Source organism: Nocardioides speluncae (genome assembly GCF_003121585.1).
Lineage (GTDB): Bacteria > Actinomycetota > Actinomycetes > Propionibacteriales > Nocardioidaceae > Nocardioides > Nocardioides speluncae.
The window spans coordinates 341,347-386,106 of the sequence record NZ_QEOO01000036.1; the positions used below are offsets into that span (position 1 = coordinate 341,347).

At 70.2% G+C, this 44,760-nt stretch carries 52 protein-coding genes and 1 riboswitch (1 of these 53 only partly in view); of the genes, 34 read left to right on the forward strand and 18 right to left on the reverse strand.

The genetic code is table 11. The annotated features are described in order from the left end of the window. Together rpe and DDV73_RS19530 are read left to right on the forward strand one after the other, a co-directional pair. A protein-coding gene (gene rpe / locus DDV73_RS19525) for a ribulose-phosphate 3-epimerase (RefSeq protein ID WP_109508913.1) crosses the window boundary here: on the forward strand, nt 1-121 show its final stretch. 533 nt of this gene lie to the left of the window's left edge; the window shows 121 of its 654 coding nt (coding positions 534-654); the start codon falls outside the window, past its left edge; it ends in the stop codon at nt 119-121. 8 nt (nt 122-129) lie between these two features. Further along, the gene (locus DDV73_RS19530; RefSeq protein ID WP_240617371.1) at nt 130-462 is read left to right on the forward strand and encodes a hypothetical protein; all 333 of its coding nucleotides are present in this window, start codon (nt 130-132) and stop codon (nt 460-462) included. Between the two features lie 67 nt (nt 463-529). Here the strand turns inward: DDV73_RS19530 and DDV73_RS19535 are convergent, their stop codons facing one another. Continuing rightward, nucleotides 530-1,141: a maleylpyruvate isomerase family mycothiol-dependent enzyme gene (locus tag DDV73_RS19535; protein WP_109508914.1), complete on the reverse strand. Its 612-nt coding sequence runs from the start codon at nt 1,139-1,141 to the stop codon at nt 530-532. A 73-nt stretch (nt 1,142-1,214) separates the two neighbouring features. Next, complete coding sequence (locus tag DDV73_RS19540) at nt 1,215-1,598, reverse strand: RidA family protein (protein WP_240617372.1); 384 nt, start codon at nt 1,596-1,598, stop codon at nt 1,215-1,217. An 87-nt stretch (nt 1,599-1,685) separates the two neighbouring features. Then, nucleotides 1,686-1,834, forward strand: a riboswitch (FMN riboswitch). 96 nt (nt 1,835-1,930) lie between these two features. Here DDV73_RS19540 and ribD point away from each other — a divergent pair. From ribD to ribH, 4 genes are read left to right on the forward strand one after another with little or no spacing between them, the layout of a single operon-like run. Further along, nucleotides 1,931-2,965, forward strand: coding sequence for a bifunctional diaminohydroxyphosphoribosylaminopyrimidine deaminase/5-amino-6-(5-phosphoribosylamino)uracil reductase RibD (gene ribD / locus DDV73_RS19545; RefSeq protein ID WP_240617382.1), 1,035 nt, complete (start codon nt 1,931-1,933; stop codon nt 2,963-2,965). Between the two features lies 1 nt (nt 2,966). Then, nucleotides 2,967-3,572, forward strand: a complete 606-nt coding sequence (locus DDV73_RS19550; RefSeq protein ID WP_109508916.1) for a riboflavin synthase — start codon at nt 2,967-2,969, stop codon at nt 3,570-3,572. Continuing rightward, a complete protein-coding gene (locus DDV73_RS19555; protein ID WP_109508917.1) occupies nt 3,569-4,873 on the forward strand; it encodes a bifunctional 3,4-dihydroxy-2-butanone-4-phosphate synthase/GTP cyclohydrolase II in 1,305 nt (434 codons plus the stop codon). The genes DDV73_RS19550 and DDV73_RS19555 overlap by 4 nt, the downstream gene beginning before the upstream one ends. Then, on the forward strand, nt 4,870-5,358 hold the full coding sequence (ribH, locus tag DDV73_RS19560) for a 6,7-dimethyl-8-ribityllumazine synthase (protein ID WP_109508918.1): 489 nt from the start codon (nt 4,870-4,872) through the stop codon (nt 5,356-5,358). Before DDV73_RS19555 ends, ribH begins: the two co-directional genes overlap by 4 nt. Before the next feature lie 135 nt (nt 5,359-5,493). Here ribH and DDV73_RS19565 read toward each other — a convergent pair whose 3' ends face one another. Next, nucleotides 5,494-5,862 carry a GNAT family N-acetyltransferase gene (locus tag DDV73_RS19565; protein ID WP_109508919.1) on the reverse strand — a complete coding sequence of 123 codons (369 nt, stop codon included), beginning with the start codon at nt 5,860-5,862 and terminating at the stop codon, nt 5,494-5,496. A gap of 185 nt (nt 5,863-6,047) precedes the next feature. On the opposite strand from DDV73_RS19565, the gene DDV73_RS19570 reads away from it, so the two are divergent. Genes DDV73_RS19570 through DDV73_RS19580 form a run of 3 tightly spaced genes read left to right on the forward strand, consistent with a single transcriptional unit; the run spans nt 6,048 to nt 7,646 of the window. Then, nucleotides 6,048-6,311 carry a phosphoribosyl-ATP diphosphatase gene (locus DDV73_RS19570; protein ID WP_109508987.1) on the forward strand — a complete coding sequence of 88 codons (264 nt, stop codon included), beginning with the start codon at nt 6,048-6,050 and terminating at the stop codon, nt 6,309-6,311. 11 nt (nt 6,312-6,322) lie between these two features. Then, nucleotides 6,323-7,198 (forward strand): ATP phosphoribosyltransferase, encoded by an 876-nt coding sequence (gene hisG / locus DDV73_RS19575; RefSeq protein ID WP_206050959.1) that lies wholly within the window; start codon nt 6,323-6,325, stop codon nt 7,196-7,198. A 13-nt stretch (nt 7,199-7,211) separates the two neighbouring features. Then, nucleotides 7,212-7,646 carry a PH domain-containing protein gene (locus tag DDV73_RS19580; protein ID WP_240617373.1) on the forward strand — a complete coding sequence of 145 codons (435 nt, stop codon included), beginning with the start codon at nt 7,212-7,214 and terminating at the stop codon, nt 7,644-7,646. An 18-nt stretch (nt 7,647-7,664) separates the two neighbouring features. On the opposite strand, the gene DDV73_RS19585 is transcribed toward DDV73_RS19580, so the two are convergent. Beyond that, nucleotides 7,665-8,582, reverse strand: coding sequence for an aldose 1-epimerase family protein (locus DDV73_RS19585; protein ID WP_109508921.1), 918 nt, complete (start codon nt 8,580-8,582; stop codon nt 7,665-7,667). Nucleotides 8,583-8,681: 99 nt separating this feature from the next. On the opposite strand from DDV73_RS19585, the gene DDV73_RS19590 reads away from it, so the two are divergent. Continuing rightward, nucleotides 8,682-10,799, forward strand: coding sequence for a phosphocholine-specific phospholipase C (locus DDV73_RS19590; RefSeq protein WP_109508922.1), 2,118 nt, complete (start codon nt 8,682-8,684; stop codon nt 10,797-10,799). Between the two features lie 14 nt (nt 10,800-10,813). On the opposite strand, the gene DDV73_RS19595 is transcribed toward DDV73_RS19590, so the two are convergent. From DDV73_RS19595 to DDV73_RS28040, 6 genes are all read right to left on the reverse strand, one after another. Beyond that, a complete protein-coding gene (locus DDV73_RS19595) occupies nt 10,814-11,995 on the reverse strand; it encodes a DUF4185 domain-containing protein (RefSeq protein ID WP_206050960.1) in 1,182 nt (393 codons plus the stop codon). A 79-nt stretch (nt 11,996-12,074) separates the two neighbouring features. After that, nucleotides 12,075-13,088 carry a protein-L-isoaspartate O-methyltransferase family protein gene (locus tag DDV73_RS19600; protein ID WP_109508924.1) on the reverse strand — a complete coding sequence of 338 codons (1,014 nt, stop codon included), beginning with the start codon at nt 13,086-13,088 and terminating at the stop codon, nt 12,075-12,077. Continuing rightward, entirely contained in the window at nt 13,081-13,527 is a 447-nt protein-coding gene (locus DDV73_RS19605; protein ID WP_109508925.1) for a lasso peptide biosynthesis B2 protein, read from the reverse strand. Before DDV73_RS19605 ends, DDV73_RS19600 begins: the two co-directional genes overlap by 8 nt. Continuing rightward, on the reverse strand, nt 13,524-13,739 hold the full coding sequence (locus tag DDV73_RS19610; protein ID WP_161962464.1) for a PqqD family protein: 216 nt from the start codon (nt 13,737-13,739) through the stop codon (nt 13,524-13,526). Before DDV73_RS19610 ends, DDV73_RS19605 begins: the two co-directional genes overlap by 4 nt. Nucleotides 13,740-13,770: 31 nt before the next feature. After that, nucleotides 13,771-15,576 (reverse strand): albusnodin/ikarugamycin family macrolactam cyclase, encoded by a 1,806-nt coding sequence (locus tag DDV73_RS19615; RefSeq protein ID WP_109508927.1) that lies wholly within the window; start codon nt 15,574-15,576, stop codon nt 13,771-13,773. A gap of 15 nt (nt 15,577-15,591) precedes the next feature. Beyond that, nucleotides 15,592-15,744 (reverse strand): hypothetical protein, encoded by a 153-nt coding sequence (locus DDV73_RS28040; RefSeq protein ID WP_154402819.1) that lies wholly within the window; start codon nt 15,742-15,744, stop codon nt 15,592-15,594. Between the two features lie 115 nt (nt 15,745-15,859). On the opposite strand from DDV73_RS28040, the gene DDV73_RS19620 reads away from it, so the two are divergent. Both DDV73_RS19620 and DDV73_RS19625 read left to right on the forward strand, forming a co-directional pair. Beyond that, nucleotides 15,860-16,594, forward strand: coding sequence for a helix-turn-helix domain-containing protein (locus tag DDV73_RS19620; RefSeq protein ID WP_154402820.1), 735 nt, complete (start codon nt 15,860-15,862; stop codon nt 16,592-16,594). A 4-nt stretch (nt 16,595-16,598) separates the two neighbouring features. Then, nucleotides 16,599-17,075 (forward strand): NUDIX domain-containing protein, encoded by a 477-nt coding sequence (locus tag DDV73_RS19625; protein WP_109508929.1) that lies wholly within the window; start codon nt 16,599-16,601, stop codon nt 17,073-17,075. Here DDV73_RS19625 and DDV73_RS19630 read toward each other — a convergent pair. Genes DDV73_RS19630 through DDV73_RS19645 form a run of 4 tightly spaced genes read right to left on the reverse strand, consistent with a single transcriptional unit; the run spans nt 17,072 to nt 19,871 of the window. Next, the gene (locus tag DDV73_RS19630) at nt 17,072-17,593 is read right to left on the reverse strand and encodes an HD domain-containing protein (protein WP_206050961.1); all 522 of its coding nucleotides are present in this window, start codon (nt 17,591-17,593) and stop codon (nt 17,072-17,074) included. The two genes, DDV73_RS19625 and DDV73_RS19630, sit on opposite strands and share 4 nt — an antisense overlap. A 9-nt stretch (nt 17,594-17,602) precedes the next feature. Further along, entirely contained in the window at nt 17,603-18,151 is a 549-nt protein-coding gene (locus DDV73_RS19635) for a uridine kinase family protein (RefSeq protein ID WP_109508930.1), read from the reverse strand. A gap of 58 nt (nt 18,152-18,209) precedes the next feature. Beyond that, nucleotides 18,210-19,427, reverse strand: coding sequence for an amino acid deaminase/aldolase (locus DDV73_RS19640; RefSeq protein ID WP_109508931.1), 1,218 nt, complete (start codon nt 19,425-19,427; stop codon nt 18,210-18,212). Then, on the reverse strand, nt 19,428-19,871 hold the full coding sequence (locus DDV73_RS19645) for a cellulose synthase (protein ID WP_109508932.1): 444 nt from the start codon (nt 19,869-19,871) through the stop codon (nt 19,428-19,430). A 53-nt stretch (nt 19,872-19,924) separates the two neighbouring features. On the opposite strand from DDV73_RS19645, the gene DDV73_RS19650 reads away from it, so the two are divergent. From DDV73_RS19650 to DDV73_RS19670, 5 genes are all read left to right on the forward strand, one after another. Further along, nucleotides 19,925-20,446 carry an SseB family protein gene (locus tag DDV73_RS19650; protein WP_109508933.1) on the forward strand — a complete coding sequence of 174 codons (522 nt, stop codon included), beginning with the start codon at nt 19,925-19,927 and terminating at the stop codon, nt 20,444-20,446. A 233-nt stretch (nt 20,447-20,679) separates the two neighbouring features. Next, nucleotides 20,680-21,417, forward strand: a complete 738-nt coding sequence (infC, locus tag DDV73_RS19655; protein ID WP_240617374.1) for a translation initiation factor IF-3 — start codon at nt 20,680-20,682, stop codon at nt 21,415-21,417. A gap of 103 nt (nt 21,418-21,520) precedes the next feature. After that, entirely contained in the window at nt 21,521-21,715 is a 195-nt protein-coding gene (gene rpmI / locus DDV73_RS19660) for a 50S ribosomal protein L35 (protein ID WP_109508934.1), read from the forward strand. A gap of 56 nt (nt 21,716-21,771) precedes the next feature. Beyond that, nucleotides 21,772-22,164 carry a 50S ribosomal protein L20 gene (gene rplT, locus DDV73_RS19665; protein ID WP_109508935.1) on the forward strand — a complete coding sequence of 131 codons (393 nt, stop codon included), beginning with the start codon at nt 21,772-21,774 and terminating at the stop codon, nt 22,162-22,164. 73 nt (nt 22,165-22,237) lie between these two features. After that, on the forward strand, nt 22,238-23,041 hold the full coding sequence (locus tag DDV73_RS19670) for a TrmH family RNA methyltransferase (RefSeq protein WP_206050962.1): 804 nt from the start codon (nt 22,238-22,240) through the stop codon (nt 23,039-23,041). 12 nt (nt 23,042-23,053) lie between these two features. On the opposite strand, the gene DDV73_RS19675 is transcribed toward DDV73_RS19670, so the two are convergent. After that, the gene (locus DDV73_RS19675) at nt 23,054-24,556 is read right to left on the reverse strand and encodes a hypothetical protein (protein WP_154402821.1); all 1,503 of its coding nucleotides are present in this window, start codon (nt 24,554-24,556) and stop codon (nt 23,054-23,056) included. A gap of 276 nt (nt 24,557-24,832) precedes the next feature. On the opposite strand from DDV73_RS19675, the gene DDV73_RS19680 reads away from it, so the two are divergent. From DDV73_RS19680 to DDV73_RS19710, 7 genes are all read left to right on the forward strand, one after another. Continuing rightward, complete coding sequence (locus DDV73_RS19680; protein WP_240617375.1) at nt 24,833-25,384, forward strand: RNA polymerase sigma factor; 552 nt, start codon at nt 24,833-24,835, stop codon at nt 25,382-25,384. Then, the gene (locus DDV73_RS19685; RefSeq protein WP_109508938.1) at nt 25,377-26,147 is read left to right on the forward strand and encodes a hypothetical protein; all 771 of its coding nucleotides are present in this window, start codon (nt 25,377-25,379) and stop codon (nt 26,145-26,147) included. Before DDV73_RS19680 ends, DDV73_RS19685 begins: the two co-directional genes overlap by 8 nt. A gap of 359 nt (nt 26,148-26,506) precedes the next feature. After that, nucleotides 26,507-27,184, forward strand: a complete 678-nt coding sequence (locus DDV73_RS19690; protein WP_109508939.1) for a hypothetical protein — start codon at nt 26,507-26,509, stop codon at nt 27,182-27,184. A 50-nt stretch (nt 27,185-27,234) separates the two neighbouring features. Further along, complete coding sequence (locus DDV73_RS19695; RefSeq protein WP_109508940.1) at nt 27,235-28,278, forward strand: sensor histidine kinase; 1,044 nt, start codon at nt 27,235-27,237, stop codon at nt 28,276-28,278. A gap of 110 nt (nt 28,279-28,388) precedes the next feature. Then, nucleotides 28,389-29,486 carry a phenylalanine--tRNA ligase subunit alpha gene (gene pheS, locus DDV73_RS19700; RefSeq protein ID WP_109508941.1) on the forward strand — a complete coding sequence of 366 codons (1,098 nt, stop codon included), beginning with the start codon at nt 28,389-28,391 and terminating at the stop codon, nt 29,484-29,486. Nucleotides 29,487-29,488: 2 nt separating this feature from the next. Beyond that, nucleotides 29,489-31,969, forward strand: coding sequence for a phenylalanine--tRNA ligase subunit beta (pheT, locus tag DDV73_RS19705; RefSeq protein ID WP_109508942.1), 2,481 nt, complete (start codon nt 29,489-29,491; stop codon nt 31,967-31,969). Between the two features lie 22 nt (nt 31,970-31,991). Then, nucleotides 31,992-32,489 (forward strand): GNAT family N-acetyltransferase, encoded by a 498-nt coding sequence (locus DDV73_RS19710; protein ID WP_109508943.1) that lies wholly within the window; start codon nt 31,992-31,994, stop codon nt 32,487-32,489. Here DDV73_RS19710 and DDV73_RS19715 read toward each other — a convergent pair whose 3' ends face one another. The 3 genes from DDV73_RS19715 to DDV73_RS19725 are packed head-to-tail and all read right to left on the reverse strand — an operon-like array spanning nt 32,490 to nt 34,722. After that, nucleotides 32,490-33,263, reverse strand: coding sequence for a maleylpyruvate isomerase family mycothiol-dependent enzyme (locus DDV73_RS19715; protein WP_206050963.1), 774 nt, complete (start codon nt 33,261-33,263; stop codon nt 32,490-32,492). Nucleotides 33,264-33,273: 10 nt separating this feature from the next. After that, entirely contained in the window at nt 33,274-33,864 is a 591-nt protein-coding gene (locus tag DDV73_RS19720) for a TetR/AcrR family transcriptional regulator (protein ID WP_109508944.1), read from the reverse strand. A 57-nt stretch (nt 33,865-33,921) separates the two neighbouring features. Continuing rightward, nucleotides 33,922-34,722 (reverse strand): maleylpyruvate isomerase family mycothiol-dependent enzyme, encoded by an 801-nt coding sequence (locus tag DDV73_RS19725; protein ID WP_109508945.1) that lies wholly within the window; start codon nt 34,720-34,722, stop codon nt 33,922-33,924. Nucleotides 34,723-34,795: 73 nt separating this feature from the next. On the opposite strand from DDV73_RS19725, the gene argC reads away from it, so the two are divergent. The 10 genes from argC to DDV73_RS19775 are packed head-to-tail and all read left to right on the forward strand — an operon-like array spanning nt 34,796 to nt 44,492. Then, nucleotides 34,796-35,836, forward strand: a complete 1,041-nt coding sequence (gene argC / locus DDV73_RS19730; protein ID WP_109508993.1) for an N-acetyl-gamma-glutamyl-phosphate reductase — start codon at nt 34,796-34,798, stop codon at nt 35,834-35,836. Next, on the forward strand, nt 35,833-36,276 hold the full coding sequence (locus tag DDV73_RS19735; protein ID WP_109508946.1) for an ACT domain-containing protein: 444 nt from the start codon (nt 35,833-35,835) through the stop codon (nt 36,274-36,276). The genes argC and DDV73_RS19735 overlap by 4 nt, the downstream gene beginning before the upstream one ends. Next, entirely contained in the window at nt 36,273-37,421 is a 1,149-nt protein-coding gene (gene argJ, locus DDV73_RS19740) for a bifunctional glutamate N-acetyltransferase/amino-acid acetyltransferase ArgJ (protein ID WP_109508947.1), read from the forward strand. The genes DDV73_RS19735 and argJ overlap by 4 nt, the downstream gene beginning before the upstream one ends. Beyond that, complete coding sequence (gene argB / locus DDV73_RS19745) at nt 37,418-38,344, forward strand: acetylglutamate kinase (protein WP_109508948.1); 927 nt, start codon at nt 37,418-37,420, stop codon at nt 38,342-38,344. The genes argJ and argB overlap by 4 nt, the downstream gene beginning before the upstream one ends. Next, entirely contained in the window at nt 38,341-39,546 is a 1,206-nt protein-coding gene (locus tag DDV73_RS19750) for an acetylornithine transaminase (protein ID WP_276310136.1), read from the forward strand. The genes argB and DDV73_RS19750 overlap by 4 nt, the downstream gene beginning before the upstream one ends. Then, nucleotides 39,543-40,469, forward strand: coding sequence for an ornithine carbamoyltransferase (argF, locus tag DDV73_RS19755; protein WP_109508949.1), 927 nt, complete (start codon nt 39,543-39,545; stop codon nt 40,467-40,469). Before DDV73_RS19750 ends, argF begins: the two co-directional genes overlap by 4 nt. Further along, nucleotides 40,466-41,026 (forward strand): arginine repressor, encoded by a 561-nt coding sequence (locus DDV73_RS19760; protein ID WP_109508950.1) that lies wholly within the window; start codon nt 40,466-40,468, stop codon nt 41,024-41,026. Before argF ends, DDV73_RS19760 begins: the two co-directional genes overlap by 4 nt. Next, nucleotides 41,023-42,453 carry an argininosuccinate synthase gene (gene argG, locus DDV73_RS19765; protein WP_109508951.1) on the forward strand — a complete coding sequence of 477 codons (1,431 nt, stop codon included), beginning with the start codon at nt 41,023-41,025 and terminating at the stop codon, nt 42,451-42,453. The genes DDV73_RS19760 and argG overlap by 4 nt, the downstream gene beginning before the upstream one ends. Continuing rightward, nucleotides 42,425-43,882: an argininosuccinate lyase gene (argH, locus tag DDV73_RS19770; protein WP_109508952.1), complete on the forward strand. Its 1,458-nt coding sequence runs from the start codon at nt 42,425-42,427 to the stop codon at nt 43,880-43,882. The genes argG and argH overlap by 29 nt, the downstream gene beginning before the upstream one ends. Beyond that, entirely contained in the window at nt 43,866-44,492 is a 627-nt protein-coding gene (locus DDV73_RS19775) for a DNA-3-methyladenine glycosylase (protein ID WP_109508953.1), read from the forward strand. Before argH ends, DDV73_RS19775 begins: the two co-directional genes overlap by 17 nt. Nucleotides 44,493-44,760: the final 268 nt, after the last annotated feature.

Genomic DNA, 44,760 nt, shown 5'->3' on the forward strand with positions numbered 1-44,760 from the left:
GGAGACCATCGAGCGCTGCGCCGAAGCCGGCGCGGACGTGTTCGTGGCCGGGTCCGCGGTGTACGCCGCCGACGACCCGGACCGGATGGTCGCCGAGCTGCGGGCCCGCGCCGAAGGCTGAGCCGGACGATGCCGAAGGCCCGGGTCGAGGACGTGCACGCGGCGGCCCGGGCGATGCCGCACGTCACCCAGTGGGGCGACGACGAGCGCCCGGTCTACCAGGTCGGCAGCAAGTCCTTCGTGTTCTTCCGTACGCCGCGGCTGGACGCATCCGATCCCGACACCGGCGAGCGGTACGCCGACGTCATCGTGATCTGGGTGGCGATGAGGGGGACAAGCAGGCCCTGGTCCAAGACGAGGACTCGCCGTTCTTCACCACGCCGCACTTCGACGGCCACCGGTCGGTGCTGGTGCGCGCCTCGCGGCTGGGTGAGGTGGACCGCGACGAGCTGGTCGAGCTGATCCAGGAAGCCTGGCTCTCACAGACCTCCAAGCGGCGCGCCAACGCCTGGCTGGCAACCCGCGGCGGCTAGGCCGGCATCCGCTCGCGAAGTGTCGGTACGCCGTCGCCGCTGAGCTCGTCGAGCACCACGGGCCGGCCGACCATCGCCAGCGCCAGTGCCTCACCCGGGCCGCGCACCTCCGGGCCCTCGCCGCCGGCCCAGTCCAGGTCGGTGGCCACGAACCGCAGCCCCTGGGTGTACTGCTTCGGCCGCGCGAACGGGTCCGGCTTCTCCAGCACCGCCACCAATTGCTCCTCAGGGACGTGGCGCAGCCTGCCGAGCGGGCGCCGGATGTCCTGCTGGTGGACGAGCACGTCGGCCAGCGTGGAGCCCGGCGCGACCCGGCTGAAGATCCCGCCGCCGATTGACGCCTCCAGCCGGTCGACCAGCCGAGCGGGCGGCGTCCTCCGCTCCCGGTCGACCAAGGCGCCGTTGATGGCCTCGACCGATCCGCGCGCCCGCCAGATCGCGCCGACGTACGCCGGGACCGAGGTGGCGTCGTACAGCAGGTGCGCGACCACGTCGCGCACCCGCCAGCCGGCACACAGCGACGGCGTCTCCCACTCCTCGTCGGTCAGGGCGCGTAGGAATCCCACGAGCTCTCGACGCTCGGCGGCGATCAGCGATCGGATGTCCATGTCCAGCGAGCGTAGTGACGAGGCACGTCCGGGTCTGCCGCCCACGGGCGGAAGCAGACCTCCGCCTGGAGGACTAGGCGACCGCGACCGCCTCGATCTCCAGCAGCCAGTCCTCGCTGTAGATGTCGCAGATGATGATCGTCAGCGCCGGGGTGTGGTCGCCGAGAACCTCGGCGCGGATCAGGCTGTTGGCTGCTCGGTGGCTGCGGCTCGCGAGGTACGTCGTGACCTTGGCGAGGTTCTCCGCACCCATGCCGGCCTCGGCCAGGACGGCGAGCACGTTGCGCCAGGTCAGCCGGCACTGCTCGGCGAAGTCCGCCGGGACCTGGCCGTCCGCGTCGGCCCACGGGACCTGGCCGCTGACGAAGACCATCCGGGAGGCGCCCTCGACGAGGGTGCCGTGCGTGTAGTTGCCGGTCGCTTCCGGCAGTGCGGTCGGGTTGAGTGGCTGGATCACGATCGGCACCGTACCGGCTTGCGTGATCGGCATCACTCGGGTTTGTAACAGCCGCTGTGGCAGACTTCGAGATGACGAGTTTTCAACTCGCGTGCTCTGGGGTCGGTGTAATTCCGAGCCGGCGGTGAACTGAGCCGAAGCGCTCAGCAGTCCGCGACCCGGTCACAGCCAGTGACCGGTTGACCAGGTGAGAATCCTGGACCGACGGTGAAAGTCCGGATGGGAAGCGCACGCAGGTGGTGACGCTCGACGTCGTACGCCGTGACTCGGCGTACGCGTTCTGCGTCCTCCACCGTCCTGCCCCGGAGTCCGCGACCGGACCGGAGGGGCAGATGGCAGCAACCGAAGCCGAGCGCCGTGCGATGCGGCGCGCGCTCGAGATCGCCCGCACTCCCGGCGTACCCCTCGGCCCCAACCCGCGAGTTGGCTGCGTCCTGCTCGCCGAGGACGGCAGCGAGGTCGCCGAGGGTTTCCACCGCGGCGCCGGCACGCCGCACGCCGAGGCCGCCGCCCTCGCGGAGGCCGGCGAGGCGGCGCGCGGCACCACCGCGGTCGTCACCCTCGAACCCTGCAACCACACCGGCCGCACCGGCCCATGTGCGCAGGCCCTGATCGACGCCGGGGTACGCCGCGTGGTCTTCGCCCAGCCCGACCCGAACCCGGTCGCCGCCGGGGGAGCGGAGACCCTTCGCGCGGCTGGCATCGAGGTGGAGGCCGACGTCCTGCTCGACGAGGCCCGCGCGGTCAACAGGGCCTGGACGTTCGCGGTCGAGCACGGCCGGCCGTTCGTGACCTGGAAGTTCGCGACCACGCTCGACGGCCGCAGCGCCGCCGTCGACGGCAGCTCGCGGTGGGTATCGAGCAAGGCCGCGCGCCTGGACACGCACCGGCTGCGCGGCCTCTGCGACGTGATGCTGGTCGGCACCAACACCGTCGAGGTGGACGACCCGGAGCTGACCGTCCGCGACGAGGTCGACGAGCCGGTCGAGCACCAGCCGCTGCGAGCGGTGATGGGGCTGCGCGACCTGCCGATCACCAAGCGGGTCTTCAACCGCCGCGCCGAGACCGTGCACCTGCGCACCCGCGACCCGCACGAGGCGCTGGCCGAGCTGTTCGCCCAGGACCGCCAGCACGTCTTCCTCGAAGGCGGCCCCACCCTCGGCGGGGTCTTCCTGCAGGCGGGCCTGGTCGACGAGGTCGTCGCCTACGTCGCGCCGATGCTGCTCGGCGCGGGGCGCAACGCGGTCGGCGTACTGGGCATAGCCAGCATCGCCCATGCGTTGCACCTCCCTGTCACCGACGTGACGGTCCTGGAGGGCCACGACGGCGAGGACACCAACGTCCGGATCACGATGAGAGGCAACTGACATGTTCACCGGAATCGTCGAAGAGCTCGGCACCGTCGAGAAGGTCGAGGACCAGGGCGACGCGATCCGGCTCACGGTCCGCGCCGCGACCGTGCTGGAGGACGCCCATCTCGGCGACTCGATCAGCGTGAACGGCTGCTGCCTGACCGTGGCGGACCGGGACGGCGACCTGTGGACCGCCGACGTCATGCAGGAGACGCTCGACAAGACCTCGCTGTACGGCGTACAGCCGGGGGACCGGGTCAACCTGGAGCGTGCGGTCACCGCCGACAAGCGTCTGGGCGGCCACATCGTCCAGGGCCATGTCGACACCGTCGGGACGATCAAGTCGAGAACGCCCAGCGAGCACTGGGAGGTCGTGGAGATCGCGATGCCGCCCGAGCTCGGTCGCTACCTGGTCGACAAGGGCTCGATCACCGTCGACGGGGTCAGCCTCACCGTGGTCGAGGCGGGCGCGGACAGCTTCACCGTGAGCCTGATCCCGGAGACGCTCGCCCGCACCACGCTCGGCTTCCGGCAGCCCGGTGACCGGGTGAACCTCGAGGTCGACGTGATCGCGAAGCACGTGGAGAAACTGGTCAGCGCCTACGTAAGGAACCCGGCATGAGTGACCCTGCGACCGACCCTGCGACCAACCCTGCCACCGACAAGGTGAGACTCGACAGCGTCGAGCGGGCGATCGCGGACATCGCGGCCGGCAAGGCGGTCGTGGTCGTCGACGACGAGGACCGCGAGAACGAGGGCGACATCATCTTCGCCGCCAGCAAGGCGACGCCGGACCTGATGGCGTTCACGATCCGGCACAGCAGTGGCGTGATCTGCGTACCGATGCCGGGCGACATGCTCGACCGGCTCGAGATCCCGCTGATGACCCCGCACAACAAGGACGCCTACCGCACGGCGTACACGATCTCGGTCGATGCCCGCGACGGCGTCTCCACCGGCATCAGCGCCGCCGACCGGGCGCACACAGTGCGTGTCCTTGCCGACAGCGCCACCGAGCCGTGGGAGATCACCCGTCCGGGTCACGTCTTCCCGCTGCGCTACCGCGACGGCGGCGTGCTGGTACGCCGCGGCCACACCGAGGCGGCGGTCGACCTCGCCAAGCTGGCTGGGCTGACGCCGGCCGGCGTACTGGTCGAGGTGGTCAACGACGACGGCACCATGAAGCGGGCCAAGGAGCTGCGCGAGTTCGCCGACGAGCACGAACTGGCGATGATCTCGATCGAGGACCTGGTCCGCTACCGGCGCCGCCACGAGCGGCACGTCGAGCGGGTCGCCGAGACTCGGCTGCCGACCCGCTTCGGTGAGTTCACGGCGTACGGCTACCGGATCACCGTCGACGGCTCCGAGCACATCGCGCTGGTGTACGGCGACATCACCGACTCGGGTGACGGCGGAGAGCCGGTGCTGACCCGGGTGCACTCCGAGTGCCTCACCGGCGACGTCTTCGGCAGCCACCGCTGCGACTGCGGGCCGCAGCTGCACGAGGCCATGGAGCGGATCGTCAAGGAGGGCCGCGGCGTCGTGGTCTACCTGCGCGGGCACGAAGGCCGCGGGATCGGCCTGGTCGCCAAGCTGCAGGCCTACCAGCTGCAGGACGGCGGCCGCGACACCGTCGACGCCAACCTCGACCTCGGCCTGCCGGCCGACGCCCGGCACTATGGCGCTGCCACTCAGGTGTTGCGCGACCTCGGTGTCGGCTCGGTGCGGCTGCTCACCAACAACCCGGCCAAGGTGGAGAACCTCGAGGACTTCGGCATCCCCGTGATCGAGCGGGTCGCGCTCACCCCGCACCCGAACGACCACAACCTCGCCTACCTGCTGACCAAGCGGGACCGGATGGGCCACGACCTGCCCCACCTCGTGGAGGCCGACGCGACCGTTCTGGAAGGATCTGCCGAATGAGCGGAGCCGGAGCCCCCGACGAGAAGCCCATCGACTGTCACGACCTGCGGGTCGCGGTAGTGGCCGCGAGCTGGCACGAGCAGGTCATGGACGGCCTGATCGCCGGCGCGCAGGACGCCCTCAAGGCCTACCAGGTGGAGGCCCCGGTGGTGATCCGGGTGCCGGGCACGTTCGAGCTGCCGGTGGCCGCGGCCGCCTGCGCCGCGCAGGGGTACGACGCCGTCGTCGCGCTGGGCGTGGTGATCAGGGGCGGGACCCCGCACTTCGAGTACGTCTGCAACGCCGCCACCGACGGGCTGGCCCGGGTCGCCCTCGACCACCAGGTGGCGATCGGCTTCGGCGTACTCACCTGTGACGACGAGCAGCAGGCACTCGACCGAGCCGGCCTGGCCGCCTCGAAGGAGGACAAGGGCTACGAGGCCACCGCCGCCGCCCTCCGCACCGCCCAGGTCCTCAAACGCATCAAGCGCGGCTACGACAGCTGACCCGGCTCGTCTTCACGCACAAACACGCTGACCCGGCCGGTGTTCACGCTCAGACACGTCGACCCGGCCCTTGTTGACGCGCAACTCGTCAACAAGGGCCGGGTCGGCGCTCTGTGAGTGTGAAGACGGGCCGGGTCAGCGTGTCGACTCGTGGGTGTGCCAATACAACCGGGCGCACCCCCGCTCGCGTGCCCAGTCGCCCACCGCGGCGATCAGGGCACGCGCCACGCCCTTGCCCCGTGCCTCCTGCGCGGTGAAAAGGTCCTGCAAGTAGCACTGGTCAGGGCCGGAGGTGCTCGGGTGGATGAAGAAGTGGGTGATCCCGACGAGGTCCCCGTCGAGCCGGGCACCGAGCGCGTGGATGCGGGTACCGGCTGTGAGCTCATGCCACTTCGCGTCGTAGAGCTCGTCGGGCTCGGTGCGGCCATAGAACGCGATGTACATGCGGAAGAGCGCTTCCCACGGCGTGCGCTCGGCGGACGTGAGTGGCGCGATGGTGACCATGGTGGATTGTTGCAGCGACGCTGACCCGGCCCGGCTTCACGCCCAGAGACCCTGACCCGGCCCGTCTTCACACCCGTGCCGTCAACACGGGCCGGGTCGACGTTCGCCGCGGTGAAGACGGGCCGGGTGACGCTCTGTGGATGTGAAGGCGGGCCGGGTCGGGGTACGCCGTAGGCTTGGCGCCCGTGAAGACGTTCGAAGGGCTCTGGGCCGAGCTCACCGAGAAGGCCCGGACCCGACCCGAGGGATCCGGCACCGTCCAGCAGCTCGACGCCGGCGTCCATGCCATCGGCAAGAAGCTGGTGGAGGAGGCCGCCGAGTCCTGGATGGCCGCCGAGCACGAGGGCAAGGAACGGGCGGCCGAGGAGCTGAGCCAGCTGCTGTACCACGCCCAGGTGCTGATGATCGCCAGCGGACTGACCCTCGACGACGTCTACGCACACCTGTGAGGCACACCCCGATGACCGACACCCCTGACACTCCGACCCGGCTGCTCCGGATCGCCGTACCCAACAAGGGCGCGCTGTCCACGGCCGCGTCCGACATCCTCCGCGAGTCCGGCTACCGGCAGCGCAGCGACGCCAAGGAGCTCGCGCTGATCGACGCCGAGAACGAGGTGGAGTTCTTCTACCTCCGGCCTCGCGACATCGCGCTGTACGTCGGCGAGGGCACGCTCGACGTCGGCATCACCGGGCGCGACCTGCTGCTGGACTCGGGCGCCAAGGCGGAAGAGGTGCTGCCGCTCGGCTTCGGCCGGTCGCGGTTTCTGTTCGCCGGCCCGGCCGGCCAGTTCTCCGACCTCGACCAGCTCGCCGGGAAGCGGATCGCGACGTCGTACGTCGGCGTGGTCAGCCGCTTCCTCGAGGAGCGCGGCATCGAGGCCACCGTCACCCGGCTGGACGGCGCGGTGGAGACCAGCATCCAGCTCGGGGTCGCCGACGTCGTAGCCGATGTCGTCGAGACCGGCAGCACGCTGCGCGCCGCCGGGCTGGAGACGTTCGGCGAGGTGATCCTGGAGTCCGAGGCGGTGCTGGTCACCCGGAGCGGCGCCGACCTGCCAGAGGGCTTCGAGATCTTCAAGCGCCGGGTCGAGGGCGTCCTGGTCGCGCGCAGCTACGTGATGATGGACTACGACATCCGCAGCGAGCACGTCAACGCCGCCGTCGCGCTGACCCCCGGTCTGGAGGGCCCGACCGTCTCGCCGCTGCATCGCGAGGGCTGGGTGGCGGTGCGGGCGATGGTCCCGCGCAAGGGCGCCCAGCGGCTGATGGACGAGCTCTACGGCATCGGCGCCCGCGCCATTCTTCTGACCGACATCCATGCCTGCCGGCTCTGAACCGGGCGACGGGATGTCGCTTCCCCACACCTGGCGGCCGTACGGCGCCCGCATCGCCGGCATGGCCGCGGGTATCGGCCTGCTGGTGATCTGCACGGTCGCCTGGCTCGCGTTCCCACCCGACATCCGCGCCCAGTTCTCGTGGTTCCAGCGCGGCACGCTGGTCTTCCTCGGCCTGCTCGCCGGCTCCGCCTGGCTGGCGCTGGTGCGGTCCCGGGTGGTCGCGGAGACCGAGCGGCTGGTGGTCGTCAACGGCTACAAGCGACGCGACTTCGAGTGGGCCGAGGTGCTTGCGGTGAACCTGCCGCCCGGTGCGCCCTGGGCGACCCTCGACCTCGCCGACGGCACCACCGTGTCGGCGATGGGCATCCAGGGCTCCGACGGCGCCCGCGCCAAGACCGCGGTCCGCCAGCTCCGGGTGCTCCTCGACCGCCCTGCCGCCGGCTAAGTAGACCGACGAGATCAGTCAGAGCGCCCGGATGCCCCACGAGGCAGAGACCTCGTCGCCCGGCCTCCCGGCCGGCGCCAGGGTGAGCAGGCCGGTGCCGGACCGGAACGCGTCCGCGGGTGCGGTCATCGGCTCCACCGCGATCGATCGGCGGGCCCAGGCCGGCTGGTCGTCGCCGGTGTAGAGCTGCAGCCAGCGGTGCCGGGCGTCGACCCACAGCGCCACGCCGCGGCCGGTGGCGGGGTCATGCAGCGCGACCGTTGCCCGGTCGTGGTGGCGGGCCAGGTCGGTGAAGCCGTGGTCGAACACCGTGCGGCCGATCCGCCGCGGCCGCGTGAAGTCGTACGGCGTACCCGCGACCGCCTCCACGCCGGTCGGCAGCAGCCGGTCGTCGGACAGCAGTCGGGTCCGCGCCGGCAGCACCATCTCCCAGGAGTCGACCGGACCGGAGCCGACGGTCAGGTAGGGATGCGCGCCCGAGGCGTACGGCGCGGCGGCAGGTGCCAGGTTGGTGGCCGTCTGGGTGACGGTCAGCCCGTCGGCCGACAGGTCGTAGAGCACGTGCAGGTCGAGCGTCCACGGGTAGCCGGACTGCGCCATCAGCCGGTACATCAGCGACACCGAGTTCTCGGTGTGCTCCTCGACCGTCCACGCCACCCAGCGGACCAGCCCATGCGAGGCGTTCTTGCGCGCTGGCTCGGAGATCGAGAGCTGATGGTCGCGGTCGCCGAAGGAGTAGGCGCCGTCGCGGATCCGGTTCGGCCACGGCATCAGCAGCTGTCCGCGCCCGCCGTACGGAACCTCGTCGGCCGCGAAGCCGTCGATCAGCGGCCGCCCTGCGTGCTCCAGCAGCCGCAGCGTCCCCCCGCCCTCCGTCACCACCGCCCGATATCCGGCCGCACTGATCTCGAACTGTTCTCCCGAGGCTCCCACCATGGGCCGCCACCCTAGTGACCCGTGAGTCACCTCGGGGGTTTGGGTGAGGACTGTCTCGTTGTTCGCACTCCGTTCAGGAAGTTCTGCTCGGGTACCGCTATGACGGAACTTTCGGGGCGCGCATCGGCGACACGACGACAGATTCTCAAGACCACCGGCGCGACGGCCGGGATTGCTGCGGCCGGCTCGCTGCTGCCGCCGTCGGTGCACCGCGCGATGGCGGCACCGCTGCGACCGGGCGGCCTGGACGCGATCGAGCACGTGATCCTGCTGATGCAGGAGAACCGCTCGTTCGACCACTACTACGGCACCCTCCAAGGCGTTCGTGGGTACGGCGACCGTAACCCGCTGCGCCGCCGTGCAGGTGGCTCGGTCCTGCGGCAGGCCGGCGCGAGCGGCGACGTACTGCCGTTCTCGATCCGCGACGCGGCGGCCGCGGCCGGCCGTCCGGCCACCGACATCCAGTACCTCGGCGACCTCCCGCACGGCTTCAGCGACGCCACCCGCGCCTGGGCCGACGGCTGGTACGACGCGTGGGTCCCGGCCAAGGGCGTGGCCACGATGACGCACTACGACCGCACCGACATCCCGCTGCAGCACGAGCTGACCGACACCTTCACGATCCTGGACGCCTACCACTGCTCGGTGTTCGGCTCGACCAACCCGAACCGCAACTACTTCTGGTCCGGCACCACCGGCTACGAGCCGGACGGGGTACGCCGGGCGGTCACCAATGCGGCGTACAGCTACGACCACGCGGGCTACGCATGGACGACGTACCCGGAGCGGCTGGAGGCCGCGGGGGTCTCCTGGCAGATCTACCAGGAGTGGGACAACTTCACCGACAACGCGGTCGAGTACTTCCTGCCCTTCAAGGCCATCGGCACGAAGATGCTCAAGCACGTCGACGGCAGCTACCGCACCACCGAGGAGTTCTACGACTCGCTGAACGGCAAGCCCGCCGCCGAGCAGGACCGGCTGCTGGCCCAGCTCGCGGAAGGCCGGGCCGCGCTGACCGAGGCGGAGCGGGCGCTGTTCGACAAGGCGATGTACCGCAGCCGCCCGGGCACGCTGCTCACCCGGATCCGCGACGACATCGCGGCCGGCACCCTGCCGCAGGTCTCCTGGCTGGTGCCGACCGCTGCACTCTCGGAGCACCCGGGCACCTCGACCCCGGTCGGCAGCGCCGGGCTGATCTATTACCTGCTCGACATCGTCGCCTCCGACCTCGACACCTGGTCGCGCACCGCGACGTTCATCAACTTCGACGAGAACGACGGCTTCTTCGACCATGTCGCACCGCCGGTGGCGCCGCGGCCCACGTCCGGCAACGGCGACGACTGGTACAACGGACAGCCGATCGGGCTCGGCCCGCGGGTGCCGATGACGATCGTGTCGCCCTGGACGGTCGGCGGGTACGTCGACTCCGCGGTCGCCGACCACACCTCGACGATCCGGTTCCTGGAGCGCTGGACCGGCGTCGCCGAGCCGAACATCTCGGCCTGGCGGCGATCGGTCTGCTCGGACCTGACCTCGGCCTTCGACTTCGACCGTCAGCGCCGGCCGCAGCCGCTCGCCGAGCCGGACCCGGTGCCGGCACCTGTGGGCCGGTGGCGCCCGGTGCCGCCCGCCGAGCAGGCGGTGCCCGACCAGGAGCCCGGCCGCCGCCGGTCCCGTCCGCTGCCGTACCAGCCCGCGGTCTCGGCCGGTGTTGGCGCGGTCTCGGTCGATCTGCGGCTGCGCAACCGAGGCCGCCGCGCTGCGGCGTTCCACGTCTACCCGTTCGCTGGCGAGCTGACCCGGCCCGAGCACGTCACGGTCGCCGGCGGCACCAGCGAGAGCCTCACCATCCTGCCGATCCAGGGCCACTGGGATCTCGTGGTCCAGGGCCCGAACGGCCACTGGTACGAAGCTGCCGGCTCGCTCGCCGGCGCCGCCGCCAGGATCGACGTCCGGCACTCGTCGGTCGCCCGACGCTCCGGGCTGACCCTGAAGCTGGTCAACGACGGCGACGCGAAGGTGACCCTGGTGGTCCGCCCGCTCGGCTACGAGGGGGAGCGGCGCCGGATCGTGCTCGCGCCCGGCCGCACTCGCGAGCTGAGCTGGCCGACCGACCGCGGCTGGTACGACGTCGAGGTCACCGCCGTCGGTGACGACACCTTCCGGCGCCGACTGACCGGCCGGGTCGAGACCGGCCGGCCCTCCGTCACCCCGTAGGCCAACCGGGTAGATCAGGCGTTGATCCCGTCGTACTGGAGCACCCAGTACGGCGGGCTGTGCACGGTGCCGTCCCACTGCGACACGATCAGCGTCAGCGAGTTCGCGCTGGCGCTGCCCGGGTGGATGTAGCCGCCGTACAGGCTCGGCCGGACCGGTTTGCCCCAGTGGTCCGGCGGCCAGTTGCCGTCGCCGACGATCTGGGTCTTCGGCGCTGACCACTGCGCGTCCGGAGCCGACGCGGTCCGGGTCCGGATCGAGTAGTCGGTGACGTCGAAGTAGCTCATGCAGAAGGTGTTGCCGATCTTCTTCACCGAGAACTCGCCGATGTGGTTGCCTCGCAGCATCGGGGTCGGCGGCGTGGCCGACGACGTCCACTGCCAGGCGCCGCCGACGTACGCCCAGTTCTCCTGGGCGCCGAAGTTGCCGGCGCGGAACTGGTCCGGCCGGATCCGGAACAGCTGCAGCTCGCCGTGGTCGGCGGTGTTGCGGTGGGAGCCGTTCCAGCGCTTGGAGTAGATGTAGAGCCAGTTGTCGACGATCCCGGCGAACGACCACATGCCGTACATCGACTGGTTCACGCCCTGGGTGTCGCCGGCCCAGTGGTAGTCGTAGTCGCGCCAGGTGACGCCGTAGTCGTCGGAGTAGGCGACTCCCGACATCAGCGAGCCGTCGTACCCGCCGGGCGGGGTCCAGGTGGCGACCGAGGTGTACTGGATGTAGGTGCGGCCGCCGAACTCGATGCAGTCGTTGGGGATCCGGGTGACCTCGAAGCCGTGCTCGTTGTCGGCGTCGTGCCGGTAGTCGAACAGCTGCCGCGCGTTGCCGCCCGACGGCAGCGCCCAGGTGAACTCGATCGGGGTGTTGCCGGAGGCGTCGAAACTTTGCTGGCAGAGCATCGCCGGCGACATCCACTCGCCGTACTGCTGCAGGTCGGTCCAGGAGTCGCCGAACACGTAGCCCCAGCTGTTGTCGTGGGCGCGGTGGTAGGGGATGCACAGGTCACCTGAGCCCAGGCCCTGCCGCCAGGCCGAGTCGTCGACGTTGTCGCACAACGGCGTCCCGTTCTGGCGAGCGGCTGCGACGCTCGGTGGACCCGCGATCGCGCGGCCCTGGGTGGCAGCGACCAGGCCGGCACCGACGGTGACGCCGGCTCCGGTCTTGAGTACGGCACGGCGGCTGAGGTTTCTCGACATGCCGCACATCCTGCGCAACCCGGGCACGCCGTACCGGCCAGGCTGGAAACTCTGGAATCAGCCGGTACCGACGGACAGGTCAGCGCAGCTGCGGCCTGATCACCCATCCGTGGTCGTTGGGTGTCGCTGCCACTTCGACATTCGTGTACGGCGCCGCACTCGGTGGCTTCCAGGCATGCCAGCGTTGCCGGAGGTTCTCGAGCTCGGTGCGTGCCTCACCTGTGCCAGCCGCGACAAGCGAGCCGTCGTGGAGGACGAGGGCTGCGCTTGTCGGGGTCGCGATCCCAACTGCCCAGCCGTGCGATGTTCCGGCACTGGCGGGGTGCGGTGTTGCTGCGAGGACGTAGGCCGTGAACGACTCGCGATCTTCGGGCTCGACGTAGCTCCGACGGGGCTTCGCTGCAACCAGCTCGGCAGCGAGCCGGTCCGCGGTGGACGACGGTTGGTCATGGAGGGCGCTAGCGCTGATCCACACTGGCGGACCGTCAGTTTCGGGACGGACCGTGTCTACGAATGCGCGGGGTAGCCCGAGGTCGGTAGGTGAATCTGGGGTCATTTCGATGAAGCCCCCTGGGCGTAGGCCGAGCTCGACTGGCTCGTTGTCGATGATCCGGCAGCTGAGGATTGCGTTAGCGAGCGCGATGTCGGCGATCTTGACCGGGCTGACGATCTTGCCGCCAGGCGCGGTCTGCTCGACCCACGACCGCGGCAGCAGGTTCGGTGTGGTCCAGGCGACGATGCGGTCGAAGGGCGCGGTGTCGAGTGCGCCGGTCGTGCCGTCACCGGCGCGGACCGCGGCATGGTCGTTTCCTGCACGCTCGTGCAGCCGGGCGGCTCGCTCGACCAGGTCGGTGTCGATGTCAATCGAGGTTAGGTCGCCGCCTGGCCCGATGATCTCGGCGATCAGCGCTCCGGAATAGCCAGACCCCGTGCCGATCTCAAGGACTCGGTGGCCATCCTGCAGGTCGAGCATCCGCAGCATCGCGTGGATCACGGCCGGGTTGCTGCTCTGTGGGACAACCTCGCCATCTGCGCGGAGGACCCATTGGTCGTGGTCGACGCGGTTTGCCGCCATCTGGACGAGGTCAGTCACGGCTGGGCTCCTTGAAGGCGGGTGGGCTGATGACGATCATGGGTCGGTAGGACACGACATCGGGCGATTCACCGATCGGCTCGCCCGAAATGTCGCAGAGCCAAGCGTGCATCGCGAGCGGTTGCGTACGCACGCCGACGCACCAGGTGACTCCGCGTCCGCGGACGGCGAAGACAAGGGCAACCGCCAAGCTGCGCTCAAGGCAAGCGACTCGGAACGGCATCCAGATTGCCGCGGCATCAACGGCTTGCAGAAGGGATCCGACCCGAGCAGGATCAGCGGGTCGCTGACATTGACTGGTGATCGCGGCGACCGAATGTCGGGTGCGCTCGAAGCCGCTGACGCTCAGCATTCCCTTGACGGCGACGACCGCAGCCATTGCGAGGACGATCTGAGGGCGCCGCAGTCGTTCCCGATGGGTCGCCATCGGCGTGCTCATGCGTGCGCACCGGGAATGTCGATTCCGGACGTCCGCAGGATGCCCAGCATGTGATCGAGATCGGCGCGGGCGGTGGCAGCAGGGACGTCGTATTGCCTTGCGACTGCTGCAGCGGCGTCGGCGTAGCTGGCTCCGCCTTGCAACGCGGTCCAGAATGCCGCAGCGGTGCGGTTGCCGCACAGAACGGCGCCGTTCTTGCCGACGAGGATCAACTGGTCGTCCGTGGTGGAGGCTGCGGCTGTCTCACGCGCTCGCCACATTGTTAGTCACCTCCGAGACTGCAGGAGCCGTCTGGAGGCTGCGCAACCAGAGTTCGGTCGCGAGCACGGTGTCGAAGGCACCGAGCCTGATCGGCACACCGGCGACCCCGCGGTGCAGCGTCTCGCGGACTGCCACAGCGTCGATTAGTCCAAGCTCGGCCAGCCGTGAGGAGGAGAGAAGGTCGTGGATCGTCCCCCAGTTCGCTCGAAGTCCTTGGTAGTGCAGACGCGTGTAGTCACCTTTGTCGCGCCGGTCCAGGACGACATCTGGCACGAGGCCGTGAGCGGCGTTGCGCAGCAACGGTTTCGCCTCGTATGGGCTGGTGCGCTGCGCCGCTGGTACCGACCAGCAGGCTCGCACGACCTCATTGTCGAGGAACGGTGCATGGTGACTCACCCCATGCAGGGCAGCAAAGTCTACATAAGCGCGTTGTGCGTGCCCGAACGAGGTCAGCGCCATCCAAGCCACCGAATCTCCGGTGCCGAAGCGGCCCGGCGCGTCAGGCCACGCGTGGTGATCCGCGTGAGTCCTGGCCGCGTCGGCTGCCAGATGCCGCGCCTCGGGTGTGGCCCACGGCAGCGTCCCGGCGACGCCGAACCACGACACCAGACCGTCCCAGCCCGGTTGAACGTCGCCCCGGGAGACAAGGTTGTCGGCCGCCCCGCGCAGCGAGTCCGGATAGCTCGTGCCACGAAGAGCGACCGCCGCGCGAAGCAGCGCGGAGGGAGCGAGGTGGCGTAGTTTGGCCCAACCACGGCAATGGTTCAGGAGGAGCCGCATGCCGCCGGGAGACGCGAGGTCCGCGAGGTACGCCGGAGGAGCCACAAGTACTCCGTCACCACCGTCTCCGCTTAGGTGAAGATCGGAACGGTTCTCGGTGATTGCTTGGAACCACCAGCGCTCGCGGGCAATAACGGCATGGCACGCCAACGGCTGGTCGAGATCCATGGTGCGATTGAGATCCGAGTACGGCAGTATGCCGGCCGGCTCCTCCAGGAGGTCATGGCCGACGCCGACCAACCGGGTCGAGGTCACGCACGCGTAGCCGCTGTCGGCGACATCCGGGTCCGTTACTGTCATTGCCCGAAAGGTCGCGTGACGCGCGGCGATCCCGCAGATCGTGGACGAGTCCAGTCCTCCGCTGAGGTCCGCCGTCGGATTGAGCGCGCCACGAACGCGGCTACCAACGGCATGGTCGAGCGCCAGTCGGAGTTGCTCGGCGGCGGCATCCATCGTCGTTGCAGCGAACTCGACACGTGCCTTTCGAATGCGCGTTGTGCCGTGCCGGTCAATGTGCAGCAGACAACCCGGTGGGACCGCTGACACCTTCCTCCACGGCGTCCGTGCTTGCCACATGTCTACGGCGCCAGCCAGCAAAAGCTTGATCGCCAACCACTCGCGGTCAAGACAGTCGCCGACGATCGAGGCGACCTGTCGAGCGTGAGAGGACACCACGATGGTGCCGTCAGGTGCCGTTCCGTAGTAAACAGCGCGTTGCCCGGCAAGGTCGCCCGTGACATAGGTGTCGCCACTGGCCGTCTCGGCAAGAACGACGTGGCTGCCATGCAGCCCAACTGCCGCTGAGGGCGAACCGGCGGACAACGCTTCGGCCGCCGAACGCAGTTCGTCGTCAGTAGACGGGCTGTGTCCGATCACCGTTAGCCGGGCCTGCGCGGCGACGACGCGTCGAACGCGGTCGGCCGGAGCGGGCTGACCGGTCCGCAGGGTGACGCCGAAAGATGAGTCGGTGACGGCCGACCGCGCACGTGTTCGGATGGTCCACCACATGTCCGTCCCGCCCGATCAGTAGTAGTAGACCCGGCGATCCGCGGTGTCGCTGAAGGAGGATCCATTGGTCAGCGTCACGATGTCACCTGCCTTGACGAGCACGACCGGCTCGTACGCGGTTCGTACCGCGTGGTCCGGGCCATCTGACGTGGGATTGTCTGGGGTCATCGGGCGTCTCCAATTCGTTGAGGGTTCCGACGGAGCCAACGGTCCCTTGACGCTGCGGGACGCAGGTACCGCACGAGAGGGACATTTGGGGACATTGCCGTCTACAGTGGCCGACGTGGTCAATCACCGACTTCGGAGCGCGATGGCGTCCCGTGACCTGACGACGGCCACCCTCGCCGGCCGCGTAGGCGTCGACCCCAAGAGTGTCGAGCGCTGGATCACCCAGGACAGGGTGCCGCGCGCCGGGACACGTATGCGAGTCGCCAACATGCTGGGGTACGACGAAACGTACTTCTGGCCATCGCTTCTCGGCACCAAGAGCGTCGTGGGCACGACGTCCTCTGAAGTCGTCCAGATCTGGGCGTCCCGGGCCTCAGTGCCTGGGGACGTTTGGCAGGCGCTGATTGCCAAGACTGGACAGCGGTTAGAAATCCTGGTCTATGCGGCGATGTTCCTGATCGACTCGCATCGGCTCGGCGATGTCTTGGCCGATCTGAGCGCACGCGGTGGCGAGGCACGCGTATTGCTTGGCGACAGCAGCAGCCCGATGCTTGTGCAGCGAGGGATCGACGAGAACCTCCCGCATGTCCCCGCGCGAGCGGCATCCGCTCTGGAGTATCTCCATGTGGCGAACGACCTTCCCGGAGTTGAGATCCGCCTGCACGACACACCGCTGTACGTCAGCCTCTACCGATTCGGCGACACGATGATGGCCAATCCGCACACGCATGGGGTGCCGGCAAAGGACTCACCGGTACTCCAACTCGCGAAGGTGCCAGGCGGTCACCTCTTCGACTACTACACCCGCGCCTTCGATCGCGTCTGGGACGCGGGACGGCCCGTAGCCTAGGTCCATGACTTCCCGGGTCGACTGGTACGACGATCCAGACGCGCCGGCTGTCAACAGCCTGGTGCCTGCCGCCGCCGTGTACGTGGAGCATGAGCGACGAGTCCTGCTCATTCAGCGTAGTGACAACGGAAAGTGGTCAATGCCCGGCGGGACGATGGAGTACGGCGAATCACTCGCGCAATGTGCGGTGCGCGAGGCCCTGGAGGAGACCGGCGTCCGAGTGACCTGCAACGGGGTTGTCGGGGTGTTCACCGACCCGCTACATCGGATCCAATACAAGGACGGCGAGGTCCGTCAGGAGTTCGCCGTCGTCTACCGCGCCGCGTACGTCGCAGGCGAGCCGACCTCAAGTCCCGAGAGCCCACGTGTTCAGTGGGTGCCCCGCGACGACGTCCTCAGTCTGGAGCTAGACCGAAGTCAAAGACTGCGACTCGAATGGGCGCTCAGCCACGTCGAAACGGCCTGGATCGATGCGCATTAGCTGTGTGCGCGTTGCACAGCGTGCCTCATCGGCTCCCGGGCGATCAGCCAGGTCTGGTGAACAGGATCACCGGCTGGATAGCGGTGAAGGATCTCGTCGATGCGCTCGTCGTACGTAACCCGCTCGCCGCTGGGTCCGCTCGTCAGATCGGCGGCAGCGAGAGCATCCGACACCGGATCCTCGAAGGGAAACTCGGCAAGCGCCTCAGATAGTCCCCGCGTGGCTGCCTCGAACCTTGCGCCCGAGTGGTGGGCGACCAGGTTTACGACGCGATCTGGCCAGTCCTCGGATCGCAGGAATCGCGCCCCGTCGATCGGGTGAAACCCTGTGACCGCTATCTGCGGTGCGTACCCGACGTCGTGGAGCCATGCCGCTGCGACTAGGCACTCGGCATCGTCGTCGTTCAGTGCCCGGCCGAGCTCGATAGCCCGCGATGCGACCGCGCGCACATGAAGCCATCGACGCCCGAGCGGCTCCAACAGTCGAGCAGCCGTGGTTTCCGCCATAGTCAGGTCCACGGCGTCACATTAGCGACTCCTCGACGCACTGCTGTCGACGTGCAGGTCGGCGCGGGACTCGGTGCGTTCACGTGCGAAGTGCTCGGCCTCGTCGCGTGCCCACTGCTCCCAGTACGGCGCGAACGCGTCGCCGTCGCGCTCGATCCCGCGCCGCATCCGTACGTCGTGGGGCGCCGAGACCCAGACCAGCGTCGTGATCAGCTCGGCATGGGCCGCGGAGCCGGAGCCGACTCCCTCCAGGACCAGCACCGACGCCGGCGCCACCTTGATGGTCTCGGCGAAGGCGCCGGCGTCCCAGTCGTAGCGGCGGTAGCTGCCCGGCTCTCCGGCGGCCAGCGGCAGCAGCAGCGAGTCCAGCTGGGCGGTCACCTCGGGCAGCCCGGACCAGCCGGCGTACAGGTCGTCCATGTGTACGACGTGTGTCCAGGGCAGCACGCGGGTGATCGCCGATGCGAGCGTGGTCTTGCCGGATCCGGCCGGGCCGTCGACGGCAATCAGTCGGCCGGTGCCCAGCGTGGGCGGACGGTCGAGCGTGAGGTCGACGACCCGCTGGGCCACCCCAGCCTGGGTCGACCGATGGCCGCCTACTGCGCGGCCTCCATCGGTCGACCCAGGCTCAGAAGGCATTGCCCAGGCCGCGATAGGTCGGCACGTCCTCGACGAACGACGGACCCTCGAGCAGGTGGACGGTGTTGCCGTGCTCGAAGAGCTCGCCGGACTTCGCGTGCCGGAACCAGACCAGGTCGCCGATCTTCAGTAACCCGGCCGGATGCCCGGTCAACGGCGTCTGTACCTCGCCGGCGCCCTCGGTGCCGGTCAGGTGCAGTCCGGGCGGCGCCCAGGGGAGCGGCGCCCGGTCGGCGCCGGACGGACCGGACGCGATGAACCCGCCTCCCGCGACCGTGGCGATGTCGGGACTCGGCCGCCGTACCACCGGCAGCCCGTAGAACGCGGCCGGCAGCGGCCGGAACGACTGGTAGTGGTCGAACAGCGTCGGAACCAGCAGCCCGGACCCGGCGGCCACCTCGGTCACGACCGGGTCGGCGACCGTCGACTCGACGGAGCCGGAGCCGCCGGCGTTCCAGAACTCCAGCTCGGTGACCTCGGCCAGCGCCTCCGCGAGCTCGGCCCGGCGCAGCTGGAGCTGGGTCACCGACGCGGTCTTGAGCTGGCGGACGACCAGCGAGCGGGCGCGCTTGCTCGGCACGTGGTCGGGTACGCCGGCCACCTGGCCCTCGTAGGTCATCACCCCGACCAGCCGGAACCCGTCGCGCCGCTGGATCCGGCGGGCCAGCGCGACGACCTCGTCGGCGTCGTACAAAGGGGAGCGTTTGGGACCGACGTGCTGGGGGCCGATCCGCAGCCCGGCGTCGATGTCGATCGCGACCCGTACCGGCACCGCCTTGGAGTGCCTGCCCGCGTCCACCACGTCAAGGTGAGCGATGTCGTCGACCATCAGCGTGATCGCGGCGGCCGCCGCCGGTGAGGCGACCAGGTCGGCGAGCGCGGCCCGGTCGACCGTCGGGTAGGCGACAACGATGTCCTCGCTGACACCGTTCTCGTGCAGCCAGAGCGCCTCGCGCAGGGTGTAAGCGAGGACCCCGGAGAAGCCCGGCCGCGCGAGCGCCCGGCTCAGCAAGGCGGGCACCCGGATCGACTTCGACGCGATCCGGACCGGCTTGCCGGCGGCCCGGCGGACCAGGTCGTCGGCGTTGCGGTCGAACGCGTCGAGGTCGACCACCAGCGCCGGCGTCTCCAGCGGCCGGTCGAGGGCAGCCGCGGCCTGGTTCAGCCGCGACCAGAGCCGGTTGCGGTCGACGAACTCCTGGCTCACCTAGCTGATTCCGCGCCGCTTGAGGATGGCCTCTATGTCGGCGAGGTCGTCGTCGATCGCGGGCTCGCCGCCGCCGGAGGACGCAGGCAGGCTCTTCGCCTTCTCGCCGCCCAAGGCCTGCTTGGGATGCGGCTTGTCGTCCTTGCCGCGCGAGGACATGACCCTGGCGGTGCCGAACAGCAGCACCGAGATCCCGAACAGCACGATCCCGAGCCAGACCCCTGGGCTGAACACGACCGCGGTGGCCCAGTCGACGATGGCGTCGACGATCCGGCCGAACATCTTCAGCGTGCCGGTCAGGTACGCCGCCGGCGGCAGCATTGTCAGCGCCAGCGCGCGTACCGCAGAGGCGGCGCCGCGGTTGCGCCACGCGTAGAAGGTCCACGCTCCGCCGAGTGCGGTCAGCACCAGCGTCAGGGCGGCCCAGGTCACGTCGTCGATCACCCTTCAAGACTCCCACATCACCGGGCACCACCCCACGATGAAAAGATGACGCCGTGAGCGCGCCGCAACGATTCGCAGGTTCCCGGATCCTGCCGTCCGGATTCGCGGACGACGACGGCGCCGCGCCCGCCGCGCTGGCCACAGCGCTGGCGGCGTACGCCGCCGACCCGGCCCGCAAGGCCGAGGCGCTGGCCGCCCTGCAGGCGAGCCGACTGCTGGTGCCGGTGGTAGCCCTGCTCGGCGAGGTCGAGTACGACGACGCCGGGCTCGCCCACGACAAGTCCAGCGACATGGCCGCGGTGCTGATGCAGGGCCGTGACGGACGGCTGGCGCTGCTCGCCTTCACCGGGCTGGACCCGCTTCGAGCATGGAACCCGGAGGCCCGGCCGGTGCCGGTCACCGCGCAGGTCGCGGCCCAGTCCGCGCTGCAGGACCAGGCGGCCGCGATCGTGCTCGACATCGCCGGCCCGGCGACCCTGGTGATCGAGGGCGAGGACCTGCTCGGGATCGCCTCGGGCTGGACCATCGGGCGGGTCGGCGACCGTTCTGCATGGATTCGCCCGGCTGACGCCTGATCCGCTAGAGTTCTCCGCGACCGACCTGGTTTTCGGCGTGCCTGCACGGTGACGACCAAGTCCGCAAGCGGAGGCGAAAGTCTCCCACCCGCATCGACCGCCGCTCCTCCTCCGAGGGACACAGGTCGTCGGGTCCGGTCCCGTGTGGCTCAGCCTCCGGCGTACGCCGGGAGCGAGGCGACGCGTATGGCGCATTTCCAGAGGTTCGGGAATGCGGCGAGACTGGCTTCCGCTTGCATAGCGGGAGCCTTTTTGGTTTCCGTGCCATACACGTCAACCTTGGAGGACACATCAGCACCGAGCTGCGCATCAACGAGAGGATCCGGGTACCCGAGGTCCGGCTCGTTGGACCCAACGGCGAGACCGTCGGCATCGTTCCTACCAACGATGCACTGCGTCTTGCCCAGGAAGCAGATTTGGATCTCGTCGAGATCGCCCCGCAGGGCAAGCCGCCCGTCTGCAAGCTCATGGACTACGGGAAGTTCAAGTACGAGAACGCCCAGAAGGCCCGTGAGGCCCGGCGTAACCAGACGAACGTGATCATCAAAGAGATGAAGCTTCGTCCGAAGATCGACCAGCACGACTACGAGACCAAGAAGGGTCACGTCGTGCGGTTCCTCCGGGCGGGCGACAAGGTGAAGATCACGATCATGTTCCGCGGTCGTGAGCAGCACCGTCCCGAGCTCGGCTTCCGGTTGCTGCAGAAGCTGGCCGAGGACGTCCAGGAGCTTGGCTTCGTCGAGTCGTCGCCCAAGCAGGACGGCCGCAACATGATCATGGTGCTCGGCCCGCACCGGAAGAAGGCCGACGCGAAGGTCGAGCTCAAGGCCGAGAAGGAGTCGAAGGCCGCCGAGCGCGCCGCCGACGAGGCCGAGGAGCACGCCGAGCGCAAGGCCGCCCACGCAGGTCCGGTGGCTCAGAAGAAGGAGCGCAAGCGCTCCGAGAACCTCGACCCCGAGATCGAGGCCTGAGCGCGGTCCCGACCACGCTTTGACCGACCACGCCTGACACGGAGCCGGCATGCCACCGCCGGCCACCGCAGACAGAGCCGCAACAGAGATAGAGAGCAGAGAGATGCCGAAGAACAAGACGCACTCCGGTGCGAGCAAGCGCTTCCGCGTGACCGGATCCGGCAAGATCCGTCGCCAGAAGACCGGCCTGCGCCACAACCTCGAGAAGAAGCCCTCGAAGGTGACGCGTCGCATGTCCGGCACGACCGAGGTCGCCAAGGCCGACGTCAAGCGCGCCAAGAAGCTGCTCGGACTCTGAGCACCCCGGCCAGCACCGGCCACCACACGAAGAACGTTTAAGCAAGGAGTAAGACAGTGGCACGCGTCAAGCGGGCAGTGAACGCCCAGAAGAAGCGCCGTACGACCCTCGAGCGCGCCAGCGGCTACCGCGGCCAGCGCTCGAGGCTCTACCGCAAGGCCAAGGAGCAGGTCACCCACTCGCTGGTCTACAGCTACCGGGACCGCCGGGCGAAGAAGGGCGAGTTCCGCAAGCTGTGGATCCAGCGCATCAACGCCGCCGCGCGTGCGCAGGGCCTGACCTACAACCGCTTCATCCAGGGCCTGAACCTGGCCGGCGTCGAGGTGGACCGCAAGATCCTCGCGGACCTCGCCGTCAACGACGCCCCGGCGTTCAACGCGCTCGTGGAGACCGCCAAGGCGGCGCTCCCGGCGGACGTGAACGCGCCCAAGGCCGAGTCCAACGCCTGACCCCTGCCCGCTGGTTGAGGAGGTCGCGCAGCGACCGTCTCGAAACCAAGGGCAACGGCAAGGACCAATCGACGTGGCGAGCTTTCCGACAGCCCCGCTGACCCACGGCAACACCAGGGTCAAGGAGGCGCGGAAGCTCGCCCGTCGTGCGTCCCGGGCCGAACGCCGGCTGTTCCTCGCCGACGGCCCGAAGGCGGTCGAGGGCGCCCTCGGCGTCCCCGGCTGCGTGGTCGAGGTGTTCGCGACCGAGACCGCGACAAGTGAGTACGACGCCCTCCGGGCTGCTGCTCCCACTTGGACGCTGGTCGACGACCGCGCCCTGGCGTCCCTCAGCGACTCGGTCCACCCGCAGGGCCTGGTCGCCGTCTGCCGGTTCGTGGACCGGCCCACCGGCCACGTCCTCGGCGACGACCCCCGTCTGGTCACGATCTGCGCGGACGTCCGCGACCCCGGCAACGCCGGCACCGTGATCCGCTGCGCCGACGCGGCCGGAGCCGACGCCGTACTGCTGGCCGGCAGCTCGGTGGACGCCTACAACCCCAAGACCGTCCGGGCCACCGTCGGCAGCCTGTTCCACCTGCCGCTCGCGATCGCGCCGGACCCCGCTGAGGCGGTGCGCGCCGCGCAGACCGCCGGGCTCGTCGTCCTCGCTGCCGACGGACGCGGCGAGGTCGACCTCGACGACGCGATCGACGACCAGCTGCTGCGGCAGCCCACCGCGTGGCTGTTCGGCAATGAGGCCTGGGGGCTGCCCGCCGAGCTCGCCGAGCTCGCCGACCACCGGGTCCGGATCCCGATCCACGGCCGCGCCGAGAGCCTCAACCTCTCGACCGCCGCCGCGATCTGCCTCTACGCGAGCGCCCGCGCCCAGCGCTGAAACCTGGCCGGCTCAGCCGATCCTGGCCCGCCAGCGGCCGTCGACCCGGACGAACCTGACCGCGACCTGGTCCGACCGTCCGTCGAGATAGAACCGAGGACCGGCGACCTCGCTCTGGATCGCGCGCACGCACGGACCAGGCCGGGTCAGACGGAGCCGTTGGATGGTCTTCCAGCCGGTGGCGGTGGAGCGCTGCAGCGCGTTCGGCCAGCCGTTGTTGCCACCGGTGTCGGTGACCCGGAGGACCGTGCGCGGCCCGATCGGCAGCACGATGTCGCAGCGGCGGGTCGCCCTGACCGGGAGCCGGATCACACCGGACTTCGAGGCCACGACCACGCGACCCGACGTGGGCACCGCGAGCAGGGCACCGCCACCGCCGGCGCCGAGCGGGTGAGCACCGAGGAACGCGCGCCGCCAGCCTTGGCCAGCGTTGAGCAGGATGATGTGACCGCCCCGGGGCGCCGGCTGGCCGTACTGGCCGGTGGGCGGGTAGTCGCCGTCGGCCGACCTCTTCGGGTAGCAGGTGATGTCGACCGCCAGCACCGACCAGTAGTCGCCGTCGCTGCCGAACCCGCCCCAGGTGCAGGCACGGAACCCGTGGTCGTACACGGTGACCGGGTCGAGCCAGCGCTGAGCCTGCTCGTCGTACCGCTGCACGCGGATCCGGCGCCGGTCCGGCGAGCCGACCGCGAACAGCGCCTGGCCGCGTGCGGAGTGGAACCGGGTGTACATCGCGCGGCGCGGACGGGACGGATAGCTGATCAAGTCGGGCGCGACGAACGGCGCGACCCTGGTCACCGCGAACGGTGAGTCGGCGTCCGGGCGTGTCACCCGGAACGTCGTCGCCCGGCTGCCGAAGCCGGCCAGCACGGTGTTGAGGTCGACGTTGTCGACGCCGAGCTCGGTGCAGCCGATCTGCTCGCCCGGAGCCAGCTCCAGTTGCTGCTTGCGGACGCCGCCGTCGAGCGCGCGGGTGACGAAGCCAAGGCTGCAGCCGTCGCCCTCGCCGCTGATGGCGCCCGCGACGGTCACCTCACCGGGGTCGCTGACCACGGCGGTCACGCCGTACTCGTCGCTGTCGAATGGCACCGACCCGCTCTGGAACCCGTGGCCGAGGCGCCAGGTCAGATGGTGCCCGGAGCCGCCGCCCAGCCAGACCGCACGACGTCCGTCAGGGGAGATGCCGGGAGTGGTGTAGGCCTCGCCCGGGACTTGGTGACGCGCCCAGGTGAAGGTGTCCCGCGAGGCCAGCGCGTGACTATGGACCGGTGCCTGGTCCTCCGACCAGCCGGGGTCGCACTCGAGCAGCAGCGCGACGCCGCCCGCGGATGCCTTGCCGGAGACGTCGCCGCACTCGAGGCCCTTCTTGTGGAAGAGCAGCGACGGCTTCGACCAGGTCTGTGAGCCGGGGGAGTAGCGCTGGATCATCACCCGCCTCCGGTCGGGCGAGCCGACGGCGATCCTGCGGCCGTCAGGTAGCGGGATCACGACGTTGGGGAGTGCGGCGTAGCGCACCGGCCCCGCCTGTTCGGCCGAGGCTGTCGCGGGCGCGGAGGGAGTCGAGACCGCTGTCGATGCCGAGAGAGTCACCGCCAACGTCGCGCCCAGGGCCATCGTCAGAGTCTTCTGTCCCCGCGTCACATCGTTCCCCGTTCACCCGTTGTCTTCGTCGGCGAAACCCTAGCCCGTGCCAGGACAGCCGTCGGAACCGATCGCCCGGCGGCGGTGTAGCAGCGATGCTGGGACGAGACGAACGGAGCCACGATCAGCCCCGACGACGATGGTGCCCTCGTGCAGCAGGCCCGCGCCGGCGACCTCGACGCGTACGCCGTGCTGGTACGTCGTCATGCCCAGATGGCGGTGCGCACCGCCGCGCTCCTCGGGGCGGGCGCCGAGGCGGAGGACGTCGTACAGGAGGCGCTGGTGAAGGCGTACCGGTCACTGGGGCGGTTCCGCGACGGCGCCGCGTTCCGGCCGTGGCTGCTGCGGATCGTTGCCAATGAGGCGCACAACCTGCACCGCTCCGGCGTACGGCGTGGCGCGCGTGAGCGCAGGGTCGGCCTCGACCCGTCGTACGCAGGCCAGGCCGACCCGGCCATGGCAGCAGAGACCGCCGAGCTGGACCGCCGGGTGCTGGCCGCCGTACACGGCCTCCCGGAGCGGCTCCGGCTGGTCGTCACCTGCCGTTACCTCCTGGAGCTGGACGAGGCGGAGACCGCGACCGTGCTGGCGGTGCCGCGCGGGACCGTGAAGTCGCGGCTGAGCCGTGGCCTGGCGGCACTCCGGCGAACCCTGACCGACGAGGGCCTGCAGCCGGACGGAGCGGAGGTGCGACATGGCTGACCTGTGGACCGACGAACGTCTCGAGGAGGTCCTGCGCGATGCCGGGCGACGCGCACCGGCCCCGGTGCCACCCGGGCTCGCGGAGACCGTCCTCGCACGGCTGGCCGACGAGCCGGCCCCGGCAGTGGACGGCCGATGGGCCGCCGTACGCCGGCTGGCCGACCGTGTGCTCGAGTGGGCCCGCGGCCGGATCGCCTGGCTGGTAGCAGTGCTGGTCGGATTGGTGACTGCCGTCGTACTCGTGGTCTCGCCGGTCGGGGCCACCGTCGCGGAGTGGTTCGGCTTCCACGGGGTCGAGGTGCACCGCGACGACGGTCCACCGCCGACCGGTACGCCGACAGTGCCGCCCGCCGGCGACGACCTCTCGCTCGCCGAAGCCGACGCCCTGGTCGACTTCGCGCCGCGGGTCCCCGCCGAGCTCGGCGACCCGGACCAGGTGACCGTGTCGGCCGACCGGAAGCTGCTCTCGATGAGCTGGGGGACGGGCAGCGAGACGGTCCGGCTCGACCAGTTCGACGGAGAGGTGGAACCCAGGTTCTGGAAGTCGGTGTCCGACGCCGACTTCGTGATGGTCGGGCCGCACGACGGTCTCTGGCTGCCGACTCCGCACGAGGTGGCGCTGCTGGACGGCGACCGCGAGGTACTGCTGCCGCCCCGGCTGGCGGCCCAGACGCTGCTGTGGTTCGAGGGCGGGGTGACCTACCGGCTGGAGGGACCGTTCACTCAGGCCACCGCCATCACGATCGCCGAGTCCCTGCGCTGACCCGGCCCGTCTTCACGCGGAGCGACGCTGACCCGGCCCGTCTTCACGTGGAGAGACGCTGACCCGGCCCGTCTTCACGCGGAGCGACGCTGACCCGGCCCGTCTTCACGTGGAGAGACGCTGACCCGGCCGTTGTTGACCTAGCGCGTGTCAACAACGGCCGGGTCGACGTTGCGTGGTGTGAAGACGGGCCGGGTCGACTTTGCGTGGTGGGAAGACGGGCCGGGTCGACGTTGCGTGGTGTGAAGACGGGCCGGGTCGACGTTGCGTGGCGTGAAGACGGGCCGGGTCAGCGTTTCCTGGGAACCGGCGGGCGGCGGGCGGTGTATCCACGCCGACACCCTTCCCGAGGAGGACCCATGCGCAGACTTCTGCTGGCCATCCTGATCGCCGTGTGCGGCGTACTCCTGCAGCCGATCCCCGCCGACGCCGGCGGCCCCACCAGTGTGCTTATCACCAACCCGTCCCTCGACCGGGCAACCGCCTTAACCACCGGCGACACTCGGTACGGCGAGCTTGAGCAGCTGCTGAACGACACTACGCCGGTGGCCGAACCGGCCACGTTCCCCGACGGGGACTGGCTGGTCGTCAGCTGGCTTGCGCATGACATCCATGTCTGGCGGACGCACCAGGTGCTGCTGGACGCCGCCGGTGGCCCGCTGGTGGCGATGACCAACCGCGACGGCTCGGAGCCCGACCCGAGACCGACCTGGGCGCGGCTCGACGACGCGGCTGCCCTGAAGGCGCTGCTGACCGAGCTCGGCATCCTCGGGAAGTCGAAGCCCGACTGCCCGTCCGTCGCAGAGTCCGGCGCCGCGGGCCTCACCACCAACAAGCAGCCGCCGACGGCGGCCGTGGAGACCGCCGCCGAGCCGGAGTCCTCGTGGTTCGCCCTGACCGGATGGCGCTGGGTGGTCCCGGGCCTCCTGGGCGGCCTGCTGCTCGGCCTGGCGTTCCTGCCCGCCCGCAAGCTGATCAGCCGGCGGTCAGGTCCTCCCGGGGAGCGTCATCAGCTGATCGACGTCCCAGGGCACTAAGGGCATGTCTCCCTGGCCGTGGCCGGGGAGACATGCCCTAGATTGCGAGGGTGACCAGCCAGCAGGACGTGCTCGACGCGCTGCCCGACGGCATCGTGGCGGCCGGACCCGACGGCGTGGTCACCATCGTCAACCGGGTCGGTGCCGAGATGCTCGGCGCCGAGCCGGAGGACATGCTCGGCCACAAGCTCGAGGACGTCCTGGTGCTGCAGGACCAGGCCGGGCGCGGATGGTTCGCCCACAACCAGCCGTACGACGGCCTGCCCACCAGGACCGGCGTGCCGGAGCAGTCCTGGACCCTCCCGGACGGGACCGAGGTCCTGGTCGTGGCCCGGATCCACCGGACCGTGGGGGAGATCGCGCAGATCGTGGTGAGCCTCCGCTCCGGCCGCGGCCGGGCCCGGCTGGACCGCGAGCGCTCCGACCTGGTCGCCACCGTCGCCCACGAGCTGCGGTCACCGCTGACCGGGGTCAAGGGGTTCGTGCAGGCGCTGCTCAACCGCTGGGACAAGCTGACCGACGAGCAGAAGAAGCTGATGCTCACCACGGTCAACTCCGACGCCGACCGGCTGAGCCGGCTGATCGCCGAGCTCCTCGACGTGGCCCGGATCGACACCGGCCGGCTCACCCTCTACCCGCGGCCGAGCAGCTCGGCGGTGCTGATCACCCGGGTGGCCGACTCGGTCCGCGCCGGCACCTCCCGGCCGGTCCATCTGGATCTCGACGACGATGTCCCCGAGGTGCACATCGACCCGGACAAGTTCACCCAGGTGGTCACCAACCTGATCGAGAACGGCGTCCGGCACGGCCGCGGCACGGTCGTGGTCAGCACCCGCCGGCTGGCCACGGACGCCGAGTTTCCCGGCGTACTCATGACCGTCGACGACGAGGGCGACGGGATCCCGCAGGAGATCCGGGACCGGGTGTTCACCAAGTTCTGGACCCACGGCGAGCGCGGCGGCTCCGGACTCGGCATGTACATCGTGAACGGCCTGGTCCGTGCTCATGGCGGCACCGTGACGGTTGGGCAGTCGCCCACCGGAGGAGCCCGGATCACCGTCTCCTGGCCGAGTGAGGACAGCCGAAGCAGCTAGCGCACGTCCCAGCGACACGCGCGGCCCACGCCGTACGGCGGAACCCGGTCGCATCGGACGGCCGGGCCTTCCTAGACTCAGGGCTGCACATCCCGCTCCGAAAGGCAGACATGTCGGGCCCGAACTCCGAATACGACCCGGTCGAGGTCACGCCGCTGCGTGCCGACCAGGTCGAGGCGATGCGCGACGCCGCGCTCGCAGCCATCTCCGACGCAGCCGATCTGGACGCGCTGAAGCAGGTGCGGATCGACCACACCGGTGACCGATCGCCGCTGGCGCTCGCCAAGCGGGAGATCGGGGCGCTGCCGCCGCAGGCGCGCAAGGAGGCGGGTCAGCGGGTCGGCCAGGCCAGGGGCGCGGTCAACAAGGCGCTCGGCGAGCGGCAGGGCGTGCTCGAGGCCGAGCACGAGGAGCGGATGCTGGTCACCGAGACCGTCGACGTCACGCTGCCGACCGACCGCTCTCAGCGGGGCGCGCGGCACCCGATCACCACCCTGTCCGAGCGGCTCACCGACATCTTCGTCGCGATGGGCTGGGAGGTCGCCGAGGGGCCGTGGGTCGAGGCCGAGTGGCTGAACTTCGACGCCCTCAACATGGGCGAGGACCACCCGGCGCGCACCATGCAGGACACGTTCTGGCTGGAGCCGAGCAAGGCAGCGCTGGTGCTGCGCACGCATACTTCGCCGGTGCAGGCCCGGACCATGCTCACCCGCGAGCCACCCATCTACGTCGTCTGCCCGGGCCGGGTCTACCGCACCGACGAGATCGACGCGACCCACTCTCCGGTCTTCCACCAGATCGAGGGCCTGGTCGTCGACAAGGGCATCACCATGGCCCACCTCAAGGGCAGCCTCGACCACATGACCGAGGCGATGTTCGGCGAGGGCATCTCCACCCGCTTCCGGCCGTCGTACTTCCCGTTCACCGAGCCGTCCGCCGAGATGGACATGGTCTGCTTCGTCTGCCGCGGCGAGAACTCCGAGGACTGCCGGACCTGCCGCGGCGAGGGCTGGATCGAGCTCGGCGGCTGTGGCGTGGTCAACCCGCGCGTGCTCATCTCCTGCGGCATCGACCCCGAGGTCTACACCGGCTTCGCGTTCGGCTTTGGCATCGACCGGATGCTGATGTTCCGCCACAACGTGGCCGACCTGCGCGACGTGTTCGAGGGCGACGTCCGTTTCGCCCAGCCCTTCGGAGTGGAGATCTAGACGTGAAGGCCCCTGTTTCCTGGATCCGCGAGTACGTCGCGCTGCCGGACGACCTGTCCGTCGACGACCTCACCGCGAAGCTGACCATGCTCGGGCTCAAGCTCGAGAGCATCACCACGCCGGCCGACGCGATCACCGGTCCGCTGGTGGTCGGCAAGGTGCTGACCATCGACAAGGAGCCGCAGAAGAACGGCAAGGTGATCAGCTGGTGCACCGTCGACGTCGGTGACGCCAACGGGACGGGTGAGCCGCAAGGCATCATCTGCGGCGCCCATAACTTCGAGGTCGGCGACCTAGTCGTGGTCTGCCTGCCAGGCGCCGTCCTCCCCGGCAACTTCGAGATCAGCGCCCGCAAGACCTACGGCCACATCTCGGCCGGGATGATCTGCTCCGAGCGCGAGCTCGGCCTCGGCGACGACCACGCCGGCATCATCGTGCTGCCGGCCGACGCCGGTGCTCCCGGCACCGACGCGTTCGACGTACTCGGCCTCGACGACCCGGTCATCGAGTTCGAGATCAACCCGGACCGCGCCTACGCACTCTCGCTGCGCGGCATCGCCCGCGAGGCGGCGCTGGGCTTCGGTGTGCCCTTCACCGACCCGGCCGACCGCGAGGCGCCCGCCCCCAACGGCGACGGCTACTCCGTGATCGTCGACGACCCGGTCGGCTGCCCGGTCTTCGCGGCCCGGCTCGTGACCGGCTTCGACCCGACCGCACCGACCCCGGGCTGGATGGCCAAGCGCCTCGAGCAGGCCGGGATGCGGTCGATCTCGCTCGCCGTCGACATCACCAACTACGTCATGCTCGAGCTCGGCCGCCCGATCCACGGGTACGACGCCGACAAGCTCGCCGGTCCGCTCCGGATCCGGCGGGCCGAGCAGGGCGAGAGCCTGGTCACGCTCGACGGCGCCCGCCGTACGCTCTCCCCGCAGGACTTGGTCGTCACCGACGACTCCGGGCCGATCGGCCTGGGCGGAGTCATGGGCGGCGATGCCACCGAGATGTCGGAGAAGTCGACCCGGATCCTGGTCGAGGCCGCGCACTGGGACGCCACCTCGATGTTCCGGACCGGCAAGCGGCACCGGGTCACCTCCGAGGCCGGCAAGCGCAACGAGCGCGGCGTCGACCCGCAGGTGGTCGCGGTCGCCGCCGACCGGGTCGTGGAGCTGCTGGTCGAGCTCGGCGGCGCCACCGCGGACGCCGGCGTGACCCTCGTCGGCGAGGCGCCCGCGCAGCCGGTGACCCGGATCGACTACGACCTGCCGGCCCGGATCACCGGGATGGCGATCGAGTCCGAGGACGTGGTCTCGATCCTGCAGGCGGTCGGCTGCCGGGTGGACGCCGACGCCGACGGCGTCGACGTCACCCCGCCGTCCTGGCGCCCGGACATCACCGACCCCTACGACCTGGTCGAAGAGGTCGCCCGGGTCGTCGGCTACGACCACGTGCCGTCGGTGCTGCCGCCCGCGCCGTCGGGCCGGGGCTATACCCAGGCCCAGAAGCTGCGCCGGCGGGTCGGGCTGACGCTTGCCGGCGCCGGGTTCACTGAGCTGATCACCTACCCGTTCGTCGGCGTTGCCGACTGGGAGAAGCTCGGGTTCGCCGAGGACGACGCCCGCCGGCAGACGCTGTGGATGGCCAACCCGCTCAACGCGGAGGAGCCACAGCTCACCACCACGCTGCTCCCGGGCATCCTGCGCGCGCTCGGCCGCAACGTCGGTCGCGGCAACGACGACGTCGCGCTCTTCGAGCACAGCCTGGTCTTCCTGCCGTCCGGCACCGAGTCCGCGCCGATCCTCGGCGTCGAGCGCCGGCCGACCGAGGAGGAGTGGGCCGCGATCACCAAGGCGGTGCCGAACCAGCCGCTGCATCTCGCGGTCGCGATCGCCGGCCAGCGGGAGTCCGCCGGCTGGTGGGGTGACGGCCGAGTGGCGGGCTGGTCCGACGCCATCGGCGCGGTCCGCGACGTCGCCCGGACGCTGGGCGTCGACCTCACCGTGCGCGCCGCTGCCGTGGCGCCGTGGCACCCGGGTCGGTGCGCGGAGCTGCGGGTCGGCAATGCGGTGATCGGGTACGCCGGCGAGCTGCACCCGAAGGTGTGCCAGGCCTACGGCCTGCCGGCCCGCTCGGCGGCCGCCGAGGTCGACCTCGAGGTGCTGATCGAGCACGCCGTCGAGGTCGTGGCGGGACCGCGGTTCTCGTCGTACCCGGTCGCGAAGGAGGACGTCGCTCTGCTCGTCGACGCCTCGGTACCGGCCGCGGACGTCGAGGCGGCGCTGCGGGACGGCGCCGGCGAGCTGCTGGAGGCGATCCGGCTGTTCGACGTCTACACCGGCGACCAGGTCGGCGAGGGCAAGAAGTCCCTGGCCTTCGCCCTTCGGTTCCGGGCGCCCGACCGTACGCTGAAGGAAGGCGAGGCCGCGGCCGCCCGCGACGCGGCGATCGCTGTCGCTGCCCAGGCCACGGGTGCCGTGCAACGTTGACAGGCCGAGCTGGGGAGAGGCGATGACCGCGATCCGCAACTTCCAGCAGACCGACCTGGACGCGCTCGGCACCCTGCACGCTGTCACCCGGCGGACGGCGTACGCCGACCTGCTGCCGGAGTCGGCGCTGGCGCAGATCACTCCCGAGGCGCTGATCGAGTACTGGGCCGAGCGGCTGCCGATCCAGGAGGAGCCCTTTCGGATCCTGGTGGCCGACAAGGCGGGCAAGCTGGTCGGATTCGCGATGGCCAGTCGGCACGGCGACGTCGCCGAGCTCACCGCGATTCACCTGCACCCCGACCACCAGGGCAGCGGCCTCGCCGCCCGGCTGCACGACGCGATCCTCGAGGTGATGCGCCAGTGGCGCTGCCGGTCGACGTACCTCTGGGTGGTCGTCGGCAACGAGCGTGCCCAGGCGTTCTACCGCAAGCGTGGCTGGAACCCCGACGGCACCGTGATCAGGAGCTCGATCGGCGCCGGCGTCGACGCCGACCTGGAACGCTGGACCCGCACCGTCTGATCAGAACGGCACCCACACGCCGGGTAGGCCTTCGACGGAGCCGCGGCCCGACAGCACCCGGCAGAACTCGACGGCGTCGGCCTCGATGACCTCACCGCCATCACCCGATGACCAGTGGCCGCCCGCAGGTCCGGTGAGCGTGAGGTCGAACGGCTGACCGTGCCGCCCGGACCATTCCGCCACGACATCGGCGACCAGGATGCCGTCGTGCTCGGCGCTCAGCAGCATCGGCTGGCCGGTCGCGAGCGCGATGTCCGAGCGGTGCATCCATGGGTCGCGGGTCAGGATCGTGTCGAACATGAACCCCATCTCCCAGACCTCCGGAGCGGTGCCGCCCGGTCCAGGGTCGGTCACCGTGCGGGAGCGCACGAAGCCCGGCGTACGGCGACGGCCGGCGACCGCCTTCGGCGCGAGCCGGCGGTACGTGCTGGTGACCTCGGCGTGGCTGAGGTTCGCGTTCTTGCGCACCTGCAGCGCGGTGAGCTCGTCGATCATCAGCCGGCCGGACTTGCGCGCGGTGCGATTGGCGGCGACCTGCTGGCGGATCATCTCGGGCACGCTGGCGGCCATCTGCACCATGCCGAGGCAGTGGCCCGCCATGTCGCGAACCGTCCACTCCGGGCAGCTGGTCGGCAGCGACCACTCGGCGCCGTCGAGAGCGTCGAGTGTGTCGGCGAACAAGCCGTACTCGGCGGCGGCCAGCTCCATTGCGAGCGGCCGGTCGAAGCCGCTGCGGAACGTGGTCGTGGCAGGCGGGTTGTCGGTGTCGGTCATGGTGGGCTCCTCACAGTCCAAGGTGGTCGGCGAACATGCCGACGGCCCGGTCGAGCAACCGGGAGTAGCGGTCGCCGCCGGGGTCGTTGGCGAGCTGGGCGTCGACTAGCCCGCCGATCAGTGCCGAGAAGAGGTCGAGGTCGGCATCGTCGCGGATCCCGATCTCGGCCATCGTGCGCCGAGCCTGCTCGAAGGTCGCGACCGAGGGAGCGTAAGCCTCCGGGCTCGGCTCGAAGTCGGCGCTGATCCGCACGTTCATCAGCTGGTTCCGGGCCAGGTCGGCGACGGCGTATTCGAAATAGGCGTGACTCATCCACAGCAGTCGCGCCCGGGGCTCGGCCGGCATTCGGCTGGCTGCGTCGGTCATCGCCTCGAGGCAGCCGGTCCAGGCCTGGCCGAACATGGCGTCGTAGATCGCGTTCTTCGAGGCGAAATGGGAATACAGCGACGGCGGTCGCATCCCGACTCGCTCGGCGACGTCTTTGAGGGTGAGTGCGGCGATGCCCTTCTCGTGGGCCACCGCCCAGGCGGCGTCCAGGATCTCCCGCCGTGTTGCCTCACGACGTTCGGCAATCCGATCGCGACTAGGAGTTCCTAACATGATTAGGAGAATCCTCCGCGCCAGTCCTCATGTCAAGGGCGGGCGAGCGCCAAAGTTCTAGTTGATCGGCTGGTCGATGAGCGCGCGGAACCGGTCGCACGTCTCCGGGTCGCCGCCGAACTCGACATCCGCGGCGTCGCGCCGCCGTCGCCACAGCCAGGTGTCGAGCGCTTCGGCCGTCCCGGACATCGTGGCCACGGGCTCGCCCGGCAGCGACTCGACGACGTTGATGTCGTCCTCGTCGTAGGACTTCCCGTCCTCGTCGGTGCCGGTGAAGCGTCCGAAGACGACCAGCATCGAGTCGCCGGTGTCGGTGACGTCGACCCGGATGGCGGTATCCGACGGGGTGAATGTGCCCCACGGCGGGCAGCCGCCGTACATCACGCCCAGCACCTCGTGTACGCCGTCCGCGGCCAGCGCGGCGTCCAGGGGAGTGACCGCTCCGGCGGCCAGCTCGGCGTCCAGGCGGTGGATCAGCGCCTCGTGGGCCTGGCGCCTGATGATGAAGCCGACGGTCTGGTCGCTGTCGTTCCAGGTCCACGCGTACTCCGCCGGATCCGCCCCCGCCAGCGCGTCGGTCAGCCGGGCCGAGGTCTGGTCGAACAGCGTCAGCAGCTCGGCATGGGTACCAGGACGCTCGGGGTCGGTGTAGCTGTCGGGGCTGGCGTCCGGCCGGCCGGCGACCATCGTCGCCCAGTGGTCCTGCACACCGATCAGGTGCCAGAGCAGGTCGCCCGCGTTCCAGTCCGGGCAGGACGGGACCCGAGCCTCCGGGTCGCAGTCGGTGAGGACCGCGCGGAACCGTGCGGACTCGGTACGGATGTGGTCGACGTAGCGCGGGAAGTCAAGGAGAGTCACGAGCGGACGCTAACCCGCCGGCCTGGTGATCGGCATATCCATTATGCGAAGCCATGCATGACCGTGTATGTTCATGCACATGACTACACGCCTCACCGCCGCCGTCGCCGGCGCCAGCGGGTACGCCGGGGGAGAGGTTGTCCGGGTGCTCGCGGGGCACCCCGGTGTCCAAGTCGGTGTCCTGACCGGGGGAGCCAACGCGGGGGAGCGGCTCGGGCCGCTCCAGCCTCACCTGGTCCCGTTCGCCGACCGCGTCCTCGAGCCGACCACGGCGGAGACACTGGCCGGCCACGACGTGGTGTTCCTCGGCCTGCCGCACGGCCAGTCCGCCGCGCTCGCCGAGCAGCTCGGCGAGGACACCCTGGTCATCGACTGCGGGGCGGACTTCCGGCTGACCGACCCGACGGTGTGGGCGCGGTTCTACGGCGGCGAACACGCCGGCTCCTGGCCCTACGGCCTGCCCGAGCTGGCTGGTCAGCGGGACCTGCTGCGGACCGCCCGGCGGATCGCCGTACCCGGCTGCTACCCGACCATCAGCACGCTCACGCTCGCCCCGGCGCTCGCCGCCGGCCTGGTCGAGCCGGACGTGGTCGTCGTCGCCGCGAGCGGCACCAGCGGCGCGGGCAAGGCCGCCAAGCCGCACCTGATGGGCAGCGAGGTGATGGGCAACGCCACGGCGTACGGCGTCGGCGGCAGCCACCGGCACACCCCCGAGATCGCCCAGAACCTCGGCCTGCTCACCGACGCGGACGTCTCGGTCTCCTTTACGCCGCTGCTGGTGCCGATGCCGCGCGGCATCCTGGCCACCTGCTCGGCGCCGCTGGCCGCCGACGTCACCGCCGACGAGGCGTACGCGGCCTACGCGAAGGCCTACGCGGACGAGCCGTTCGTGCACCTGCTGCCGCCCGGCCAGTGGCCCCAGACCAAGGCGGTCACCGGCTCCAACGCCGTCCACCTCCAGGTGACCGTCGACGCTGCCGCCAAGCGGCTGGTCGCGGTCGGCGCGGTCGACAACCTCACGAAGGGCACGGCCGGCGCGGCCGTGCAGTGCATGAACCTCGCCCTCGGTCTCGACGAGACCACCGGACTCTCCACGATCGGACTGGCGCCATGAGTGACGACTTTTCGCAGGTCGAGCCTGTCGAGACCACCTACACGATCAGCCGGTTCCCCGAGAAGCTGGCGATCGTCCGGCTCGGCCCCGGGGCGGAGGTCCCGGCCTGGGCGGAGTCGTCGAGCCTGTTCTCGGTCACCGCGACCGCCAACGAGACCTCGCTGATCTGCGCCACCCGGAGCGTGCCGACCAAGGTGCCGGCGATCAAGCCGCTGACGGCGTTCATGGTTCACGGTCCGCTGGAGCCGGACCTGGTTGGCGTACTGGCCGGCCTGCTCGTGCCGCTCGCCGAGCGGGGCATCACGGTGTTCCCGCTGTCGACGTTCGACACCGACTGGATCCTGATCCCCTACAACGACGCCGACCGCGCGGCCGAGGCCTGGCGCGAGGGTGGCCACACGGTCGCCGAGGCGGTCCCGGCGAAGGGACCCAAGAAGTGAGCGTCACGCATCCGGCCGGCTTCGCAGCCGCGGGCATCGCGGCCGGTCTCAAGGCGAACGGCAACAAGGATCTCGCCCTGGTCGCCAACCAAGGCCCTGCCTACGACTCGGCCTCGGTCTTCACCGCCAACCGCTGCCAGGCGAACCCGGTGCTGTGGAGCAAAGAGGTCGTCAAGAACGGTGTGGTGAAGGCGGTGGTGCTCAACTCCGGCGGCGCCAACTGCTACACCGGCCCGGACGGCTTCCAGACCACGCACGCCGTCGCCGAGCAGGTGGCCGCCGGGCTCGGCATCGGCGCGGTCGATGTGGTGGTCTGCTCCACCGGCCTGATCGGGCTGGCCAACGATCGGCAGCTGCTGCTCGACGGGGTCGACGCCTGCGTCGCCGGACTGGGCCCGTACGGCGCGGACGCTGCCGAGGCGATCATGACCACCGATTCGGTCAGCAAGCAGGTCGTGGTGGAAGGGCCCGGCTGGTCGATCGGCGGGATGGCGAAGGGCGCCGGCATGCTCGCGCCGCAGCTGGCGACGATGCTCGTCGTACTCACCACCGACGCGGTCGTCCCCGCGCCCGACCTTGACCGGGCGCTGCGCGCCGCCACCCGGGTCAGCTTCGACCGGCTCGACTCCGACGGCTGCATGTCGACCAACGACACCGTCACCGTGCTGGCCAGCGGCGCCAGCGGGATCACCCCGCCCCCGGACGACTTCACCGCCGCTCTCACCCAGGCCTGCACAGACCTGGCGATGCAGCTGCTCAAGGACGCCGAGGGCGCCGACCACGAGATCGCGATCACCACGATCAACGCGGCCACCGAGGACGACGCGGTCGAGGTCGGCCGCAGCGTCGCCCGGAGCAACCTGTTCAAGGCGGCGGTCTTCGGCAACGACCCCAACTGGGGCCGGGTGCTGGCCAGCATCGGTACGACGGACGCGGCGTTCGACCCGGCCGACCTCGACGTCGCGATGAACGGGGTCTGGGTGTGCCGGCAGTCCACCCCGGCCGCCGACCCGGCGACAGTCGACCTCAAGCCGCGCGAGGTCAGCGTGACCATCGACCTCAAGGCCGGCTCCGAGCGGGCGACCGTCTGGACCAACGACCTCACCCACGCCTACGTCCACGAGAACAGCGCCTACTCCTCATGAACAGCTATCACCCGGCCAAGCCGGACCCTGCCAAGGCGGCCACCCTCGCCGCCGCGCTCCCGTGGCTGATGACCTACCACGGCAAGATCATCGTGGTGAAGTACGGCGGCAACGCGATGACCGACGACAAGCTGAAGCACGCCTTCGCCGAGGACATCGCCTTCCTGCGCTTCGCCGGCTTCAAGCCGGTCGTCGTCCACGGTGGCGGCCCGCAGATCTCGCAGATGCTCGACAAGCTCGGCATCGAGTCGGAGTTCCGCGGCGGGCTCCGGGTCACCACGCCCGAGGCGATGGACGTCGTCCGGATGGTGCTGGTGGGCCAGGTCCAGCGGGAGCTGGTCGGCCTGATCAACATGCATGGACCGCTCGCGGTCGGGCTCTCCGGTGAGGACGCCGGCCTGTTCACGGCGACCCCGACCAACACCATCGTCGACGGCGAGGAGGTCGACCTCGGCCTGGTCGGCGACGTCACCAAGGTGCGGCCCGAGGCGGTGCTCGACCTGGTCGAGGCCGGCCGGATCCCGGTGATCTCCAGCGTCGCGCCCGACGAGGACGGCGTGGTCCACAACGTCAACGCCGACACCGCCGCCGCCGCGCTCGCGGTGGCGCTCGGCGCGGAGAAGCTGCTGGTACTCACCGACGTCGAGGGTCTCTACCTCGACTGGCCCACCAGCGACGACGTGATCGGCGAGATCAGCCCGGAGTCGCTGGCCGCGCTGATGCCGAGCCTGGCGAGCGGGATGGTGCCGAAAATGGGCGCCTGCCTGACCGCCGTACAGAACGGCGTGCCGCGTGCGACGGTGGTGGACGGCCGCGAGCCGCACGCCGTACTCCTGGAGATCTTCACCGACGAAGGAGTCGGCACCCAGGTGCTGCCCGGCGTCGAGACCAAGACCCGCAAGGCGAAGGAGGCGCTCCTGTGACCCCACCGACGACCAGCACAGACTGGCAGCAGCGGTACGCCGCGGCGCTGATGAACTCGTTCGGCCCGCCCAAGCTGGTGCTGACCCGGGGGAGTGGCGCCCGCGTCTGGGACGCCGACGGCAAGGAGTATCTCGACCTGCTCGGCGGGATCGCAGTCAACTCCCTCGGCCACGCCCATCCCGCGGTCCTCGAGGCCGTGGCGACCCAGCTCGGCACGCTCGGCCACATCTCCAACTTCTTCGCCTCCCAGCCCCAGGTCGAGCTCGCCGAACGCCTGCTCGGGCTGCTCGGCACGCCCGGCCGGGTCTTCCTCTCCAACTCCGGCGCCGAGGCCAACGAAGCCGCGCTCAAGCTGACCCGGCTCACCGGCCGCACCGAGATCGTCTCCACCACCGGCGCCTTCCACGGCCGGACCATGGGCGCAGTCTCGCTGACCGCGAAGGAGGCCTACCGGGCGCCGTTCGAGCCGCTGCCCGGCGGAGTCACCTTCGTTCCGTACGGCGACGCCGAGGCCCTGGCGACTGCGGTCACCGACAAGACCGCGGCGGTGGTGATGGAGCCGGTGCAGGGCGAGGCGGGGGTCGTGGTCCCACCGCGCGACTACCTGGCCGCCGCCCGGCGGATCACCCAGCAGCACGGCGCGCTGCTCTGGCTCGACGAGATCCAGACCGGTGTCGGCCGGACCGGCACCTGGTTCGCCCATCAGAACCCAGCGCTGTTCGACGAGCCGTTCGTCGAGGCCGACATCGTGACGCTCGCCAAGGGCCTCGCGGGCGGCATCCCGATCGGCGCCACGATCGCGACCGGGGCGACTGCTCTTCTCTTCGAGCCGGGCAACCACGGCACCACGTTCGGCGGCAACCCGGTCGCCGCGGCCGCCGCGCTCGCCGTGCTCCACACCATCGAGGCCGACGACCTGCTCGACCAGGTCCGCAAGACCGGTCAGGCCCTTAGCAACGCGCTCGCTGCCGAGCCGGGTGTCTCCGAGGTCCGCGGCGAGGGCCTGCTGATCGGCGCGGACCTCGCCGAGGAGATCGCGCCGGCTGTCGCCGCGGCCGCCCTGGAGGCAGGCTTCATCGTCAACAGCACCGGCCCGCACACGCTCCGCTTCGCGCCCCCGCTGATCCTGTCCGAGGACGACGTGGCCGCGTTCGCAGCCGCCTTGCCGGGGATCCTCGCCGCCGCCAAGGAGGCGTCGTGACCCGTCATTTCCTCCGCGACGACGACCTGACCCCGGCCGAGCAGGCCGAGGTGCTGGCGCTCGCCGCAAAGCTCAAGCAGGCGCCGTACGACGAGAAATCACTTGCCGGCCCGAAGTCGGTCGCGCTGATCTTCGACAAGCAGACCCTGCGCACCCAGGCGTCGTTCAGTGCCGGCATCGCCGAGCTGGGCGGCTTCCCGATGGTCGTCGATGGGCGGCTGGCCGGCATCGGGTCCCGTGAGTCGGTCGCGGATGTGGCCCGGGTGCTGGGGCGGCAGACCAGCGTGATCGTGTGGCGGACCTACGAGCAGGCCAAGCTCGACGAGATGGCTGCCTACGCCGGCGTCCCCGTCATCAACGCGCTCACCGACGAGTTCCACCCGTGCCAGCTGCTTGCCGATCTGCAGACCGTCGCCGAGCACCGCGGCGAGCTCGCCGGCGTGACTGTGTCTTTCCTGGGCGACGGCGCCTCCAACATGGCGCACTCCTGGCTGCTTGCCGGCACCACCGCCGGCATGCACGTCCGGATCTCCGCGCCCGCCGGATTCGAGCCGGACCCGGCCATCGTGGCCCGGGCCACCGAGATCGCGGGGGAGACCGGCGGGTCTGCCCGCTACCTCGTCGACCCGGCGGCGGCCGTGGCGGGCGCCGACGTGCTGGTCACCGACACCTGGGTCTCGATGGGCAAGGAGGGCGAGGCCGAGCAGCGGACCGCGACCTTCGCGCCGTACTCGCTGACGGTGCCGCTCGCCGCCCTCGCCAGACCCGATGCGATCGTGCTGCACTGCCTGCCGGCGTACCGCGGCAAGGAGATCGCCGCCGACGTCATCGACGGGCCGCAGAGCGTGGTGTGGGACGAGGCCGAGAACCGCCGGCACGCCCAGAAGGCGCTGATCACTTGGCTGGTCGGGAGCGGGCGATGAACGACTCGGCGCTGAGCCCGCTCACCAAGAACGCCCGCCAGCAGCGGATCATCGACCTGCTCGAGCAGCGTGAGGTGAAGTCGCAGACCGAGCTCGCCGACCTGCTCTCCGGCATCGGCATCCACGTCACCCAGGCCACCCTCAGCCGGGACCTGGTCGAGCTGGACGCGGTCAAGGTCCGGGCCGGCTCCGGCGCCCTGGTGTACGCCGTACCCGCCGAGGGCGGGGACCGGACGCCGGCACCCGCCCGCGAGACCGCCGCTGCCGGTAGCCGGCTGGCGCGGCTCTGCGGCGAGCTCCTGGTGAGCGCCGAGGCCAGCGCCAACCTGGTCGTCCTCCGAACGCCGCCGGGTGCGGCGCAGTTCCTGGCCAGCGCGTTCGACAAGGCCGAGCTGCCCGCCGTACTCGGCACCATCGCCGGCGACGACACCGTGCTGGTGATCGGCCGCGACCCCGTGGGCGGCGACACGCTCGCCCGACATTTCCTGGCGCTGGCCAACGGCGCCACCACCGAGCACACCACCACAACCACCACGAACAGAAAGAGAACGTCGTGAGCAAGGTCCTCACCACCCTGCCGAAGGGTGAGCGCGTCGGCATCGCCTTCTCCGGCGGCCTGGACACCTCGGTCGCCGTCGCCTGGATGCGTGCGATGGGCGCTGTACCCTGCGCCTACACCGCCGACCTGGGCCAGTACGACGAGCCCGATATCGACAGCGTGCCCGAGCGTGCCATCCAGTACGGCGCCGAGTTGGCGCGCGCGGTCGACTGCAAGCCGCAGCTGGTCGAGGAGGGGCTGGCCGCGCTCGCGTGCGGTGCCTTCCACATCCGCTCCGGCGGCCGCGCGTACTTCAACACCACACCGCTCGGCCGCGCCGTCACCGGCACCATGCTGGTCCGGGCCATGCACGACGACCAGGTCGACATCTGGGGCGACGGCTCGACGTTCAAGGGCAACGACATCGAGCGGTTCTACCGCTACGGACTGCTCGCCAACCCGGAGCTGCGGATCTACAAGCCGTGGCTGGACGCCGACTTCGTCAACGAGCTCGGCGGCCGGGCGGAGATGAGCCAGTGGCTGACCGAGCACAACCTGCCCTACCGCGCGGTCAAGGAGAAGGCCTACTCCACCGACGCCAACATCTGGGGTGCGACCCACGAGGCGAAGACGCTGGAGCACCTCGACGTCTCCCTGGAGACGGTCGAGCCGATCATGGGCGTGAGGTTCTGGGACCCGGCCGTGGAGATCGCGGCCGAGGACGTGACGATCCGGTTCGACCGCGGCCGGCCGGTGGCCATCGACGGTACGACCTACGCCGACCCGGTCGCGCTGGTCGACAAGGTCAACGAGATCGGCGGCCGGCACGGCCTCGGCATGTCCGACCAGATCGAGAACCGGGTGATCGAGGCCAAGTCCCGTGGCATCTACGAGGCGCCCGGGATGGCGCTGCTCTGGATCGCCTACGAACGGCTGCTCAATGCCATCCACAACGAGGACACCATCGCCAACTACCACGCCGAGGGCCGCCGGCTCGGCCGGCTGCTCTACGAAGGCCGCTGGCTGGACCCGCAGGCGCTGATGCTGCGCGAGTCGATCCAGCGCTGGATCGCTTCGCTGGTCACCGGCGAGGTGACGCTGCGGCTGCGCAGGGGAGAGGACTACACCGTGCTGCGCACCGACGGGCCGGCGTTCTCCTACCACCCCGACAAGCTGTCGATGGAGCGCACCGAGAACGCCGCGTTCGGCCCGAGCGACCGGATCGGCCAGCTCACCATGCGCAACCTCGACATCGCCGACTCGCGGGCCAAGCTCGAGCTGTACGCCACCCAGCCTCTGGACCAGGGCCAGGTGCTGGTCGAGCACGGCACCCTGTTTGGAGAGCTGCCCGCCGGCGGCGCCGAGCAGATCGCCGAGAACCCGTCCGTCGAGGGCGACGAGGAGCTCGCCCTCGAGAATGCCGCCATGGAGTTCGGAACCGACTGACGTGAACCCCAACAAGGACACGACCAACACCGGCAAGCTCTGGGGCGGCCGGTTCGCCTCAGGACCGAGTCCCGAGCTGGACGCGCTGTCGGTCTCTACCCACTTCGACTGGCGGCTGACGCCGTACGACCTGGCGGGCTCGGCCGCGCATGCCAACGCCCTGCACGCCGCGGGGCTGCTCAGCGACGCCGATCTGGCCGAGCTGCAGCGTGGGCTGGAGGCGCTCGGCAAGCGGTACGCCGCCGGCGAGCTGCTGCCCGACCCGTCCGACGAGGACGTGCACGGCGCGCTGGAACGGCTGCTGCTGGACGAGGTCGGCACCGAGGTCGGCGGCCGGCTGCGCGCCGGGCGGTCACGCAACGACCAGGTGGCCACGCTCTTCAAGGCGTTCCTCCGCGACCATGCGCGTACCATCGCCGGCCAGGTTCTCGACCTGGTCGCCGCGCTCCAGACGCAGGCATCAGCTCACCTCGGCGCCGTGATGCCGGGCCGTACCCATCTGCAACACGCGCAGCCGGTCCTGCTCTCGCACCACCTGCTGGCGCACGCCTGGCCGCTGATGCGCGACGTACAACGGCTGCGGGACTGGGACGCCCGGGTCGCCGCCGACTCGCCGTACGGCTCCGGCGCGCTGGCCGGCTCCAGCCTCGGCCTCGATCCCCGCGCGGTTGCCGTCGAGCTTGGCTTCACCGACTCCTCGGCCAACTCCATCGACGGCACCGCCGCCCGCGACTTCGTGGCCGAGTTCGCCTTCGTGACCGCGATGGTAGGCGTCGACGTCAGCCGGCTCGCCGAGGAGGTCATCCTCTGGGCGACGCGTGAGTTCGACTTCGTGCGGCTGCACGACTCCTGGTCGACCGGGTCGAGCATCATGCCGCAGAAGAAGAACCCCGACATCGCCGAGCTCGCCCGCGGCAAGGCCGGCCGGCTGATCGGCAACCTGAGCGGGCTGCTTGCCACCCTGAAGGCGCTCCCGCTCGCCTACAATCGCGACCTTCAGGAGGACAAGGAGCCGGTGTTCGACTCCGTCGACACCCTCGAGGTCCTGCTCCCTGCCTTCACCGGGATGGTGGCGACCCTGTCGTTCAACACCGAGCGGATGGCCGAGCTGGCGCCGCAAGGCTTCTCGCTGGCCACCGACGTCGCTGAGTGGCTGGTCCGGCAGCGGGTGCCGTTCCGGGTGGCCCATGAGGTGGCCGGTGCCTGTGTACGCCGGTGCGAGGAGCTCGGCATCGAGCTGCACGAGCTGACCGACGACCAGCTCGCCGAGATCTCGCCGGACCTCACCCCAGACGTGCGCGAGGTGCTGTCCGTCGACGGATCGGTGGCGTCGCGGGTCGGACGTGGCGGCACCGCGCAGGTACGGGTCGCCGAGCAGCTCGACGAGCTCGCCGCCGCCGTGGACGTGCATCGTGGCTGGCTCGGCTGACCTCGCCGATCTCCTCGCCGGCCCGGTCCTCGAGGTCGCACCGCGCCTCCTCGGCGCGGTGATCCGGCATAGCGAGGTCGCCATCCGGCTCACCGAGGTCGAGGCGTACGACGGTGCGCACGACCCCGGCTCGCACGCGTTCCGTGGCCGGACGCCGCGCAACGCGGTTATGTTCGGCCCGCCCGGCCACCTGTACGTCTACTTCACCTACGGCATGCACCACTGCGCGAACGTGGTGACCGGCGCCGACGGGACGGCGTCAGCGGTGTTGCTGCGGGCCGGCGAGGTCGTCGCGGGCCAGGAGGTCGCGCGTGAACGACGCGGCAGCGCCCGCGATCGCGACCTCGCGAGAGGGCCTGCACGCCTGTGTCAGGCGCTCGGCCTCACCCTCGCCGACAACGGCGTGGACCTCTCGAGCGGGCCGGCGCTCCTCGAGCTCAACGGCGGTCCGAGGCCGCCCGACACGGTCCGAACCGGGCCGCGGGTCGGCCTGCGACAGGCCGCCGAGAGGCCCTGGCGGTTCTGGTTCGACGGCGATCCGACCGTGTCGCCGTACCGCCCCGCAGGGCCGCGACGTAAACGATTTGGCATGTCGCCGCCGAGTGAGTAGTGTTTCTCCTCGTCGCCACCGCGGCCCCTTCCTCTGGCTCACCAGCCAACCGGACAGGGGATCAGTGCGTGCTGACACGGATCGCTCGCTCTTCGGTTTGACCGCGGGGCCAAGATCCGGTAAGTTTTTGCAGGTTGCCCCGGACGCGGTCTTGGATGACTGTGCAGGTGTGCGTCTGATGTTTGAGAACTCAACAGTGTGTCATTTAGTCGATGAATTAGTTTGTAGATGTTGCCTGCCTGTGCCCTTTGGGTGTGGGTGGGTGTCC

Excerpts from the sequence above, each read along its gene's own strand:
- DDV73_RS19530 (WP_240617371.1), top strand. The coding sequence starts at position 130 with ATGCCGAAGGCCCGGGTCGAGGACGTGCACGCGGCGGCCCGGGCGATG.
- DDV73_RS19535 (WP_109508914.1), bottom strand. The coding sequence starts at position 1,141 with ATGGACATCCGATCGCTGATCGCCGCCGAGCGTCGAGAGCTCGTGGGA.
- ribD (WP_240617382.1), top strand. The coding sequence starts at position 1,931 with ATGGCAGCAACCGAAGCCGAGCGCCGTGCGATGCGGCGCGCGCTCGAG.
- DDV73_RS19550 (WP_109508916.1), top strand. The coding sequence starts at position 2,967 with ATGTTCACCGGAATCGTCGAAGAGCTCGGCACCGTCGAGAAGGTCGAG.
- DDV73_RS19555 (WP_109508917.1), top strand. The coding sequence starts at position 3,569 with ATGAGTGACCCTGCGACCGACCCTGCGACCAACCCTGCCACCGACAAG.
- ribH (WP_109508918.1), top strand. The coding sequence starts at position 4,870 with ATGAGCGGAGCCGGAGCCCCCGACGAGAAGCCCATCGACTGTCACGAC.
- DDV73_RS19565 (WP_109508919.1), bottom strand. The coding sequence starts at position 5,862 with ATGGTCACCATCGCGCCACTCACGTCCGCCGAGCGCACGCCGTGGGAA.
- hisG (WP_206050959.1), top strand. The coding sequence starts at position 6,323 with ATGACCGACACCCCTGACACTCCGACCCGGCTGCTCCGGATCGCCGTA.
- DDV73_RS19580 (WP_240617373.1), top strand. The coding sequence starts at position 7,212 with ATGTCGCTTCCCCACACCTGGCGGCCGTACGGCGCCCGCATCGCCGGC.
- DDV73_RS19585 (WP_109508921.1), bottom strand. The coding sequence starts at position 8,582 with ATGGTGGGAGCCTCGGGAGAACAGTTCGAGATCAGTGCGGCCGGATAT.
- DDV73_RS19590 (WP_109508922.1), top strand. The coding sequence starts at position 8,682 with ATGACGGAACTTTCGGGGCGCGCATCGGCGACACGACGACAGATTCTC.
- DDV73_RS19595 (WP_206050960.1), bottom strand. The coding sequence starts at position 11,995 with ATGTCGAGAAACCTCAGCCGCCGTGCCGTACTCAAGACCGGAGCCGGC.
- DDV73_RS19605 (WP_109508925.1), bottom strand. The coding sequence starts at position 13,527 with ATGAGCACGCCGATGGCGACCCATCGGGAACGACTGCGGCGCCCTCAG.
- DDV73_RS19615 (WP_109508927.1), bottom strand. The coding sequence starts at position 15,576 with ATGTGGTGGACCATCCGAACACGTGCGCGGTCGGCCGTCACCGACTCA.
- DDV73_RS28040 (WP_154402819.1), bottom strand. The coding sequence starts at position 15,744 with ATGACCCCAGACAATCCCACGTCAGATGGCCCGGACCACGCGGTACGA.
- DDV73_RS19625 (WP_109508929.1), top strand. The coding sequence starts at position 16,599 with ATGACTTCCCGGGTCGACTGGTACGACGATCCAGACGCGCCGGCTGTC.
- rpmI (WP_109508934.1), top strand. The coding sequence starts at position 21,521 with ATGCCGAAGAACAAGACGCACTCCGGTGCGAGCAAGCGCTTCCGCGTG.
- DDV73_RS19685 (WP_109508938.1), top strand. The coding sequence starts at position 25,377 with ATGGCTGACCTGTGGACCGACGAACGTCTCGAGGAGGTCCTGCGCGAT.
- DDV73_RS19690 (WP_109508939.1), top strand. The coding sequence starts at position 26,507 with ATGCGCAGACTTCTGCTGGCCATCCTGATCGCCGTGTGCGGCGTACTC.
- pheS (WP_109508941.1), top strand. The coding sequence starts at position 28,389 with ATGTCGGGCCCGAACTCCGAATACGACCCGGTCGAGGTCACGCCGCTG.
- DDV73_RS19710 (WP_109508943.1), top strand. The coding sequence starts at position 31,992 with ATGACCGCGATCCGCAACTTCCAGCAGACCGACCTGGACGCGCTCGGC.
- DDV73_RS19715 (WP_206050963.1), bottom strand. The coding sequence starts at position 33,263 with ATGACCGACACCGACAACCCGCCTGCCACGACCACGTTCCGCAGCGGC.
- DDV73_RS19720 (WP_109508944.1), bottom strand. The coding sequence starts at position 33,864 with ATGTTAGGAACTCCTAGTCGCGATCGGATTGCCGAACGTCGTGAGGCA.
- argC (WP_109508993.1), top strand. The coding sequence starts at position 34,796 with ATGCACATGACTACACGCCTCACCGCCGCCGTCGCCGGCGCCAGCGGG.
- DDV73_RS19735 (WP_109508946.1), top strand. The coding sequence starts at position 35,833 with ATGAGTGACGACTTTTCGCAGGTCGAGCCTGTCGAGACCACCTACACG.
- argB (WP_109508948.1), top strand. The coding sequence starts at position 37,418 with ATGAACAGCTATCACCCGGCCAAGCCGGACCCTGCCAAGGCGGCCACC.
- DDV73_RS19760 (WP_109508950.1), top strand. The coding sequence starts at position 40,466 with ATGAACGACTCGGCGCTGAGCCCGCTCACCAAGAACGCCCGCCAGCAG.
- argH (WP_109508952.1), top strand. The coding sequence starts at position 42,425 with ATGCCGCCATGGAGTTCGGAACCGACTGACGTGAACCCCAACAAGGAC.